Genomic DNA, 57671 nt, shown 5'->3' on the forward strand with positions numbered 1-57671 from the left:
TCGCGGGCATCGTCGCCCGGTTCGGGGTCCTGCGCCCCGTCGGAGCCCTCCGCAGCCGCGTAGGCGGCCTCCTTCTTGAAGGCGGGGGTCTCGTCCAGTTTCAGGCGCATGTAGAGCCCGATCAGGCCCAGCGGGCCCGCCACGAAGAACGGGATGCGCCAGCCCCAGTCCTCCAGGCCCTCGGTGCCGAGCGTGAGCGTCAGGACGGTCACCAGGCCCGAGCCCAGGGCATAGCCGACGAAGGTGCCGAAGTCGAGCCAGCTGCCGAGGAATCCGCGTCGGCGGTCCGGCGCGTACTCGGCGATGTACGTCGTCGCGCCCGCGTACTCGCCGCCCGTCGAGAAGCCCTGGACGAGCCGGCACACGAGCAGCAGCAGCGGGGCGAGGAAGCCGATGGAGGCGTACGAGGGCAGGAAGCCGACGGCGAAGGTGCTGGCCGCCATCATGATCATGGTGGCGGCCAGCACCTTCTGCCGTCCGATGCGGTCACCGAGGGGGCCGAAGACCAGCCCGCCCAGCGGCCGCACGAGGAACGCGGCGGCAAATGTGGCGAAGGTGGCGACGACCTGTGCGCCGGGGGAACTGGACGGGAAGAAGACCTTGCCCATCGTGCCGGCGAGGTAGGCGTACACACCGAAGTCGAACCACTCCATGGTGTTGCCCAAGGCCGCGGCGGTCACGGCGCGGCGGACCTGCGGCCGGTCGGCCACGGTCACGTCCTCACTGCTGAGCGCCTTCTTCCTGCGCCGCAGGAGGGTGCGGAGCATGCGGTCGGTCTGTGGGTGGCCGCTACGCCCCGGCCTGCCGCCCCGGTCCGGTCCGCCGCCCGATCCGCCTGCCCGTCCTGCCATGTCGCGGGCCTCCTGGCCGGTTGGTGCCTTCCCGTTCCGCCACGGATCTCCGAGTCTGGAGCGGCCCGCCCGAAGGCGCTCGCCGGGAGGGCCCGAGGGGGTGACGACCGGTCCGCACCGCCCCCCGCCCGAAAACCCGGCCGCCCGCGGGCAGGTCAGGTCGGCCGCCCCGCCGGACATGAGCGCGCGCAGGCGGGGAAGGCGACGGGGCAGAGGAGCCGAGCTGCAGGAAGAGGGGAGCGGGGATGACCCTCCAGCTGCGACAGCACTGCGAGCTGCACGGGACCATGGCCGCCGCCGCTGCGCGTGACCTCACCCGGCTCTTCTTCACGGACGTGCGCCGCAGCGGCCGTCCGGTGGCCCCGGATGCCATGGACGTCACGCTGCTGCTCGTCAGTGAACTCGTCACGAACGCCGTCCGCCACACCGCGGACGGCTGCGCACTGGACCTCGCCATGGAGGCCGACGGCATCGGGATCGACGTCACGGACTACAGCAGCGCCGAACCCGAGGGACGGGCCCCCGACCTCCACGGCAGCGGCGGCGGCTGGGGCTGGGCTCTGGTCAACCGGCTCGGGCAGGACGTCCGGATCCGGCACCGGCCGACCGGCAAGACCATCCACACCCGCGTCCCGCTGCCCCCGGCCGACTGACGGCCGGACCGCCGCTGCCCGCACCCGGCGGGGCGAGCCGCATCCGCGGCGCCCGGCACCACCGAAGAACCGGCGGAAGCCACGGTGGAAGGAGTCACATGAACGCGTCCCCTGGCCTGCGGGCCCCCGTGATCGTCGTGGGCGCCGGACTGGCCGGTCTCGCCTGCGCCGCGGACCTCGCGGCGGCCGGAGCGGCCGTCTCGCTCCTGGAGGCCGGCGAGGAGGTCGGCGGCCGCATGCGGACAGACGTCCGCGACGGGTTCCGGCTGGACCGCGGGTTCCAGGTGTTCAACACCTCCTACCCCCAGGTCAAACGTCGTCTCCAACTGCGCACCCTCGGCCTTCGGCCGTTCACCCCCGGCGCCCTGGTGCACACCGCATCGGGCCGCGTCCGCTACGGAGACCCCACCCGCCGGCCCGGCGACGCCCTGAGGCTGCTCACCGACGGCCGCGTCTCCCCGGCCGGGGGCGCCGCCCTCGGCGCCCTCACCGCATGCGACCTGCTGCTGCCCGCCCGGCTGCTGCGGCGGATGCCCGACACCAGCACCCGTGCGGCCCTGCGCAGCTGGGGGATGCCGGACCGGCTGGTGGAGGAGTTCCTGCGGCCCTTCCTGTCCGGCGTCTTCCTCGAAGACGGCCTGGAGACCTCCAGCCGGGTCTTCCACCTGTTCTGGCGCAGCTTCCTGCGCGGAACCCTCACTCTGCCCGCCGCCGGCATCGGCGCCGTGCCCCGGGCGCTCGCCGAGGCGCTCCCGGCCGGCTGCCTGGAACTGGGCACCCCCGTCGCCTCACTCGTCGACGGGGGAGTGCAGCTGGCGGACGGCTCTCAGCGGGAGGCGGCCGCAGTCGTGGTGGCCACCGATCCCGGTACGGCGACGCGTCTGCTGCCGAGCTGCCCGCACACGCCCACTCGGACGGTGACCACCTACTACCACGCCAGCCCGTACTCCCCGCTGCCCGAGCCGACGCTCCTGCTCGACGCCGGAGGGAGGTTCCTGAACTCCTGCGTCCTGACGGAGGTCGCACCGACGTACGCGGCCGACGGACGCTCCCTGGTCTCGACCTCGGTCCTGGGCGAGGACTCGCCGCAGCGGCGCCAGGACCTGACGGACGCACTGTCCCAGGCGTACGGGACCGACGCCGCCCACTGGGAACCGGTCGCCGCGACCACCGTGCACGGAGCCCTCCCGGCGATGCCCGCCCCCTGGCCGCTGACCCGGCCGACGCGCATGGCCGAGGGGGTCCACCTCTGCGGCGACCACCGCGCCACCGGATCCGTCCAGGGGGCCCTCGCCTCCGGGGCGCGCGCCGCGCGGGAAGTCCTGCAGGCCGCCGCCGCCGCGCGGCAGCGCAGGGCCGCGGCGCCCGCCGCCGGGTAGGACGTGCGGTCCGTCCCGCAGCACCGCACGATGGCCGTGTACCGCCCGGCGACCGCCCCGGCGGAGAGCGGTCGAGGAGATGCCCATGCCCCCGGGTCCCGTGCCCCGCACGCCGCCGCTACCGGGTTCCGGACGCGGCGGCGGGGCCCGGCTGGTCCTGGTGCGCCAAGCCAAAGCGGTACCGAAGGACAGGGCCGAGGACTTCGAGCGCTCGCTGAACCGGCGCGGACGGGCCGCCGCGCCGGAGACGGGCCGCTGGCTGGCGCAGTCCGGCTGTCTGCCCCGCCTGGTGCTGTGCTCGCCCTCGCGCCGGACCCGGGAGACCTGGGAGCTGATCGCACCGGCCCTGCCCGGTCCCCCGCCCGTCGTCTACGACGACCGGCTCTACGACGCCGGGCCGGAGCTGCTGGGCGCCGTGCTGGCGGAGCACGCAGCCGGTCTGTCCGCCCTGATGCTCGTCGGCCACAAGTCCGGCATCCAGGGGCTGGCCTCGGCCCTGTGCGGGAGCGGCCCGCGCCCTCTGCTCGACCGGCTGCGCTCGGGGCTGGCGACCTCCGGCGTCCTGATCGTCGATCTTCCGGACGGCTGGGACGGCCTCACGGCCGTCGGCCCTGCTGCGGGGGCGGGGCGCCTGACCGCGTGCTGGTCACCGCCCCGCTGACCCGGCAGCGGGCTCAGGAGGCTTCCGGCCGTGAGGCGCAGGCAATGCACTCCGCGTCGATCTGGTCGGCCAACTGGGTGAGGGCCTCGGCCATCGCGAGGACGGTCTCGGGATCGGCCTCCGGGATGTCGAAGCCGGCCGCGGACGCCCAGTCGGCGGCCACGCTCCGCAGGAGACCGGTCACCTGTTCGGCCGGGATGAGCAGGTCGCCTTCCTCCGTGGGGATCAGCGGGATCGGGAACGAGCGCATGTATCGCCCCTCCTGTTCTGGGGTGCAGGCCGGGTGGACGCCCTTGCGCGTCCGTGCCGAGGGCGTCGTCGTGGAACGGCACCCCACGCCCCTTCCCCCCTCACCACCACGGCACACCTCACCGGCGGGCGCTCCGCCCGACCGCTCCGCTCAACCGGTCTGCCGGGCCCCGCCGACCTGGGACGTCGGCTTGGCGCACACGCAGAACAGGTTGTCCTCCGGGTCGGCCAGGACGACGTAGTCGTCGGCGGGATCGTCCGTGACGTGCCGCACCCACCGGGCGCCGAGCCGGACGAGCCGCGCCACCTGCGCCTCCTGCTCGTCCGTGTAGAGGTCCAGGTGCATCTGGTCGCGTGCCGTGACGGGGGTCGCCGCCCGCTGCAGCGAGAGGGCGACGTGCTCCCCGCGCAGCAGCCTGAACTCGTCCCCCGGCTCCAGCGAGGACGGGACCAGTCCGAGAGCCTCGGACCAGAAGCGGGTCATGACCTCGATGTCGGCGCAGTTGACCACCGTGCTGCCCAGTCGGATTCCCATACTCAGCCCGTTTCCCGAAATCGCCCGGCCATGCCGCGCCAAGGGCCCGGCTATGCCGCGACGGCGCCGTGACCGGCAGCCGCCAGGCGTTCCTTCTCCGTCAGCCCGCCCCAGACTCCGTACGGCTCCGACACCCGCAGGGCATGGTCCAGGCAGCGGGCCCGCACGGGGCACGCCCCGCACACGGCCTTGGCGGCTTCCTCGCGCGCCTCCCGGTCCTTGCCGCGTTCGCCCTCGGGAGGGAAGAAGGGCTCCGACCCCACGCCGCGGCATGCGGCCTCCGCCTGCCAGATCCAGTGGTGCTCCGCCCGCCCGGGCAGATGCGACACCCTCGCCATCCCCATGTGCTCCCCTACGCCCCTACGCAACCGATGATCGAACGCATCCTTCATGGAGGCGTCTGGCCGCGGACGGACGTTCGAAACGTGGGTGATCGGGAACGCGCCGCCGCACCCGTGCCGATTCCCGTGCCGACTCACGTCCGGCGGTCCGCCATGCGCAGCAGCAGCATGGCGATGTCGTCGGTGTAATGGGCGGTGGGCCGGGCGCGTCGCAGCAGGGCGTCCATCACCTCACCGAGGTCCTGCCCGCCGTGCTCGGCCAGGACGAGGGCCAGCTCGGCGGCGACCCGGTCGGAGTCTGCGCCGGGAGTTTCGACCAGTCCGTCGGTGTAGAGCGCGAGGGTCGCCCCGGGACGCAGGTCCAGCACGGTCAGGGGATAGGCGGCTCCCGTGTCCGCCCCGAGCAGCGGGCCGGGATCGAGGACCACGACGCCGGGCGGCCGGTCCCCCAGGTGCAGCAGGGGCGGCGGGTGGCCCGCACTGGCCAGGACCACCTTGCGACAGCCCAGGTCGATGTGGGCGTAGAGGCAGGAGACGAGCAGGTCGGTCTCCAGGTCGGCCAGGACCCGGTTGGTACGGGCGAGCACCTGGTCCGGCGGGGCCCCCGCGGTCGCGTGGATGGCCGTGCGGACCTGCCCCATGAGGGCGGCCGCGGACACGTTGTGGCCCTGGACGTCGCCGATGACCGCCGCGACGGTGCCGGCGTCGATACGGATGACGTCGTAGAAGTCACCGCCGATCTCCAGGCCGTGGCTGGCAGGCAGATAGCGGGCGGCGGTCTCCAGTCCCGGCAGGTCGGGCAGGCTGCGGGGCAGCAGGGTTTGCTGGAGGCCGTGCGCGAGGTCGCGGGTGGCGTCGTAGAGGCGGGCACGGTCCAGGGCCTGCGCGATCAGGCCTGCCAACGAGGTCAGGACGGCCCGCTCGTCGGCACTGAAATCGCGGGGCCGGTCGTACGACAGGATGCAGCACCCCACGGGACGCCCGGAGACGACCAGGGGGAGGAAGGCCCACGCCGCCTTGCCGCTGATCAGGGGCGCGCGGGGATGGCGGCGGGCCATCTCCTGCGGACTGGAGAAGAACGACGGCGTGCCCTCGGCCAGCACCTGCCCGGCAGGGGTCAGGTCGGTGTCCAGGGGCAGGCCGTCCAGGCGGTCGATGGTCTGCTGGTCGTAGCCGTGGAAACCGGTGATCTTCAAGCGGCCCGCATCGGCGGCGGACAGCACCAGCCCGTCGGCGCCGAACGCGGGCAGGATCTGGTCGGCGACCAGTTCGACGACGTCCCGGACCGCGACGGTCTCGGTCAGCGCGGCCGCCAGGTGGACCAACTGGTACAGCCGCCCGGCCTGCGCCGTTCCGGCGGAGAACGCCCGGGCGGACTGCGGCGCCCGGTCCGGCACGGACCCCACGACACCGCCGGAAGGCGCCGCCCGGTCGATGCGCACGCTGATCCCGCTGGCATCCGGGTACAGCTCGAACCCCAGGCCGGTGTCGGGCGGGCGCACCGCCGTGAAAGCGACCGGATCGCGGCTGATGACGGCCGTGCGGTAGTGGTCCTCGACGTGCGCGTCGTCCAGCCAGGGCAGCGACTGCCAGGGACGCGTGCCGAGCAGACGCGCGGCGTCCGCGCCGAGCAGCGCGGCCGCCGCGGTGCTCACGAAGGTGATCCGCCCCTCCAGGTCCAGAGCGAGCGCCCCCTCCGGCAGCCGCTCCAGATAGTCCGCGGCCGCTTCGGGACCGTGCGAACCGTGCGCACGGACGGCTACGGCGGCCGGGACCAGCCGGGGCTGCTCCGGCAGTGCGGGCGGGATACCGCTTTCGTCAAGGAAGCGGGCGATGCGCCGGGCCGCGGCGCTGATGTGGCCCCGCTCGCGGGGCGTGGCCTCGGCGGGATGGCTGGCGGGCCACAGCAGCAGCAGCGCACCCCGGCAGCGGCCCCCGCCCGGCAGGGGCGCCGCGGCCACCGCGAACCGGTAGGGGAGGCTCGCCGCGGCACGTGGATAGCTGCGCGCCAGGGCGTCCTGCGACCCCACCCACACCAGGCGGTCCTCCCGGACCGCGTCGCTGACGGGGACCGACGCGCTCAACGGCACCCGCCGCCAGGGCCAGACCACCTCCACCGGCACCCCGGACAGCACGGCGAGGCCCAGCACGTGCGAGGCCTCGTCCAGCAGGTACAGACCTCCCGCGGAGGCCCCGGTACGGCGCACGGTATCGGCCAGCACCTCGTCCAGCAGCCCGGTCCCGTCGGGCGGCTCAACCCCGCGGGGCACCGGGCCTCCCCGCCCGGGCAGGCGCGGGACGCGGCCGCACACCACACCCGTCAGTCATACCTCGGACGATACGCCTGATGGACCGGGCGGGCAGCGGAGCCGCCCCCCGCCCTTCACAGCCAGCCGTTGCGGCGAAAGGCCCGGTAGAGCGCTCCCGAAGCCACCGCCATCAGACCCACGGCGAGGGGGTAGCCGAAGGTCCAGCCGAGTTCCGGCATGTGCTCGAAGTTCATCCCGTAGACGCCGGCGACCATGGTCGGGATGGCGAAGATCGCCGCCCACGCCGAGATGCGCCGCATGTCGTCGTTCTGCCAGGTGCCCACCCGCGCCTGCTGAGCGTCGAGGACCGAGTTCAGCAGCTCGTCCAAGGTGCGCACCTCGATGTCCGTGCGGTGCAGCTGATCGGCCACGTCACGGAAGTACGGCAGCGCCTTCGCCGAGGGTCCGTCCTCCTCGTCCAGCCCGTTCAGCAGCCCGTGCAGGACCGGGACCAGGGGCTGCACCGCGTCACGGAACTCCCGCACCTCGCGCTTGAGGGAGTAGATGTTCTCGGTGTGGTCGACGCGGGAGGAGGAGAAGACCTCGTCCTCCAGCCGGTTCAGCGCCGCGCGCACCTTCCCGGCGGCCTCGCTGTAGGCATCGACGACCACGTCCAGGACCGCGTGCAGCACGGCCCAGGGGCCGAAACGGAGCATGGACGGGTCGGCCGCCAGCCGGCGCGCCGCCTCGGCGCAGGGGTCGACCGTCCCGTGCCGCACGGTCAGCACGTAGTGGGGGCCGACGAAGAGCATCATCTCGCCCGTCTCGACCGCCGTGTCCTCCTCGACGTACCAGAGGGTCTTCAGCGCGACCGCCAGCACGTCGCCGAACCGCTCCCGCTTCGGACGCTGGTGCGCCTGCACCGCATCCTCCACCGCCAGCGGATGCAGGCCCAGGTCGTCGGCCAGCTGTACGAGCTCCTCCTCGGACGGATCGACCAGGCGGACCCAGCCGAACTCGCCCTCGTCCAGTCCCCGCAGCCGCTTCAGGACCAGCTGGCAGGCTTCGTCCTCAAGATCGCAGTCGACCGTGTCCGACTGTGCCCGCTCCTTCGTGTACACCACGCATTCCATCTCCCGCACATGCTTCACCTCGCGGGATTCATGCGCCCGCTGCGGCCGGTCCCTGCCGCGGACGGGCGGTTCGGGGCCGGGGAGCGGCCCTCACGCGAGCCGGCGCAGGCCGCTCGCGTCCGGTGCGGGGGCGTCGGCGCCGCGGGCGGGGGCCGGGACGCCGTCCCACCAGGAGGCCAGGGTGCCGTCCGGACGCAGGACGAGGTGCAGGCCGTTGTTCTCGGCGGCCGTGGGGCGCCCGTCGGCGTCGAGGGTGCCGAGCTCGGTGGTGCCGTGGAGGTCGGCCTGGTAGTGGGTGGCGCCCAGCCGGTAGATCCGCGCGGTGCAGCCGTCGGGCAGGACCTCGGTGCGCACCAGCACCCGCTGGTCCGCCGGCCGCGGTACCGGCCGGGGCTGGGCCCGCTCGATCCAGGAGGAGAGCCGGCCCTGGGAGGTCAGCTGGACGGTCAGGCCGTTCAGGTTCGTCGCCGTGGAGCTGTCGTCCTTCGCGGCGATGGCGGCGGTCTTCCTGCCGTGGAAGAAGACCTCGGCCTGGTAGGCGTACGGGGAGGTCCTGTACAGCCGTGCAGTGTGACCGGGCGCGGCCAGCTCGACGGTCTTCACGAAGACGCGCGGGGCGGGGGCCGTCGCCGCGGCGCCGGCGGTGGCACTGGCGGTGACGGCGGGAGCGGTCCGGCCGCCGGGGGCTGCGAAGGCGCCGGAGGCGACGCCCAGGGACAGCGCCGCCGTTGCCGTCACGACGACCAGGCTCGAACGCAGGGTGGTGTGGTGCGTGCGCATGGTGAAGGGAATCCCATCGGGTCGGCTTCAAGAGTCGGGTAGGTGCGGCCGCTCCAACGCGACACCCTCGCAAAGCTATGCATCCTCCATCAAAGGCACCCATAGGGAAGGTAACGGTGACCCCACAGGTGCCCCGCGGGCTCCTCACGACGGCGCGCCCGGAACGCACCCCGGGCCCCCGGAACGCACCCCGGGCCCCCGGAACGGGCGAAATACCGCGCCGCCTGGCCCATCACGCCACGGCCGGTGCCTCCGGGCGGGCAGGGAGGGACCATGCGGACAGAGCGTGAGCAGACAGACCACGATGCGAGGGACGGGGCGCACCAGCCGCCGGAGGGTGTCAGCGAGGAGACAGTCCGGGCGCTGGGCGCCCTGTCGAAGGCACTGGAGACGACGGAGCGGGCGCGTGGACACCTGTACGGGTTCCACCAGCTGACCGGCACCGCCGATTTCGAGCTGGACGACGCCGTACGCCTGCTGCGCGAGGCCGGCCACGACGCGTACGCGGACCGGCTCCAACGCGAGATCGTCGGCCGCAACGTCATCCCCGGGCACTGGACCTTCCAGATCATCGAGTCCTACGACTCCACCTACTACCGCCCCTTCGCCGAATTGGAGCGCGAGGTCCTGGAGAACCTGGCGGAGGGACGTGACCACCTCTACGAGGCCTTGCTGAAGGAGCGCCGGCGCACCCACAGCCACCCCGACCACACCGCGACCCCGCCGGACGGGGGGCCGGAGCGGGACTGACGCGGAGGAGCCGCGGCGGGCCGGGTCGGGCGAGCCTACGGGTCGAGATCCCGGGGCCGGGGGCCGGGGCCGGGGCCTGAGGGGTCCGGGCGGGCGGGGGGTTCCGGCATGCCACGGCTCGTGGTGCACCAGCCGGCCGAGCGGGGCGCGTGCCGAAGTCCCCGTACTGGTGACGCCGCCGAAGGAGATCACGGGGGAGAGGCGAGCCGGACGCCGAGCAGCGGCACGTGCCGCACCGAGGAGAGCCGAGTGCCGTCGTGGTCCGCTACGCCCACCCCAACAGGGCCGAAGCGCGCCTCGTCGTGTCCTGCCGGGGGGCGGGTAGCCGGTGGCCGGTGGCACTCCGAGCCCGTCCGCGACCCCTGGGGTCACGCCCGCGCCCTGCCTGCGGGCGGCGTCTGCGGGAGAGTGGACGATCAGCAGCGGGACCGGCGTCGGAAGCCGACCGAGACCGCGGCGGCGGCGGTCGTTGTGGTGCCGGGCTGGGGGCGCGACCGCAGACAGCGGGCACGGCGCGCACTGCGGCCATTGCGTGCGCCGCGGACATGCCGGGGGACTGAGGAGGGGCCGGGCGCCGCGCACGCTGCTCGCCAAGCTGCGGGCGTTCGGGCGGCCGAGGGCGCCAGGGACGCGGCGGGCACCCGGCACGGCCGGGGCATCCGGGGCATCCGGGGCTTGTGGAGGCTCCGGGGGTCCAGGGGATCAGGGGGGCGGCACCCTGGGGCGGGGACGGCACGGGTCCGGCCGAACCGGGCCACTGGAGGCCGTGGCGCCGCTAGCGTGTCGCCAGGACCCTTGGGAGGACGCCATGAGTGCTGAGCCCGACGATGCGGCCGCGCCGCCGCCCGCGCCGGCCCCGGCCGCCGCGGCCCGGCTGCTTGACCGCATCCGTGCCGACCGCCGCGCCGACACCTGGCTGCCCGCCTTCGAGAGGGACTGGGGCAAGGCGCTGGAGGACTCCCGGGCCAGTTACGTCCTGACACCGCTGTACGACGTCGTGCGGAACTGGCAGGTCCGGCTGGCGGCCGCCTCCGCCGTGGACGCCTTCGCCAACTCCGGCCAGGACGACTCGGACTTCGTCCCCCTGGACGACGTCCTGGGGGTACGCCCGTAGCCTGTGCGGGTCATCGGGCTCGTCCGCTCGCTGCCCCCTGCAGCCGAATCGCGCATGTACATACCGGGCATTTCGCCCCATCTTTCGTCACTCTGGGCTGACCGCCGCCACCGGAGAGTCCCCTCCCTGGCCCGCCCAGACAGGAAGCCGCACTGTGACCGCGACCCGATACCCCTCCTACTCCCCGCGCACGACCACCGCCGACACCACCCCCTTCGACGTTGGCCTGCCCGTACTCCGCATCGTCCTCGGTGCGATCATGGTCGTCCACGGCACCCAGAAGCTGTTCCGGTGGTTCGACGGACCCGGCCTCAAGGGCACGGGGATGTTCTTCAGTAAAGCCGGTTACCCGGCAGGCGAGACCATGGCGGCGATCGCGGGCCTGACCGAGACGCTGGGCGGCCTGGGCCTGATCGTCGGCCTGCTCACCCCCCTGGCGGCCGCCGCCGTCTTCGGCATCATGATCAACGCCATCGCCGTCAAGTGGACCGGAGCCGTGCTGGGCATGCAGGGCGTCGAGTTCGAGGCACTGATCGCCGCCGCGGCCGCCACCCTCGCCCTCACGGGGCCGGGCCGCTTCGCCCTGGACCGCTTTCTGCCGGTGCTGCGCCACCACCGCCTGTCCCACGGCGTCCTGGCCCTCCTCCTGGCCGGCGTCCTGGCAGCGGTGGTCCTGGTGCTGAAGGACTGACGGTGCCCGTCCCGGCGGGGTGAACGGCGATCGGTCAGGAATCGAGAAGCTCCACCAGCACGGGCGCGCCTAGCGTCTACGACATGACCTCCTTCGCATCCGTCACCCTCGAGGTGGCCGACCTCCCGGCCGCCCACCGCTTCTACACCGCCTTCGGTCTGGACACCCGGGTGTCCTTGAAGGCCTCGGACACCCCCACGACCGGCTTCCGCGGGTTCGCGCTGGCCCTCACGGTCTCCCAGCCGGGCACGGTAAGGCACTTCATCGACGCCGCACTGGACGCCGGCGCCACAGCCTGAAGCCGGCCGCCAAATCCTTCTGGGGCTACGGCGGCGTCGTAAGGGCCCCCGACGGGACCATCTGGAAGGTCGCCACCTCGGCGAGGAAGGACACCGGCCCGGCCACCCGCGAGATCGACGAGATGGTGCTCCTGCTCGGCGCCGCGGACGTGGCCGAGAGCAAGCAGTTCTACGTGGCACAGGGCCTGGCCGTGGCGAAGAGCTTCGGCCGCAAGTACGTCGAGTTCGCCGCCGGGTCGGGCCCCGTCAAGCTGGCGCTGTACGGGCGCAGAGCCCTGGCCAAGGACGTCGGCGTCCCCGTCGACGGCACCGGATCGCACCGGATCATGCTCACAGGCGCGGCAGAGCCCTTCGCCGACCCGGACGGGTTCGCCTGGGAGGCCGCAGCCCTCACGGCCGCGCCCTGACCGCCGCACCGCCACCGGCGGACTACCGCGCACCCGGCGGGGCGGCACTACCGACCGGCGCAGGCCGAACCAGGCGCCGCCGAGGCAGGCGCCACCGGCCTAGGCCGGGACCAGGCGCCGCCGATGCGGGCCAGGCGAGGCGCTGGCGGGGCAGGCCAGGACTAGATGCCCGGCGGCGCAGGCCGGGACCAGGTGGCCGCCAGGTTGGGCCAAGCCGGGGCCGGCGAGGCGGAGGCCGCCGGTGCAGGCCAGAACCAGGCGCCGCCGAGGCAGGCCAAGACCAGGTGGCCGCTGGGGCAGGCCGGGCGGAGGCGCCGCCGGGGCAAGCCAAGACCAGATGCCCGCCGGGCAGGCCGGGACCGGGTGGCCGCTGGGTCAGGCCAGGATGAGGCGCTGCCGGGGCAGGCCAGACGGAGGCCGCTGGCGCAGGCCAGGACGAGGCGCCACGGGGGAAGGCCGGGCGGAGGCGCCACGGGGGAAGGCCGGGCGGAGGCGCCGCCGGTGCAGGCTGGGATCAGGCGCGGCCGGGGCGGGCCAGGACCGGATGCCGGCCGGGGCAGGCCGGGACCGGATGCCGGCCGGGGCAGGCCGGGACCGGATGCCGGCCGGGGCAGGCCGGGACCAGGCGCCGTCGTCGCGGTGCCGGAATGCGGACGCAGCCGCCGGGAGGACGGCTGCGTCCGCAGCTGGTGGCGGCCTGCCGAAGCAGGGCGCACCCGCTCAGGAAGAGGCAAGCAGTTCGAGCGTGTCGATCACTCGGTGGGAGAAGCCCCACTCGTTGTCGTACCAGGCGACCACCTTGATGTGGCGGCCTTCCACCCGGGTGAGCTCCGAGTCGAAAATCGAGGACGCCGGGTTGCCGGTGATGTCGGCCGATACGAGCGGGTCCTCCGAGTACTCGAGGATGCCGGCGAGCGGCCCCTCCGCCGCGGTGCGGTACGCCGCCAGCACCTCGTCACGCGTCACATCGCGTGCCACGGTCGTGTTGAGCTCGACAATCGATCCGACCGGGACCGGTACGCGGATCGAGTCCCCCGACAGCTTGCCCGCGAGGTTCGGCAGTACGGCGCCGATGGCCTTGGCCGCACCGGTCGTCGTCGGCACAATGTTGACGGCGGCGGCGCGGGCACGCCGCGGGTCGCGGTGCGGGCCGTCCTGCAGGTTCTGCTCCTGCGTGTAGGCGTGCACCGTCGTCATGAAGCCGTGCTCGATGCCGGCCAGCTCGTCAAGGACCGCGGCCAGGGGTGCCAAAGCATTGGTCGTGCAAGACGCGTTCGAGACGACCGTGTGCACGGCCGGGTCGTAGGCGTCGGTGTTGACGCCGAACGCGAGGGTCACGTCCGCACCATCCGAGGGCGCACTGACAAGGACCTTCTTCGCACCCGCGTCGAGGTGGGCGCGGGCGGCCTTCGCCGAAGTGAAGCGGCCCGTCGACTCCAGGACGATGTCGACACCCAGTTCGCCCCACGGCAGCTGAGCCGGTTCCCGCTCGGCGAGCACCGTGATACGGCGGCCGTCGACGACGAGGACGTTCCCCTCGACGGTCACGGGTCGGCCGAGCCGGCCGGAGGTGGTGTCGTAGGCGAGCAGGCGCGCCAAGGCGACGGGATCGGTGAGGTCGTTGACGGCGACGACCTCGAGGTCGCTGTCGCGCTCCAGCAGTGCGCGCAGCACATTGCGGCCGATACGGCCGAATCCGTTGATGGCGATGCGAGTCATGTGCGGTGTCCCTTCCGTTCCCCCCAAGGTTCGCTCGCTGCGTCCACCCCTGCCACCGGCGCGATTGCCACGGTTCGCAAGGATCGCGCCACACTGCTGCTGTCGGCACTGCCAGGACCCGGCCCCACCCGATGGCCTTGCTCCAGCCGCAGCCCGCCTATGGCCCGGAGGCGAAGGTGCGCCTGTACTCGGTCGGTGTGGTTCCGAGGACGCGCTGGAAGTGCAGCCGCAGATTCGAGGCGGTACCGAGCCCCGCATCAGCAGCGATCTGCTCCACACTTCGCTCCGACCGTTCCAGCAGCTCCCGCGCCAGATCGATCCGCGCACGCATGACCCACTGCATGGGCGTGTACCCGGTGTCCTCGACGAACCGTCGCGAGAAGGTACGCGGTGACACCGCCGCCCGCCGGGCCAGCACCTCGAGGGTGAGCGGCTCACCGAGCCGGTGCAACGCCCACTCCCGGGTGGCGGCGAACCGTTCGCCGAGCGGTTCCGCACTGCGCGGCACGTACTGCGCTTGACCGCCGCTGCGGTACGGCGCTGCCACCAGGCGCCGCGCCGTGTGGTTCGAGGCGCCCACCCCCAGGTCACCCCGCAGGATGTGCAGACACAGGTCGATGCCCGAGGCGGCGCCGGCCGATGTCAACACACTGCCCTCATCGACGAACAGGACGTTCTCGTCGACCCGGACGAGAGGGAACTTCGCCGCGAGTTCCCGCGCGTAGTGCCAGTGCGTCGTGGCGCGCTTGCCGTCGAGCAGCCCCGTGGCGGCGAGGGCGAAAGCACCTGTCGAGATGGCTGCCAGACGCGCGCCCCGCGCGTGGGCGGCAACCAACGCGTCGACCACGGCCTCCGGGGGATCCTCCTGGTCCGGCAGCCGGTAGCCGGGGATGAACACGAGGTCGGCCCACGCCAGCGCATCGAGCCCGTGCGCCACCGAGTACGACAGTCCGTCGCCGCCGGTCACGAGTCCGGGCGCAGCCCCGCACACCCTCACCTCGTACGGCATGCTCCCGCGGGTGCTGAAAACCTGTGCGGGGATTCCGGTATCGAGCGGTTTTGCGCCATGGAGCACGAGGACGGCAACACGACGCAGGCGGGAGGACGGCACGCAGAAAAGACTACGCCGACCCTTGACCTTCGCGGCCCCGGCCGACTGCCCGGAGCGGTGACGGCGGTCGCGCTCACGGCGCTCACTGGTCGGACTCCGGTTCGGCGTCGTGGTCGCCCCTGGACCACGGGCGGAGCTTTTCCGGATTGCGCACCGCCCAGATGTGCGTGATCCGGTCGCCGCCGAGACCGAAGGCGGCCACCGCCGCGGTGACCCCCCGATGCTGCGCCACCAAGCCTGGCCGGCCGTTGACCGACCGCTCCAGCAGCGTCAGGCCGCCCGGCATCCTGCGGCTGATCTCCACGATGTAGTGGGCGATCTGCTTTGCGCCCACGACCGGACGCAGCGCCGCACCGGCCCGTCCGCCGCCGTCGGCGGTCATGGTGGCAGCGGGGTCGAGCAGACCGATGAGGGCGCTGATGTCCTTGGCCTCCCATGCCGCCTTGAAGTCCCTGACGATGCCGGCCTGCAGGATGTTCGGGGCCGCGGGGGCCCGCGCCGCGCGGATACGGCGGCGGGCCGACGTCGCCAGCTGCCGGCATGCAGCCGGCGTACGGCCCACCATCGCGGCTACTTCGGTGAAGGGGTACCGGAAGACGTCATGCAATATGAAGGCGACCCGCTCCGCTGGGGTCATAGCCTCCAGGACGACGAGGAAGGCCATGTCGACCGATTCGTCGAGAGTGACGCGGTCGGCTGGATCGACGGTGCTGTCGCCCGGTTGCCCGCTCATCCATTCCGTACGGTCGGGCAGCGGCTCCGGGACCCATTCGCCCACGTAACTCTCCCGCCGTGCGCGGGCCGAGCCGAGCACGTCGAGACAGATGCGACTGGCAACTCTCGTCAGCCAGCCGCCCGGTGAGTCGATGGCGTCCTGCTGTTCACGCGACATGGCGTACCAGCGGGCGTAGGTCTCCTGCACGGCGTCCTCGGCCTCCGCCAGGGAACCGAGCAGCCTGTAGGCGAGATTGATCAGCTGTCGCCGCTCGCTCATGATCACGCTGAGACTCGGGTCGACCGGGTCGACCCGGTCCGCCTTTTCGGTGCTGAGCTGGGGTGGTGCGGTCATGGTCTTCACGGCTCCCTCGATCGGATCTGCCCTCACCGTGTTCGACGAGACACCTCGACGATCTGTGAGGCCGCGGCACCGTCTCACATTTCCCGTTGCTGCGTCGTCGTCTCTGCAGAGACATCGGGCGCAAGCCCCGTAACGGAATCGAGGAGCTCGCCATGTTGCACACGGCTCAGCCGGACAGTGCCAAGTTGTCGACGTCGTGGACGCTCCCACGGTTGTCGGCGTTCGTACGGATCGCGCTCGCCCTGCAGACCGCGGCCATCTTCTTTCAGGCAGTCACGGCAGGTCTGTTGCTGTCCTCGCAGTACGGCGAGGTACTGCACAGCGCCGGAGCGCGCGGGATGTATGCCGCCGCGATGCTGTATCTGCTCGCCACGATCCTGGTGTGGAGACCAGGCGGCGGCCCCGCCCGTCCCATCCTCTATGCGACAGGCTTCCTGCTCCTCGCCTCGCTCCAAGTGGTCCTGGGCATAGCCCATGTAGCCTCCGTACATGTCCCCTTGGGTGTCCTGATGTTCGCGGGGAGTGTTCTGCAACTGGCAAAAGAGCTCTACGAGCGCCGCCCGACCCGTGCTCAAGGGGCGGCAGCCGGGGGAGTGGACGTCGAGCCGTAGGTCCCGAACGCCTGCCATGGGCAACGAAAACAGCGGCACGGGGACCGCCGACGAAACCGAGGCACCTTCGACCACCGGTGCGGATCGCTGCCGCATCCAGCTCCGACACCGGCTGCCTGCCGAGCTGCCGAGCTGCCGAGCCACCGGGCACGATCTTGCCCGACTGGTCGCGGACGACTGTTCGCTCGAGCTCCTCCGGTAGCCGGCGGCGTGCTGACTACCTCGTATCACCCGAACGCTGCGTGACGTCGGAGAGCAGTGCACGACTGATCATCCGGTGGCACCCCCATGCGGCGCCCCCGGTATCTCCCGCATGCAGATGATCTGTATGACCAAGGGGGGCTGGGCCGGTGGGTGACTCTCATGTTCCGTCCTGATGGAAGGTGTCCAGGAGGGCCAGTTCATCTGCGGAGAGACGCAGGGTGCCGGCAGCCACATTGGCCGTCAGATGATCCGGGTCCCCGGTACCGGGGATGGCGAGCACGTGTGGCCCCCGTTGCAGGGTCCAGGCGAGCCTGACCTGGGCAGCGCTCGCCCCGTGCGCCCGCGCGACGGACAGGACGACCGGGCTGTCGCCGCCCAACGCGCCTGCCTGACGTCCGGTACCGGCAATGGAGTAGAAGGGAACGAAAGCGATGCCCTGTTCGCCGCAGCTGCGTACGAAGGGGTCGTCATCAGGCCGCACGCCGATCCCGTACATGTTCTGTACGCACACCACCGGCGCGATGGCCTGGGCCTCGGCCAAGTGGTGGGGCTCGATGTTCGACAGGCCCAGGTGGCGGATGAGGCCGGCCTGGCGGAGTTCGGCCAGCGCCCCGAAACGGTCGGCGATCGGATCGGAGCCGACGATACGGAGGTTTACCACGTCGAGGTGGTCCCGGCCGAGCTGGCGCAGATTCTCCTCGACCTGACCGCGCAGTTGCTCGGGTCGGGCATGCGGCAGCCAGGCGCCCGACGGGTCCCGGCCCGGTCCGACCTTGGTCGTGAGGACGAGGTCGTCCGGGTACGGAGCCAGGGCTCGGTTGATCAGCTCGTTGGCCGAGCGCAGGGGCGAGAAGTAGAACGCGGCGGTGTCGATGTGGTTCACGCCGAGCTCCAACGCCCGGCGCAAGACGGTGATGGCCTGGTCGCGGTTGCGGGGGACGGCGGCCTCGGTGAGTGCCTCGCCGCTCTGCGGCAGGCGCATGGCACCGAATCCGATCCGGTTGACCGGCAGGTCACCGAGTTGCCAGGTGCCGGCCGCTGCTGCACTGATGGGCTGAGGGGTCACCGGAGGTCGCGCGAAGGGAGAGGAGAGGGCGGGCCGGGGCTGGTCGGTCTCTGAGGTCATGGACCGGATGATCCGTGCCGCCGGGGCTACAGACCACTGATTTGTGCATGCGTTAATGCTTGGTCCGACTGGCCCGTGTTCTCGCCGCCAGGAGCGGGCTGGCGCGGGCTGGGCCGTGGGGCTGGTTTGACAGAGGGCGGACGCGTGTCCGCGTCGGATGGTTCCGTGAGGCTCCTCACGCTGGTTCCTTCCATCCGGTGTCGACCGGATGCGGTGCGCCAGGCGTATGCCAGGTGTAGCGAGAGATCCGGGAGTGGTAGTTGACCGTCGAGGAGTTCGAAGAGTTCTACGCACAGGCAGCCGCACGGCTCACAGGTCAGTTGTATGTGATGCTCGGCGACCTGCACGAGGCGCAGGACGTCGTCCAGGAGGCCTTCGTCAAGGGCTGGAGCCGACGGCACCAGCTCGACCGCGAGGGACGGCCCGAGGCGTGGATCCGTACGGTCGCGTGGCGACTGGCGGTGAGCCGCTGGCGGTTCCGGCGTCGGTCTCTGGACGCGTGGAAGCGCACGGGTGCACCGCCGGACGTCCAGGGTCCCGGGCCGGAGCAGGTGGCGCTCGTCGAAGCACTGCGTGAACTGCCGGGTCAGCAGCGCCGCACGATGACGCTGCACTACGTCTGCGACCTCACCGTCGAGCAGATCGCCGAGGAGACCGGTGTGTCCGCCAGTACCGTCAAGACCCACCTGAGCCGCGGTCGGGCCGCGCTCGCCCCCCGCCTTCAGGACCCGCGCAGTGAGGAGGCCCCCGGTGCCTGAGCCCCAGGACCCGTTGCGGTCCCTGTTCCAGCAAGCCGCCGAATCGGGGCGCCGGCACGCGGCCACCGCACCGGTCGCCCGGATCGTCGAACGAGGTCGGCAGGCGCACCGGCGGCACGTCACCCTGGCCGTGGTCGCCGCGTGCCTCGTCCTGGTCGGAGGCGGCGCAGCCGCGTCCGCGCTGCTGCCGGGCACCGCGCCGGACACGGTCCCGGCAACCACCCCTTCGCCCGCCCGTCCATGGCCCGTCCCCACGACGCCGCCTCCGCCGCCCGCTCCCACGGCCCAACCCCCGTCGCCGGGTTCGAGCTCCGTCTCGACGGCGCCGCTACCGTCCACCACCACACCCGCTCGGACGGGTACACAACCGCCGACCGCCGGCACCTCGGCGCCCCCGTCCACGAATCTCCCCTTCCCAGGGAGCAGTAGGACGAGCACGGCCACCACCTCCGGCGGGTAGGTCGGGGGAGAGTCGCGGGGTGACCAGTCTGTCCCCCCGGGCCTCTACCTCTCCGCCCACCGTCCACTGTTCACCCTCCTCTGACCACGCCTCCTCCTCGCACATCGTGTGCCCCGCATGACCCACCCATTTCCGCGCGGCCTACCCCCCCGCCGCCCGACCCCACGCCGTGCCGCACCACCAACAGCCGGTGGGCGACGACCGCCATGGGGCGGTCCCGCACGCCCTCGTCCACCCCCAGGAGCCCTTGTGTCGCTCGTGCCGCCAAGCCTGCGCGACAAGGCCGCCCCCGCGCCGCACCGTCGTCATCCGGTGCCGGCGCGACTCTCCCCGTCCACCCCCACCGCGGGAAGGCTCGGCACGCGGCGCCCGGCCGAAGCCTTCCCACGGCGCCTCGTCCGCCGGCTACGCCCCCTCGACCGCGAGGTGTTGTGGCTGTACCTGCTGACCCGGACGGGCATCTGGACCACGGCCTACTGCGCCCGGTGGCTGTTTCCCTCCCGCGGGGGCGACCACGCCCCGGGCCCCGTCCTCGCACCGTTCCAACACTGGGACTGGGTCCACTTCCTGGGCATAGCGCGCGACGGATACTTCCCCGGTCAGGCCGGACCCTGGCACAGCGGTTGGGACAACCGCGAGGCCTTCTTCCCGGGCTTCCCGCTCCTGCTGCGTGCCATCCACACGGTCGTCCCGGACTGGACGGCGGCCGGTCTGCTGATCTCTTTCGTCGCGGGCGCCGTGGCCGTCGTGTCCCTGGCCCGGATCGCCGCACTGCACCTGCCCGGTACCGAGGGCGGCCGACGAGCCGTCCAGTTCTTCCTGTTGTCGCCGTGCGCGTTCTTCCTGGCCGTCGGCTACACGGAGGCGCTCTTCCTCGCCCTGGCCCTGCCCGCCTGGCTTGCCGCCCAGCGGGGCAACTGGCCTCTCGCTGCCGCCTTGGCGGCTGCGGCAACGACCGTACGCATCAGCGGGCTCTTCCTCGCCGCCGCGCTGGCCGTGCACTTCGTGCTGACCGGGCGGACCCGTCGGCACTGGCGGTCGCTGCCCTGGCTGGTGCTGCCCGCCGTGCCGGCCGTGCTGTACAGCTGGTACCTCCAGACGCACACAGGTGACTGGAGAGCCTGGCAGCACGCGCAGGAACGCGGCTGGTACCGCTCCTTCCACCCGCCGTGGGAGGCATGGGCCAACACCTGGGAGGGAGCCTTCGCCTCCTCCCAGGCCAGCGGGTACGCCTTCATGTTCCAGGCCGAACTGCTCGCCATGCTCGCAGGGGTGTTCCTGCTCGGCCTGCTGGTCCGTAGGCGCCGCTGGCCCGAGGCCGCCTACCTCGGCCTCAGCCTGTGGGCCCTCGGCACGTCCTACTGGTACACGTCCATCCCCCGCGCGTCCGTCCTGTGGTGGCCCCTGTGGACGGCCCTTGCCGCCTGGAGCCTGCGCAGACCCCGCGTCAAAACGGCCTACCTCTGCGTCGCCGCCCCACTGACCACCCTTTTCGCCCTCGCCTTCATGACGGGCCGCTGGGCCGGCTGAGGCGGCAAGGCGCGTGCGCCGGTCCGGGCTTCCTCCGTGCCAGCCCGCGCATCGGCTCCCCGGCCTGCGGCCTGTCCTGCGCCGGGCTGTCGGGGGGCCCGCGCCTGCTCGCCGAACCAGGGGATTGGCCCGTGGTCACGGTGGCGAAGTGGCCTGGGGCAAAGGCGGACGACGAGGTAAATTCATGATCATGAGTGAGAGCGACAGCACGACCCCGATGCCCCTGCCGCATTGCTGACCCGATATGAGGAGGCGGAGACCTGCGCCGATCCGAGCAGCGTGATGAGACTGCTGGGGGAGCCGGTGGGCGCCGCTGCCGGCGGTTTCACCAGCTACCGGTCAACCTTCGCCGAGGGTGCGGTGGGCGCGCCGGCCCACTTCCACACCAAGGCGACGGAGCTGTTCTTCGTGATCAGCGGATCCCTGCAGGTGCTGGTGGGCGAGGAGATCACCGTCCTGAACGAGGGGGACTTCCTCGCGGTTCCGCCGCACACCCCGCACGCCTTTGCCGCAGCCCCGGGCGCCACCGCCGACGTCCTGTTCGTGTTCACCCCGGGCATGGGCCGGTTCGATTACCTGCGTCTGCTGAGCCGCGTGATGCGGGGCGAGGCGGACGCCAAGGAGATCGCCGAGTCCGCGGAGCGCTTCGACAACCACTACGTGGACAGCCCCGTGTGGCGCGCGGCTCTGCAAGCCTCGACGTGATCGGGCCGACGGCGCCGTCCGCATGGCCAGGACCGCCCTGGACCTGGCCGCCGCGGAACGCTTCCAGGTCGACGGCCTCCGGCTCGGCGTCCTGCAGCAGACCGACGGACGGCTCCCCGGGCAGCACGACCTGGTGACGGTCGGACCGCCCGCCGAAGGCTGATACTTCGAACTCGCCGGCGATCCCGAGCGTCCCCTGCAGCCGTCCCCAAGGCCCCAGGGGCGTATGTGGACGCGGCGCCGGTGGCACGCCCGTCGACTCGCACCATCCCTACGGGGACGAGTACGGAGGGACGGTCGCCGCTCCGGACGGCGGCCGCCTCCGTCCTGTGCTCCCGCACCTGGCGCCGAGCCGTCCCCCGAAGGGGTGACGGCGCGACGCGCAACCCTCAGCCGGTCGGGGCGCCGAACCACCTCGGCAGGTGGGTCAGCAGATCCTGCTGGTCCTTGCCCACCCAGGCGATGTGGCCGTCCGGGCGCAACAGGACCGCGGGTGCATCCCCGTCCGCGTACGGTTGCGCTCCGGTGGTGCCGGCGGCGTCACCGGTACCGCTACCGCCACCGCTGCCGGCGCCGAAGGTGTCGCGGACGTCGACGACGTGGTCCACCCGGTCGGTCCAGCCCGCGACCGACAGAGCACCGGTCCGGTCGAGGAGCAACCCGCGGCCTTCGCGCATCAGCGCGTAGAGCCGCCCCTGCTTCAGTTCCACGTCCCGCATCCGGCGGCCGACCGGCTCGGGTCCGCCGAGGTCGTAACGGACATCGACGGCGGTGATCATCCCGGTCACGTACCGGTTCACTTCATCGAAGTCCATCAGCTTCGAGAACAGCCCACGCAGTGCCGTGGCACCCGGATCGGATCCCAGCAGAGTGATCTGGGCCCGGGTGTTGTCCAGTACGGAGGCGCCCACCGGATGCCGTTCCGCGTGGTAGGTGTCCAGCAGCCCTTCCGGCGCCCAACCGTTGACGGCGGCGGCAAGCTTCCAACCGAGGTTGAAAGCGTCCTGCACGCCCAGATTGAGCCCCTGCCCACCGGTCGGCGGATGAATGTGCGCGGCATCGCCGGCCAGCAGCACCCGGCCCACCCGGTAGCGCTCGGCCTGCCGGGTGGCGTCGCCGAACCGCGACAGCCAGCGCGGTGAGTGCACCCCGAAATCGGTGCCCGCGTACGCCCGCAGCTGCCGCTTGAAGTCCTCGAGGGTCGGCGCGGCCGCACGGTCCTCGGCCACCCCGTCAGCGGGCACGACCACCCGGCACACCCCTCCCTCGGCGGGAGCGACCCCGAACCGCAGCTCGGTCCTCCGGACGTCCTCCACGACGGAGGCGACCTCCGCGGGGTCCGCGGCCACCTCCATCTCGCCCAACAGCGTCTCGACCGTGGCGGGTTCGCCGGGGAAGCCGACGCCCAGCAGCTTGCGCACCGTACTGCGGCCGCCGTCGCACCCGACGAGGTAGCGCGCACGCAACCGCGAACCGTCCGCCAGCTCGACGTCCACCCCCTCCTCGTCCTGGCTGAACCGCACCAGCTCGCAGCCGCGCCGGAGGTCGGCGCCGAGTTCGAGGGCGCGGTCGTTCAGCAGCCGCTCGGTGACGGGCTGCGGGCTGGCGACGCCGTACGGGTGGGCCGTGTCCAGCCCCTCCGGCCACGGCTTCGTGATCCCCCCGAAATGGCCGCCGACCCGGAACGTCCCACTGACCGCGAGGAACCTCTCCAGCAGGCCGCGCTGGTCCATCACCTCGACGCTGCGTGTGTGCAGGCCCTGCCCGCGGGACTGCAGCGTCGGCTCGGTCAACTTCTCCAGCACGACCACCCGGACCGCGGCGAGCCGCAGCTCGGCAGCCAGCATCAGCCCGGTCGGCCCACCGCCGGCAACGATCACATCAATCAAGGCAACCTCAACTCGGCGACATCCGATGTCCAGAAGCCGGAACGGACCCGCGGATCCGGGCTTCGGTCGGTGATTCTGCGGGACGACCGGGGCCTTGCCGCAAGCCCCCCTGTGCGCTATAAGTTGAAAGAGGCAAGGACCGGGTATCGGCTCCTTGCCTTTCCTCGTTCTCCGTTCTCCGCTCTCCGGATGTCCGGCTCCCCCGTCCCGAGAAATCGGTGCGGACGAGCGGGAACAACCGGATGGTGCCGACCGTTGAGGTGGTGTGGGTGCGGGAAGGGGACAGTGTCCCCGGGCCCGATCACAGGCCTGCGGGGAAGATCGTTCGGCTGAAGCCCCGCAGAGCGCGCCGCCGCGAGGCGACCGCCCTTTGCGCACCCATCCTGTACGCCCCGGTCAGCCACCCCCCCCGGCTGAACGGGGCCCGCCCCGGCCAGTCACCCCCCCCGACTGGTCGGGGCCCTTTGCTCTATACCCGCCTGGCCTCCGCACCGTCCCCACCGGCCTGCTGCCGTCCCCGCCGTCCCCGCCGCCCCCGTGACCTGGGGTTCCGCGTCGAGGGGGTGGGGGTCGAGGCCCTGCCTAGCGCATCCGGGGTCGGAGTGGGAGGGCAGCGACGATGCCGGGTAGGCGTGGTGTATGGACACCGATGCTCTCGATCTCGATACCTCTGCCCCGACCCGGCACACCTCGGCCCTGAACACGGCCGCCGGCTGGTGGCTGGCCGCCCTGGACCGTCTGGAGCGGACCGAGGCCGCGGACGGCGCCATCAAGGCCCTCCAAGAGGGAATCCGCTCGTTGCCCCTGGGCGCGGCACGTGACCTGCTGCGCGGCAGGCCGCTGGGCCATCCCGTGCACCCGGTGCTGGTGCAGGTTCCGATCGGCTGCTGGCTGTCGGCCGCCGTACTGGACGCCCTACCGGGCACGCGGCGCGCGTCCGCCGCCTTGACCGCCGTCGGCCTGGTCGGTGTAGCTCCCGCCGCCGTGGCCGGCTGGGCCGACTGGGCGGATCTGCCGCCCCAGCAGGCCCGGGTCGGTCTCGCCCACGCAGTCTCCAATGTCGCTGCGGTCGCCTGCTACGCGGCATCCCTGACGGCGCGCCTGCGGGGGCGCCCCATGCGGGGCAGGCTGTGGTCGGTCGGTGGCCTCACCGCTGTGGGGCTGAGCGGCGCGCTGGGCGGCCATGTGGCCTACCGGCGGGCCGTCGGACCGGATGCCACCCCCTGACAGGATGAGGGCAAAGGGAGGCGCATTCCCGTTCGCGCCGATGTAAAACAGATCAACTCTCCGGGAATGCGTGCCGAATGCCGGGGCAATCGGCTCCTCGGAGGTTGATAATCATGGTTCCGCTGCTTCTCGTTCTTCTGCTCGCCCTGATTCTTTTCGGTGCCGGTTTCGCGGTGAAGATCCTCTGGTGGGTCGCCATCGCGGTACTGGTCCTGTGGCTGGTGGGCTTCGTCGCCCGTCCGAAGGGTGGCAGCCACCGCTGGTACCGCTGGTAGGCAGGCGGTCCGCCCGTCCGCCGGGAATTCTCTCGGCAGGACGCGTTTCCCGGTACGACCGGAAAACGCCTGGGTCAAGCACATTACGCACATCACGCATATGTGGAGGGGTAGTTCGCATGACTGAAAACGTGTGGGGTTATCGCGAGACGTCCGGATGGCTGGCCGGCGCCGATCTGACCGACTACAAGGTCGAGGCCACGGACGGCTCCATCGGCAAGGTCGACAAGCACTCCGACGAGGTCGGTTCCGCGTACATCGTGGTCGACACCGGTCCCTGGATCTTCGGCAAGGAGGTCCTCCTGCCCGCGGGCACGATCAGCCGGATCGATGCGGACGAGCAGAAGATCTACGTGGACCGGACGAAGGAGCAGATCAAGGATGCTCCGGAGTTCCACCGGGACAAGCACCTCGACGACGCGGACTACCACCGCGAGGTCGGCGGCTACTACGACGGGCCGCACCGCCTCTGACGGAAGCGGACGCGGTCGACGGGGCGGGGCGGCACCCACAGGGTGCCGCCCCGCCCCGTCTGCCTGCCCGCGCCCCTGGCGATCGGCGTGGCCGCCGCCATGCCGGCCGGCCGGCCCCCGTACGGTTCGGTGAACGAGGTCACGGGGTCACGGGGTCACGGGGGCAGTACGGCCGGGGAGACGGCGGAGCGGACCAGCAGGTGCGGGCTGCCCGCGCCCGTCGCGGGCACCGACCACAGGTCGGCGCCGAAATCACCCGGAAGCCCGTAGAGCAGCGTCCCGTCGTCGAACCACAGCGCCTGGTCGTCGACGCTGCGCTCCTCGGCCAGGGCGGTCTCGGTGGCCGTGCCCAGGTCCAGGACGTACAGCCGCCACGGGGCGTCGGCCGGCAGGCCCGCCACCCGCTTCTTGAACGCGATCCGCGTCCCGTCGGGCGACAGGGACGGGCACTCCGCGTTCTCCCGGAGCACCTGTAGGCGGCGGCCCCGCAGATCGCCCTCGACCAGGTGCGTGCGCCCCGCGGAAGCCAGGGTCGCGTAGAAGCGGTTGTCGTCGGCGGCGAAGGTCACCCCCCAGATGTTGTGGTCGGCCGCCTGACGGCGCCGGCCCCCCTCCGACACCGCGAAGTCCTCCAGGTTCGGGACGAGCAGCCCCGAGCGGGTGTCGTAGACGGCGGTACGGGTGGAGAAGGTGCCGCCCGCGTACGAGTCCCCGCTGACGAACACCGTCCAGGCCAGCAGCCGCCCGCTGGGGGAGACCCGCGCGCGGGTCGGCGTACCCGGCACGTCGAAGGAACGGACCGGCCGCAGCGCCGCGTCGAGGACCAGCGCCTCGTAACGGGGGACCACCCCGCCCGCGCGGCGCAGGCACACACCCGTCCCCGCGGCCGCGTGGAAGCGCAGGCAGTCCTGAGGTGCGGTGGTCCGCTCGCCCTCGGGCGCCGCCAGCGGCACCGAGGCGATCGTGTCGCGGCCCGGCCCCCAGGCGAGATTGCGGAACAGCAGCCGGCCCCGTTGCTCCAGGCCCACCGCGCCCGACTGTGCGGCGGGGCCGCCCGGACGGGCCTTTGCGCGCTCGCCCGCGCGGTCCGCGGCGCGGACCACCGAGACCACGGCCACCGCCGCCAACAGGGCGGACAGCACGGCCAGGACGAGGACCTTGCGCAGCGTGCCCGTCATCGCAGGGCCTCCTTTTCCAGGATGCCGGACGCCCGGAGCACCGCGATCGCCAGGACGAGGCCGCCGGCCGCACAGGCCAGTGCGGCGCCAGGACCCGCGTACGTCCATCCGGCGCCGAACAGCAGCGCACCCGCCAGGCGGGCCAGTGCCTGCGCCGTCTGGACCACGGCCATGCCGCTCGCCCGCAGCGGTGCGGGCAGCAGCGGGCCGGCGGCCGCCATCAGCACGCCGTCGGTGGCCGCATAGAACGCGCCGAGGAGGACGAGGACGAGGACGGCTGCAGCCGCGCCGCCCAGCGGGGAGAGGAGCAGGAGGTACGCCGCCGCCAGCGCCGCATGGCCCGCCAGGAACACCGGACCCCGCCCGGCCCGGTCCGCGAGCCTGCCCAGCGGGACGGCGAGCAGCAGGAAGCCGGCCGCCGTCGCCACGGGCAGCAGCGGGAACACGGCCGCCGGCAGCTCCAGCCGCCGCTGCAGCAGCAGGTACACGAAGGAGTCCCCGACCGTGAACACCCCGAGCAGGGCCGCGGCCGGCGCGAGCCGCCGCACCCCCGGATCGCGGAGCACGGCCGCCGGCCCCGGTCCGCGGCGGGACGGCGGGACGGGCCGGGCCGGTTTGCCGCGGACGTCCCGGACGAACAGGGCGAGCAGCAGCACCGCGAAGGCCGCGGTGCAGAAACTGACCGTGAACACGGTCTCGTAGGCGTCATGCGCCGCCCACAGCACGCCGAAGGCCACGAGCGGGCCCAGCAGCGCCCCGGCCGTGTCCATGGCCCGGTGCACTCCGAAGGCCCGGCCCTGCCCCTCCGGCGGGGCCGACAGGGAGATGAGCGCATCGCGCGGCGCGGTCCGCAGGCCCTTGCCGGCCCGGTCGGCGGCCAGGACGGCCCCGATCGCCCACGGGGCGGAGACCGCGAGCAGCCCCAGTTTGCAGACGGCGGACAGGGCGTAGCCCGTGCCCGCCACCAGCTTGTGGCGGGCGGTCCGGTCGGCGACGTGCCCGCCGGCCAGCCGCAGCAGGGCGGTCGCGCCCTGGTAGAGCCCGTCGAGCGCGCCGAAGGCCAGCGGCGACATGCCGAGGCCGACGACGAGGTACAGCGGCAGTACGGCGGTGACCATCTCCGCGGAGACATCCGTGACCAGGCTGACCAGGCCGAGCACGAGCACGTTCCCCGCGACGGCGGGGCCGGCCGCCGCGCGGGGCAGGCCCCGGGCGGCGTCGGACGCGCGACTGGCCGACACGTACACGGATTCCTCCTTCCGTTCCGTCAGGAACCAGCAGATCAGAACCAGTTGAGGGTGAGCGGGAAGGTGGTGCCCGCCGACCTGCCGGCCGCATCACTGACCGAAGCGGTGACCTGGACGGTCCCGGATCCCCAGGGCTTCCCGCTGATCCGGCCGGTCCCCGCGTCGATGGACAGGCCCCACGGCAGACCGGAGGCGGTCCACCGCAGCGGGGCCTGCCCGCCGGAGGCCGTCAGCTGGATCGTGCAGGACTGGTTGAACTTGCAGGTCTGCGCCCCCGGGTCGACCACCGACAGACCACCCGGCGGCGGCTCCTCACCGCCCGTGCCGAAGACCTCCGTGATCGGCTGGGCACCGGCAGCATTGCCCGCGTGAGCGGTCCCGAACAGGTCCTCGAAGGTCCGCAGCAGGTTGAAGTGGTTGTACGCGCTGCCGTACCGGCCCTGTTTGACGTGCGCGCCGTAGAAGACGGTCGCGATCTGGTTCGACCCCAGGTAGTTGTCCTCGTCCCAGGTCAGGACGAGGAGGCTGTTGTTGGCCTTCGCCCACTGGGCGTACGCATCCAAGTTGTTCCTGACCCAGGTGTCGCCCGTGGCGACGGAGCAGGAGTGCATGTCGTTGCACTGGTTCGGGACGACGAACGACAGGTGCGGCAGCGCCTCGAAGCCGGTGCGCGGGAACTGCGCCCAGGTCTTGCCGGTGTCCAGGGGTACGTTGGTGAAGGCGAACCACGGGTTGTGCTTCTGCGCGTACTGGCCGTTGGTGCACGCCGTGGAGCCCTGGCTCGGCAAGTCCTCGTTGTACGAGGCGAAGGTCTTGCCGACCGCGAGGAGTTCCTGGCCGAGGTTGGGAGCGGACATCGACTGCGGCGTGTAGCAGCCGTCGCCCGTGATGCCCTGGGTGGCGCCCGAGAACAGGTTGAAGTAGTTGGGCTGGCTGGGGTGGGTCAGCGCCTTCATCCCCGTGAGGCTCGCACCCGCTCCCGCGAGCTGGTTGACGTACGGGGCGTTGGCGCTGCCGATGATGTCGCCGTACTGCTTGTTCTCGAAGACGACCACCACGACGTGGTCATAGGCCGGAAGGGCGGCAGCGGCAGCGGCAGCGGCGGGCGTCGGCGCCGAGGGGGCGACGGCGGCCTGCGAGCTGCCGGTGGCCAGGGCGGTGACCAGCCCCAGCGCGCAGGCGATGCCGGCCGCGGCCGCCCGCCGCCTGCCGCCCCGCGCCACCCGGCCGCCGTCCGGCTGCACCGGTCGGTCCGCGTCATCCCGTGGTACGTGTCCGGTTCTCATGTCCTGCCTCCTGTGTCTCGCCGCGGCCGGAACGGCCCGGCTCAGTCCTCCCGCCGGGCCGCACCGGCCACGGCGATGTTCACGAAGCGCGGCGCGGGCAGGCCCCGTGCGCGCAACTCCTGCACGACCGCCGCGCGCACCGCCGTCAACCGCTCACGGGGCAGCAGCACCAGAACGCTGCGACCCGCCCCGCGGCCCGGCGGCCAGACGCTGAGCGCACCCGCCCGGCGGGCACGGTCCGCGCCCCGGTCCAGAGCGGCACGCCGCTCCTGCGCGGAGCCCCGGACGGCCATGAGCACCAGGTGCGCCCCCGACGCCGGCGGATCGAAGGGCACACGGTGCGGCTGCCCGTCCGCGCCGGTGCCCAGCGCCGTGCCCGGCCGCGCACACAGCACGGCGGCGTGCAGGGCCGCATCGTCGCGCGGGGCCAGCCCCCGGATCAGCCCCGCCAGCAGCTCCCGCCCGGGCCGCGGCTCACCCGGCGCGGTGTGCACATCCGTCACCGCGAGCGCCACGGCGCAGTCGCGGGGCTCCGCCAGCCGCAGCCCCGCCGCCTCGGTGAGGGTGCCCTGGACGTGCAGATCCGTGCCGACACCCCCGTACCCGGCTCCGGCGAGGGCCCTCAACAGGGCGTACGGGCGCGCCGCCCAAGGCGGCGTCTCGGGGGACGGCCCGGCCAACGCCAGCGTGCAGGACTGCGCGGGATGGCTGAGGGAACTCAACCGCACCACCCCGTCGGTACGCGGCGCCGCGGCGGCCGCCACCGGCCAGCCGGCCGCCGCCACCAGGCCCGGCGCGTCCAGGTGGAAGGCGTGCGGGGCGCTCCACACCGCGGCCGGAGGCCGGCCGTGCGCGACCTCCAGCGCATGCGCGACCAGGCGCAGCAGCGGGTCGGCGGTCGCCCGCAGCGCCAACGGCCCCGACCCGGCGGGCCCTTCCGCTGACCGGGCGCTCACCCCGCCTCCTTGCGGGCCAGCATCCGGTACGCGTTCCCGCCGTCCGTGCGGCGGGCCGCGGCGCTGCGCACCGCGTCCAGCAGGCCTGCCGCCGCGAGCGCCGGCAGGGCAGCCGCCCGGACCGCCTGCCGGGCTGCGCGCCGGGTTGGGCGCAGCGCCGCCGGGTCGGCCCACGGGCTGTGCGGATCGGGGGCGAGCCGGTTCGCGGTGAGGGCGACGGCGCCCACGAAGTCGTTGTGCTGGTGGGCGGGCCCGTGCTGCTCCGCAAGGACCGTGAACCCGCGCTCGGACAGTGCCGCCCGCAGATTGCCCGCCGGGATGAGGTGCTGGTGCTGCGGCTGGAACCACGGCAGCCAGTGCGGGCCCAGCAGGCGCGCCATCCGTGATTGCGGGTCGGGCAGTTCGATCAGCAGGTACCCGCCCGGCACCAGGACCTGCGCCGCCGCGTCGAGTTCGGCGAAGGGGTCGCGGGTGTGCTCCAGATAGTGGTACATGCTGACCGCCTCGTACTGCCCGGCGAGCTTGGCCGCGAGGTCGGGGAACTGGCCCTGGTAGCCGGTCGCCACCCAGCCGCGCCGCTCGGCCTCCCGGACCCCCTCGCCCATGTCGAGCCCGTCGAAGCGGGTCTGCGGCCACACTTCCCGGGCCACGTCGCAGAAGTGGCCGTGGCCGGTGCCCACGTCGAGCCACGTGGCGGGGCGGCCGTACGGGGCCGGCATCGCGGCCCGCGCCCGGTAGTGGGGGCCGAGCCGGCCGAAGACGGTTCCGGCGCCCTCGCCGCCCCGCCCGTCGTAGAAATCCCGGTAGTAGAAGTCCAGCCCCTCCACCGTCAGCCGCGGATTCTGGAAGACGTGCCCGCAGGACCCGCACTCCTCCAGGGTGAAACGGCCCGGCTTGCCCTGCAGCAGGTCCGGCATGCGCACCCGCACCGACAGCCGGGACGAGCCGCACCACGGGCAGTGGGAGCGCCGCGGTTCGAAGAACCGGTCGGTTCCGTCCGCGAGTTCGGCGGCGTACCCGGCCCGGCGGTCCTGCTCCGCGGCCTCCTGGAAGGACCGGGCCTCCACGGCCGTGCGCAGCCCCGCGCCCAGCGACCGCAGCGGCCGGACAAGACTCGCGCGGGCCAGGTCCGCAGGGTGCAGCGGCCCGCCGGTGCCCAGTACCAGGGCGGGCTGCACGCAGTACAGCCCGGCCGCGGCGGCGCCCCACCGGCCGTCCCGCACGGCTGCCGCCGCGAGCAGGGCGAGGCCGCCCAGCCGGGCCGCGGACAGCAGGCCCGCCGGCAGGCCCTGGGCGCGGAGCCCGGCGGCCCCGCCGCCGGGTCCCGCAGTGCCGACGGAGAGGCCCGGGGCGACCGCCAGGTCCGTCGAGGCGGTGGCGTACTCCTTCAGCCGGCGGGTCAGGGCCAGCAGGTCCGCGCGGTCCCGCGGCACGTCCGGGTCGGTACCGGACCGCGCCAGGACGTCTTCGGAGACGAGTACGGCACAGCCCGCGCCGCGCCCGGCGGCCAGTCGGTCCTGCCGGTAGGCCGCCGGATCGACCAGCCGCAGCAGCCCGAGGGCGTCCTCCGCGGGAAGGTCGGCGGGCAACAGCTCCAGTACGTCCAGCCCCTCCCGGTCGGCGTGGGCGCAGGCGGCGGCGTACACGCCCGCGCCGACGGCGACCCCCCGCGCGGTGAGCAGCCGCCGGCGCGGCCCCGGCACGGGGGCCTTTGCAGCGGACCCGCCCGCCGGGGGCGGTGCGTCCCCGGCGGCCAGGACCGGCAGCGCGTGCAGCCGCAGGCGGGCGCGTACCGTCCCCGCACCGAGTGCGGCGGCCATCACGGCGGAAACCCATGGGCTCATACGAGCCCCTCCAATCGGTCGGCTGCGGTGGCGGCGCCCCCCGCAGCGGCGAAGGACGCCTGGATCCGGCGGGCCGCACGGCGGTGCGGGCCGAAGTCGTCCAGTACGGCAGCGAGCGCGTCGTGCAGGTCGTCGGGCCGGGCCCGGGCGAAACGCACCCGGACCCCGGCCCCGGCGTCGGCGACCTGCTGCGCGACGATCGGCTGGTCGTCCCGGATCGGGGCCACGACCAGCGGGAGGCCGTGGGCGAGCGATTCGCACACCGTGTTGTGGCCGCCGTGGCTGACCACCGCGTCGAGGTGCGGCAGCAGCCGCAGCTGCGGTACGGCCTCCTGGAGCAGGACGCCCGCCGGGACCGGGCCGGTCAGGTGCCGGGGAGCGGCCAGGATCAGCTGGGCCCGGTCAGCGAGCCGCTCACCGGCCGCCAGGACCGCGGCGTAGAACCGCGATCCCGCCTCCTGGTTGAGCGTGCCCAGCGAGACCAGCACCCGGCGGCGCTCCGGGTCGAGGCGCGTCCACGGGAAGTCCCGGCCGGGCGGCCGGGCGCCGAAGGCCGGCCCCACGCAGGCGTAGTGCGCCGGGAACGGCTCCGCGCCCCCGATCAGCTCCGGGGTGGAGAACACCAGGACCAGCCGGTCCGAGAACCGCGGATCCCAGCCGGGAGGCGCCCCGCATTCGGCGAGCAGTCCGGCCAGCTGCTCCGCCACCCACGCGCCGACCTTGGGGAATCCGGCGAACGGGCGGGTGAACTCGGCCGAGGTGCTGGCCGAGGTGACCCACGGGATGCCGAGCCGGCGGGCGACCATGGCCCCGGCCGGCGCCTGCTGGTCGGCGACCACCACGTCCGGGCAGAACGCGGCGACGGCACGTTCGACGCCCGGCACCATCGCCCGCGCCAGCGGCACCAGGGCCTCCGCCCAGAGGAACCGCAGGGCGGCCACGCCCCGCAGGTCCCGCCACCGCCCGTGCAGGGCGGCGTACCCCCCGGAGTCCGGGCCCGGTACGTCCCCGGAGGGGAACAGCCGGGCGTGCGCGGGCAGCAGCCCGGACAGGACCTCGGCGGGCCCGGTCCACGCGCTCTCGTGCCCCCGGGCGGCCAGTTCGGCGGCGACGGCGACGGTCGGATTGACGTGCCCGGCCAGCGGGGGCACGACGAACAGGACCCTCATGCGCTCAGCGCTCCCGCCCCGGCGGCCCGGCGGACGGCCGCCGCATGCGCCAGTACGGACTCCCGCAGCACCCCGCCGGGCTCCTTGAGGACGTCGTGGCCGAGCCCCGGCAGGATCCGCAGCGTGCCGCGGGAGGCGGTGCGGACGAACTCCCGGGCGCCGGGGACCAGCTCGGAGTGCTCCCCGCAGACCACCAGGACCGGGCAGCCGACCGCCGCGTAGTCGGCCGGTGTGAAGGTGCGGCCCGACGCGATGTCGTCGATGAGGGTGGTGCGGTTCAGGAGCGCATCGGCGATCGCCGTCAGCTTCGCCGCCTTGCGCAGCCGCAGCGAGGACAGCTCGGCCGGGACCGGACTGTCCTCCAGACTGAGCGCGGCCACGGACAGGGTGTCGACCATGTTCTCCACCCACGGCCCGCTCAGGGGCGGTTCGAGCAGGGTCAGGCCCGCCACCAGGCCGGGCCGGGCCAGCGCGGTGTGCAGGGCGAGGGTGCCCCCGTAGCTGTTGCCGACCAGGTGGACCGGCTGCCCGTCGAGCCCGAGGGAGGACAGCAGGGCCACCAGGTCCCGGACGGCGCTGCCGCTGTCGTAGCCGGACGGGGGGCGCTCGCTGAGGCCGTGGCCGCGCAGGTCGTAGAGGACCACCTCGTGCCCCGCCCGCGCCAGCGGCAGGGCCAGCGGGCAGTAGAAGCTGGAGAGGTTGTCGACGACCAGCCCGTGCAGGAAGACCACCGGCACGCCCGCGCCCCCCGCGCCGCCGGACCCGGGGGTTTCGGCAGCGGGCAGCCGCTGGACGTGGAAGCGCAGCGCGTTGGCGAGGATCTCGGCCATGGCCGGCTCAGGCCGCGGGAGTCGGGCGTACCGGCAGGGCGGCCAGCGCGCCGTGCGCGACCCGGGCGATGTGGTCGACGAGCTCGCCGACCGACATGGCCAGGATCGCCTCCATGTCCTTCTCCGCGAGGAAGCCCATGAGGTCGACCCGGGACCCGTAGCGCTCGTGCAGCAGCTCGGCGAGCGCGACGAACTCGATGCTCTCCAGCGCCAGGTCCTCGTTGAACGTCGTCTTCATGGTGACCTCGTCGGCGAGGAGGAACTCGTCGCCGACCACGCGGACGAGCATGCCGGTGATCTCGGCGAGGATGTCAGATGCCATGACTGTTCTCCGTCGGGGTCGGAAGGGCTGAGGGGGCGGACGTGCGGGGGAGTGGGACGGCGTTCGGGCCGGGCGGGACGGTCCAGGCGACCTGGTGGCCCGCGTAGGCCGCCGTACGAATCCGGTGGGTCAGGCCGGCAGGGGAGCGGACCAGCAGCCCGCCCGCCGGGTCCTCGGTCACCTGCCAGTGCACGAGGCGCCCGCCGAGGCCCGTCCCCTCCGCTTTCGAGGCCGCCTCCTTGGCGCACCACAGAGCGGTGGCGGACGCGGCCAGACCGCAGCCGTCCCGGGCCGCACGCCGCTCGGCCACGCGGTGCTCCTCCGGCGTAAGCGCGATCCGGATCAAGGCGCCGGGATCCTCCGCCACCCGCTCCACGTCGATGCCCACGGGGGATGCGGCATGCGCGAAGGCCACGGCGACCCGGTCCTTGTGGGCCAGCGACACGTGCAGTCCGGCGGCCAGCCCGCCGGGCACCGGGCGGCCCGCCCCGTCGTAACCGACGGTGACCTCGGCCGGGAACACGGGCCCGGCGCCCCGGTCCCACAGGAGCTGCCGCAGGGCGTCCTTCGCGGCGATCCGGCCCAGCAGCCAGGGCGCGCGGGCCCGTGGCGCCAGCTCCTCGTACGCCGCGCGCTCGGCGGCGCCGAGATAGCGGCGCATGACCAGTTCCTGTGAGGCCGGATCGCTCCAGCGCCGGGCGGCCGCGCACCAGCCGTCGGGCTGCGGTTCGCCGATGCCGGACACCTCCGGGGTGAACTTCATCGGCCAGACCCGCTCGTCGGCCGCGAACCGGCGGTACGTCCACTCGTCGAGCCGCGCCCACACCACGCCGTCGGGGGTGCGCAGCTCCACGTCGCCCCGTACGGAGGTGGGCCGCACCTCGCGGATGCGGGCCGTCGCCGCCAGCAGCGTGCCCTGCGGGGGCGGGGGCCCGTACAGGCGGATCCGTCCGAGCACGGCCGGGAACACCAGCCGGTCGGATTCCAGGCGCAGTTGCATCCAGTGGCCGAGGAGCTGCCCGGCGGCGTCGAGCAGCGCCCCCGGAGCGGGCAGCGCCCGCAGCACGCCGCGGATCCCGTCCTCGGCCACCGCGGTGACCTCGTGGACCCCGGCGAACCGGGGTCCGTGGAACATCCAGCGGTCCCGGTACAGCGCCTCGGCGGAGACCGGCGCCGGACGCTCGCCGGTGAGGGGGGCCGGATCCGGCGGCGGGGGAGCGCCGTGGTCGGAGCCCAGGCGCACGACGACCGACGCACAGTCGCCGATGTCCACCCGGACCAGGTCCTCGCCGGCCGGCCGGACGCGGAACGCGACGTCGACGGCCGGGGCGACGGGGAGCCAGAGCAGGGCGCGCATGTCGTCGAAACCGGTGACGCACCGGCCGGGCCGGCCGGCCAGCGCGGCCTCGGCGGCCAGCTCCAGCATGGTGGTCATCGGGACGACGGGAAAGCGGTCGGAGTCCTCCGGCCAGCCCTCGGGCTGCAGGTAGACGCAGTGGTCGCGGACGGAGGGGAGGGTGTCCAGGGACAGCCGGCGGGTCTGTACCCGCGGTCCTGACGGCTCGGGAGCCGCGGGACGGTGCACGGCCCGGCCGGCCGGTACGCCGCCCGCCGCGGCGGCCCCCGCGTCCGGCGCTGCGGCCAGGGCTTCGGCGACGGCGCGGGCAGCCGCCTGCGACTCCTCGAGGACGGCGTCCAGGGCCGACAGGAGCACGGGCCGGCCGGCGGCGCCGCCGCGGCCGGGCAGCGGGCCGCGCTCCCACAGGGGGGTGGCGGCTCCGTTCAGCCGTACCAGCGGCGAACCGAGGTCGAGCCGGACCGGGCGCCCCGAGCGGTCCGCCGGGGGCCGGGCCGCGAGCCGGTCCCAGCGCGGCTGGAGTCCCTCGGTCCACAGGGCGGCCGCAAGGTGGCGCAGGGCGTCCAGCCCCGGCAGGCGCGAGGACGAGGCTGCGACCGCCAGGTGGTCCTTCCCGCGCAACGTGTCCTCCACGAAGCCGGTCAGACTGCCCGGCCCGGCGGAGACGAAGGCCCGTACGCCCTGCTCGTGCAGCCGCAGCGTCAGGGCCCGGAAGCGCACCGGCTCCAGGAGATGGCGGACCACGAGCTCCCGGACCCCTTCCTCGTCGCCCGGGTACGGCGCCACCGTGGTGGCGGACCACACGGGGACCTCGGCCGGCCGCAGCGGCAGGCGTCCGAAAGCGGTCCGCACCTGCCCGAGGTACGGCTCCCACATGGGCGTGTGGAATCCGGACCGGAAGGGCAGCTCCCGGCCCGTCACCCCTTCCTCGGCCAGCCGTTCCAGCACCGAGGCGATCCGCGCCGGCGGACCGCAGACCACCGACTGGTGGGGGCAGTTGTCGTGGCTGAGTGCCACGTCCTCCAGGCCGTGCAGCGCGGCCGCCGCCTGGGGCGCGCCGCAGCCCAGGGCCGCGTACACCAGGTCCGGTACCGCGAGCGATCCGGGACGCAGCGATCCGAGGAAGGTGTCCACCGCCTCCTGCGGGTACATTCCGGCGACCACCATGGCGGCCCACTCGCCGACGCTGTGCCCCGCCAGCAGGTCGGGCCTGATGCCGAGCCCGGTCAGCACCCGGGCGAGGAAGCGGCCGGTGGCGAGGACGTCCAGGGCCCGCTCGACGAGCCCGTCGCCGCCGGTGAGCGCCGGAGCCGGGACGTCGAGCTGCGCGGCCACCTCGCCCAGGGCCGGCGCGAACTCGGGCTCCAGACCCGGGAACAGGAGGGCCAGTCTGCCGCCGGGCTCCGCAGCGTACGGGCCGAGGAGCGGCCGGGGCGTGAACCACACCCCACCCCGGCCGCGCCAGGGCCGGCCGCGCGCGACGACCTTCGCGGCGAGTGCCAGGCGCTCGTCGTTCGGCTCGTGCACCGCCAGCCGGCAGGGACCGCCGTCCTGGCCCGCCGCGCTGCCGGCCCCGCCGACCCGCCCGGCCAGCCGCCGCGCCAGCTCCTCGGGCGTACCGGCGGTCAGGAGGAGTACGGATGCGGGCGCGGCGCCCCCGACGGCGGACCCCCGCGGGCGGACCGCAGCCCGCACGGGACCCAGCGGCAGGAAGCGGCGTACCGGGGGCTGCGAGGGACGGGGTCCTGGGGGCGCCTCCTCCAGGACGGCGTGGGCGTTGATCCCGCCGAACCCGAAGGCGTTCACCGCCGCCCGGCGCGGCTGCGGTCCCCGCTCCCACGGCTCGGCCGCGTGCACCGGGCGCATCCGGGTCCGGGCCAGGCCCTCGTGCGGCTCGTCCAGGTGCAGGGTCGGCGGCAGCACCCCTTCGTGGAGGGCGAGCGCCGCCTTGATCAGACCGGCCATGCCGGACGCCTGCATGGTGTGGCCGAGCATGGACTTCACCGAGCCGAACGCAATCGGGGCGGACGCCGCCGGTGGGCCGAACACTCGCGCCAGCGTCGCGAGTTCCGCCTCGTCGCCGATGGGGGTGCCCGTACCGTGGGCCTCCAGGAGGCCGATCGAACCGGCCGCGGCCGGATCGAGGCCCGCCATCGTCCAGGCCCGCTCCAGCGCCTGTACCTGGCCCTCCACCAGGGGGCTCATCAGACTCGCGGCCCGCCCGTCGCCCGCGACGCCGATCCCGCGGATCACCGCGTACACCCGGTCGCCGTCCCGCCGGGCGTCCGCGAGCCGCTTGAGCAGGACCACGCCCGTCCCCTCGGACAGCAGCGTGCCGTCGGCCCGCCGGTCGAAGGGGCGGATCCGCTCGCTGGGGCTGAGGGCGCCCAGCTGTGTGAACACGCTCCAGAGCGTGGCGATGTGGCAGTGGTGCACCGCGCCCGCGACGACCAGGTCGCAGCGGTCGGACGCCAGTAGGGCGACCGCCTGGTCCACGGCCAGCAGCGAGGAGGCGCACGCCGCGTCCAGGGTGTAGGCGGGGCCCCGGAAGTCGAGCCGGTTGGCCGTCCGTGCGGCGGTGAAGCTCGGCACCAGGCCGATGGAGGCCTCCGGCTGCTCCGGGCCCAGGGCCTCCTGGAAGGCCTCCCGGATCGCGGCGATCCGGCCGGCGCTCAACTCGGGGGCCAACTCGTGCAGGGTGGCGCTCAACTGGTGTGCGGTGCGCACCCGTTGGTCGAGGCGGGCGGTGGCCACCCCCATGAACCCGCCCCGGCCCAGCACCACGCCGATGCGTCCCCGGTCGGCGGGCAGCCGGTCCTCGCCGCCCGCGTCGGCGACGGCCTGCGCCGTCGCGTGCAGGGCCAGCAGCTGGTCGGGCTCGGCCCCGGCGACGGCCGCGGGCATGATGCCGTAGCGGGTGGGGTCGAAGGCGGCGAAGTCGTCGACGAACCCACCGCGGCGGCAGTAGAAGCGGTCGCTGCCGGGTGGCCCGTCGGGGGCGTAGTACACCTGAGGGTCCCAGCGTCCGGGCGGCACCTCGCTGATCGCGTCGACGCCGGCGAACAGGTTGTCGCGGTAGGCGGCGAGACCGCCGGCGCCGGGGAACACGGCGCCCATGCCCACGATCGCGGCGTCGGCCGGGCGCGGCTCAGCGGTCATCGCGGGCTCCCGGGTCCGAGGCGTGCGAAGGGTCCTGGACGTGCGAAGGGTCCTGGACGTGCGAGGGGTCGGGGTCGTCCGCGAGGTCCGAGGGCTGCGGTCCGCGCTGCCGGTCCTGCGCGCCGCCGCCGCCGTCGCCGTTGCCGTTGCCGTGTCCGAGCCCGCCTCCGCCTCCGCCTCCGTCGCCCTCGCCCTCGCCGTCGGCCATGAGGACGACCTGGGGGTCGGTGCCGTAGGCCAGCTCCGCGAGGAAGGCCTCCGTCCCCGCGTCGGGCTCGATGAGCGCGATGCCCCGCTGCGCGTACGCCCGCTCCAGCTCGGGCGTGACCATCCCGCCGGCCTCGGAGGCCCACGGACCCCAGTCGACGGCGAGAACCCGGCCGGGCGACGCCGCGGACCAGACGTGGGCCAGGGTGTCGAGGGCGTCGTTGGCGGCCGCGTAGTCGCTCTGGCCGCGGTTGCCGTACACGCCGGCCACACTGCCGAAGAGGACAACGAAGGCAGGGGCGGGCGCGGGCGCGCCCCCCTCGTCCGCGACCGCCGCGGCCAGATGGCGGGCCCCGTCCACCTTGGTGGCGAAGACCTCGGCGAAGGCCGCGGGGTCCTTGTCGCGCAGCAGGGAGTCCCGGAGCAGGCCCGCCCCGTGCACGATCCCGTCGAGCCTGCCGTGCCGGGCCCGGATGCCGGCCACCACCGCGCGGACCGCGGCCTCGTCGGTGACGTCGGCGCAGTGGTAGCGCACCGACGCCGCCGCGCCGCCGAGGGCGTGCAGGGTGGCCCGCACCTCCCGGGCGGCCAGCACCCGCGAAGCCGCGGCCTCGATCTCCGCCGGGGTCCGCAGCCCCCCGGCGATCAGTGCGGCGCGCAGGGCGACCCGGTCGTGGGCCGAAGCCAGCGCGGGGTCCTCGGCGGCCCCGGGCGGGGGAGTGCGGCCGATCAGCTCGATGTGGCAGCCCGTGGCCCGGGCCAGCGCCAGTGCGGCGCGGGCGGTGATGCCCCGGGCTCCGCCGGTGACCAGGACGACGCCGTCGCCGTCCAGGGGCACCCGCGCGGGCCCGGAGGACGCGAGCGGGGCGGACACGGTGGTGAGGACCCTGCGGGCGCCGTGGGTGTACCCCACGGCCACCGGACCGTCGGTGGAGCACAGTTCGGCGAGCAGGTGGGCGGCGACGCGCTCCGGACGGTCCTTGGGATCGATGTCCACGGCCCGTACCAGGGTGCCCGGGCATTCGAGCGCGGCGCTGCGGGCGAACCCGCGCAGCCCGATGCCCGGCGCCGGATCGGGCGCGGCCGGGCCGTGCCCGAAAGCCCCGCCCGCCGCGGTGGCGAGCAGCAGCCACCGCACCCCGGAGAGCAGCGCCCCGCGCAGCCGGGCGAAGGCCTCGGGCAGTACGGGATCCGGCCCGGCGCGCAGGGCGCTCAGGTCGACGAGGCCGTCCACCCCCTCGGCGGCGAAGGGATCGTCGGCCGTGACGGCGCGGACCCGGGCCCCGTGCGACTCCAGCAGCGCGGTCAGCGCGGCCCCCACCCCGAGGTCGTCCCCCGCCAGGGCGAACGTCCGCCCGGCCAGGACCGTGGCGGGATCCGCCGTGACGGGCGGCCCGGCCGGGGAGGCCTCGACGCGGAACCGGACCGGGCGGCGGACCAGGGCCCTGCCCGGGCCGGCCGCGACCGGACCCGGGACGGCGACCGGGGCCGCGGCGGCGACGGGGACTGCGGGTACGGGGACGGTCGGGACGGCGACAGCCGGGACTGCGGCCGGGGGCGGCGCCGACCCCGCCGGTTCCCGGGCGGTGATCCACTCGACGATCCCACGCAGCGTCTTGATCCGGGACAGCTCCTCCACGGCCGAGGCCGCGGAACCGTCGAGCCGGCCGGCCAGCCCGATGCGGTCGGCCAGGGCCCCGACGATCTCCACGCGCTTGATGGAGTCGACGGAGAGGTCCGCCTCCAGGTCGAGGCCCGGATCCAGCATCTCCAACGGGTATCCGGTCCGCAGGTGGACGATCTCCAGGACGGCGTCCATGACCTCGGCCGCGGTGCGCGGCGGGCGGACGGCCGCAGCCGCTGCGGGGTGCGCCGCCCCGCCGCCGTCCTCGGTGACCGTCACGCCGGCCGCTTCCGCCACGGCGTCCGCACCGGGGAACGCCGCCGCCCCGGCCGGTTCCACCGCGCGCGGTCGCACGGGCCCCGCCTCGCCCAGGTAGCCCAGCAGTACGTCGCGTTGGGCGGCGACCAGATCCCGCGCCCCGCGCAGGTACTCCAGGACGGCCTCCTCGCGCCGGTCCGCGGCGGCGGCAGCGGCCGGCGGCGGCAGTAAGACCCGCCGGGCCGGCTGCAGCCCGCCCACCACCGGCGCCCCGTCCGCGGTCCGCACCAGATGGCCGTCCACCAGCCACCCGGGCCGACGGGGCGCCCGCGCGGGCAGCAGCGAGGCCCGGCCCTTGAACAGCGCCTCCGGATCCACCGGCACCCCGGCCGCCGCGAGTTCCGCGAGCGCCGCGAGCAACTGCGGCAGGCCCGGCTCCCCGGGCACGTCGCAGGCGACGGCCGTGTGCGGCCGATCACCCAGGATCCTGCCGACCAGCCCCGTCAGGACCCGGCCGGGCCCCGCCTCGACGAAGGTCCGCACCCCCGAGGCGTACATGGCCTCGACCTGCTCCACGAAGCGCACCGGCTCGGCCACCTGCCGGGCCAGCAGCTCCCGCACCTCCTCGGGCCCGGCCGGATACGGCCGGGCCGTGGCCGTGGACCAGACCGGCACCTGCGGCTCCGCCACCGGCGTACGGGCCAGCTCGGCAGCGAGGCCGGCCACGGCCCCCGCGACGACCCCGCTGTGGAAGGCACAGGCCACCGGCAGGCGTTCGGCGCGCAGCCCGGCCGCCTGCAGAGCGGCCACGGCCGCCTCGACGGCCGGGGTCGGGCCGGAGACCACGCACTGGGCCGGGGCGTTGTGGTTGGCGACCACGCACCCGGCCCGCTCCGCGGTCTCCCGGACCTGCTCGGGGGCGGCCGCCACGGCAGCCATCGCCCCGGGGTCGTGCCCGGCGGCCTCCAGGATGGCCGAAGCCCGGTGCGCGCTCAGCCGCAGCAGCGCAGCGGAGTCGAGGCTGCCGGCCGCGTACAGCGCGGTCAGCTCCCCGTACGAATGCCCGGCCGTGCAGTCCGGCCGTACGCCGAGCGCGCCGAGCAGCGCGTACGAGGCCGCGCCCGCCAGCCCCAGCGCGGGCTGCGCCACGCGCGTGTCGGTGACCGCGGCCCGCTGCCGGGAGCGGCCCTGCGCCGTGAAGGCCGCCGGCGGGAACATGGCGGCCACCACCTGCTGCGGGGCCTCGTCCAGCAGGGCGCGCAACCGCGGGAAGGCCACGTACAGGTCGCCGAGCATGCCCGGACGCTGGCTGCCCTGACCCGGGAAGAGGAAGGCCACCTTCCCGGGATCCGCGCCCGGCGCCCGCACCCGGACCCCGTCGCCCTCCGTGAAGGTACGGGCCCGCTCCAGCTTCGCCGCGAGGTCGTCCAGGCTCGCAGCGGTCACCGAGACCTGTACGGGCCCCGCAGCCGACGCGGCCGTCTCCGCGGCCAGGTCACGCAGCGGCCAGGGCCGCCCCGCGCCCTCGTTCTCCGCGAGCCTGGCCGCCAGCCGGTCCATCGCCCGCGCCGCCGCACCGTGGTCGGCGCCCCGGAAGCAGAACAGTTCGGCGGGCCATGCGTCCAGACCGTGCGCGGGCTCCTCCTCGTGGCCGGCCAGCACGGCGTGGTAGTTGGTGCCGCCGAAGCCGAAAGCGCTCACCCCGGCGATCCGCTGCCGTACGGGCGCCGCCCACAGCCGGGCCTCGGTGTCGAAGAAGAACGGTCCGGCCTCCGCCCGCCAGTCGGGGTGCGGTGCGTCGAGGTGCAGCGTCGGCGGCCGCACCCCGGCGTGCACCGCCCGCGCGGCCTTGATCAGCCCGGCCAGTCCGGCCGCGCACTTGGTGTGGCCGATCTGCGATTTGACCGAACCGAGCGCGCACCCTGCGCCGGGGGCGCCGTCGGCGCGGGATGACCCGTCGGAGGCGGCGAACAGCTCCGTGAGCACCGCGAGTTCCGTGCCGTCGCCGACGACCGTGCCGGTGCCGTGCGCCTCGACCAGCCCCACGTCGGACGGCGCGACGCCGGCCCGCGCGTACGCCCTTTCCAGAGCCCGCCGCTGGCCGTCGGGCCGGGGCGCCGTCAGTCCGAGGGAGCGCCCGTCGCTGGAGGCGCCGACGGCCTTGACGACCGCGTACACGCGGTCGCCGTCCCGCTCCGCGTCCTCCAGGCGCTTGAGCACCACGGCGGCGACACCCTCGCCCAGCGCGATCCCGTCGGCGTCCGCGGCGAAGGGGCGGCAGCGCCCGGTGGGGGACAGCGCCCGTACCGAGGCGAACATCAGGTAGTCGTTGATGCCGTTGTGCACGTCCGCGCCGCCGCACAGCACCATGTCGCTGTCCCCGGACCGTAGTTGGCGGCACGCCAGGTCCAGGGCGGCCAGCGAGGAGGCGCAGGCCGCGTCGACCGTGCAGTTCGCGCCGCCGAGGTCGAGCCGGTTCGCGATCCGGCCCGCGATGACATTGGCCAGCACACCGGGGAACGAATCCTCGGTCAGCTTCGGCAGCCGGGCGTCCAGCTCCGCCGGAAGCTCTCCGAAGTAGCCGGGGTACAGGGCGCGGAAGCCGTAGGCGCCCGCCAGGTCCGTGCCCGCTTCCGCGCCGAAGACCACCGAGGTCCGCGAGCGGTCGTAGCCGCGCCCGCTGCCGTAGCCGGCGTCCGCGAGCGCGCGGGAGGCGATCTCCAGGGCGAGCAGCTGCACCGGTTCGATCCCCGGCAGCGAGGCCGGCGGGATGCCGTGGGCGAGCGCGTCGAACGGCACCGGGGGCAGGAAGCCGCCCCACCGCGACGGGGTGCGCTCCCCGGCCCGGGCCGGGTCGGGGTCGAAGTACAGCGCCGAGTCCCAGCGTTCGGCCGGCACCTCGGTGACGGAGTCCCGGCCCGCGACGACATCGGCCCAGAAGGAGGCCAGGTCCCCCGCTCCCGGGTAGGCGCACGCCATGCCGACGATCGCGACGTCCAGCGGTTCGGCGTCCGGCGCCGCGGGCTGCGCCACGGGGGCGAGTTCCCGGGTGCGCCGCTCCAGGAAGGCGCTCGCCCCGTCCGTCACCTGTGCGTGCAGTGCGGCGACGGTGGTCGTGGCGGACCGGGCGGTCGCCGCCTGGCCCAGCATGAAGAGACCGTCGCGCCGCTGCTCCTCCTCGGTGGCGGGCACGGGTCCGAGGCGGCCGTGCCGCAAGCCCTTGCTGGCGATGCGCAGCCGTCCGAGGTTGAGCCGTTCCAGCTCCTCCCAGACCTCGCGCGGGTCCGTCCCGTCCTGCGTCATGCGCAGCCGCGCCGCCTCGAAGGTGCCGGCGTACGCGGTGGCCGCGCACCGCGTGGCGTGTCCCGGCGCGGTCCGCAGCAGCACGGTCTCCTCGCAGTCGAGCGCGGCGGACTGGAATCCGGGCAGGACCGCCCCGGCGGTGACCGCCTCCGCCGTGAAGAGGTAGGCGGTGCCCATCAGCACCCCGATCCGGGCGCCCCGTTCGGCGAGCGGTGCGGCGGCGACGGCGACCATGGCGGCGGACCGCTCGTCGTGGATGCCGCCCGCGAAGAGCAGGTCCAGCGCCGGGACGTCCTCACAGGCCAGCAACCGGTCGATCTGCTCCTCCCAGAGGGTGAAGGAGGACCGGGGCCCGATGTGGCCGCCGCACTCCAGCCCCTCGAAGACGAACCGCCGGGCGCCCTGGGCCAGGTACTGCCCCAGCAGGCCGGGGGAGGGGACGTGCAGGTGGGTCCGGGTGCCGACGGCCTCCAGCGGGGCGGCCTGGGCCGGCTGTCCGCCCGCGATGACCGCGTACGGGGGGCGGGTCGCCTCCACCGCGGCGAGCTGCTCGGCCCGCAGCTCCGCAGGTGCGAAACCGAGCAGCCCCACGCCCCAGGGCCGGCTGCCCAGCAGGCGCGCGGTCTCGGCGAGCAGGGCGCGGACCTCGTCGCCCGGCATCACGGCGAGCGCCAGGTACGGGACCCCGCCCGCGGCCGCGACGGCCTCGGCGAAGGCCGCCTGGTCGCTGACCCGCGTCATCGGGCCCTGCGCGACGGGGAGGTGGGCCGCCCCGGGGCGGGGCCGCAGCGGAGCGCTCCGCACGGCGGCGTCCAGATGCGTCGCGACCGCTTCGCGCACGGCCTGCACCACGCCGCCCGTGGTGCGGTAACGGTCCGCCAGCCGGACGGCGAAGGCCCCGTCCTGCCCGAGGGGCAGGGGGTGGGTGTGCAGGCCCCGGGCGCCGAGCCGGTGGGCGAGGCCTTCGGGTTCCGGCGGCGTCAGGTCGGGGCGCGCGTACACCCGGTGGCCCGCGACGACCAGGGTCTCGCTGCCGTCCAGGGCGCGGAGGGCGGCGGCGACCTCCGAGGGGAGGGCGCTCACGCCCTCGGTGGTGAGGGCGAGCTGGGAGTCGAGCACCACTCCGGCGGCGCCGCCCGCGACCGCGGCGGCCGCGGTGTGCAGCCCGATTCCGCCCTGGACGAGGACCGGGACGGTCACGTCCGGGTCGGCGAGCAGCCGCTGCAGCAGCACGAACGCCGTGAGCTCGCCGATGCGGCCGCCCGCTTCGTGCCCCTTGGCGACGACGGCGTCCGCCCCGGCGGCCACGGCGGCCGCCGCCTCCTGCGGACTGGTCACTTCCGCCCATACCCGCCGGGCGCCGCCCGCCGCCCAGGCCGCCGGATGCGGGTGCTGGGCGGGATCAGCCAGGAGCACGGTGTCCACCTCGCCCGGGAGTTCGTCCGGCCACAGCGGGCAGCCGGCCGGAACGCGCACGCCGTAGGGCCGCCGCAGGATCCGCGACGCGTCGGCCAGGGCCCGGCGGGCCGGGCCGGCGTCTCTGCCGAGGTCGAGCAGCCCGAGCGCGCCGGCGCGTTCGGCGGCGACGACAATCCGGGGGTTGGGCTCCTCGAAGGGGCTGACCGCCACGACGAGGTCGCGGACGGGGGAGGGGGCCGGCTGAGGGGTCACAGGCGCTCCTGACAGGCCGAGCGGGCGGGGGGACGGCAGCGCGGGGCAGGCGGACGGGAGGTGGCGCGAGGCGCGGCGCCGAGCGGTGGCCCGGCGGGTGGCGCCCGGCGGGATCGCCCGGCGGGTGGCGCCGGGCAGGGGCACGGGGACGGCGCTGAGCGGTGGCACACGGGGATGGCGCGGAGCAGTGGCGCTGAGCGGTGGCACGGGGCGGCGGACAGCGGCGGCGGTGCAGTGCGGCGAGGATCCGGGCGGTTCGGGTGGGGGTGGCGAGGACCGGTTCAGGCCGCGGCGGAGGCCCACCCGTCGAGGGTGACCCGCCGGTAACACCGTCGTGACGCGTTGCATGGTGCGGTGGCCGCCGGTGAGTGTCAACGCCCGCATTGGTAGGGTCCATTGGTTTCCAGCCGCCCCGCTGAACCCACGGAATCCGCACGCTGGAACCGCTCCCACAGCCCGGGCCTGCGCTGATCCACGCACCGGAATTGTCCATTCCGTGCACAGCCGCGGTACGGGACCGCACCCGGGCATGCCGGGCCGGCATGGCTCGCCGTCAAGCCGGTATGAGGGCGTCCGCAATCGGCCGGTTGTTCACCCGGCCGCCCCTTACACCTGGAGGGTCCTGGGGTTACCGTCCGCTCATGACCCCCACACTCGCGCAGCTTCGGTACCTCGTCGCCGTCGCGGACTGCCGCTCCATCACCGGCGCGGCCGCCTCGGTGTTCGTCGCCCAGTCGGCCCTCTCCCGGGCCGTGCAGGCCATGGAGCGGGACCTGGGCGTGGAGCTGCTCGCCCGGCGCGGGCGCGGTGTGGACCTGACGCCCGCCGGCACCCGCGTGGTCCGGCTGGCCCGTACGGTGCTCGACGCGGTGGAGGCGATCGAGGACATCGGCCCCCCGCACGGTCAGGGCAGCAGGGCCACCCTGCACGTCGTGGCCACCCCGACCCTGGCGCTCGACCTGGTCGTCGACCTCGTCCCGGCCTTCGCCGAGCGCAGTCCGGGCGTCGACGTCCGCCTGCACCAGGTCGACAGCCGCGAGGTGCTCGTCCAGGAGCTCGTCGACGGGACGGCGGAACTGGGCCTGGTCGACCTGCCCGTGGACAAGGAGCTGTCGACGCACCACATCCAGGAGCGGGAGGTCGTCCTGATCTCGCCGCTCGGTTCCCGCCTGCCCGACCCGCTGCCCTTCCGGATGCTCGACGGCCTGGACATGGTGCTGCCGACGCCGGGGACCGGCCGCCGCACCGAACTGGAGGCGATGTTCAGCTGTCTCGGAGTGCGGCCCGTGCCGGCCCTGGAAGTCAACGAGCGGCTGGCCTGGGTGACCGGCGTCGTCGACGGCCGCGGCTCGCTCATCTGGTACCGCGACGTCGTCTTACGGGCCTTCGGCCACCGCGCCGAGGTCCGCTCCTTCACCCCGCCCCTGCTGCGCCCCGTCGGCATCGTGCACGCCAGACGCCCCTTGAGCCGCGCGGCCCGCGCCTTCCTCGCCCACGCCCGGCACAACTCGCCCGTCCGCGAGCCCAGTCGCTGACGACCGCCCCGCCACCGGCGGGCGCCGCGCCATGCCCGTCCGGCATCGGTCCATGCCCGACGCGGCAGCAGCGGTCCTGGGCAACTGCGGCCGACGACCCCACCTTGTCCCCATGCCCCGACTCCTCGCATCCCTCGCGGCCGCGGCCGCCGCCACCGTGAGCCTGGCCCTGCCGGGCCCACTGTCGCACGCCGCGGCATCCCCCGCCCCTGCCCCGCCCCCGTACCGGCGCAGGCCGGGGCGCCTCCGGGGGCGCTCGCCCCGGAACGCGCCTGCACCCTGCCCGCGGGCCTGACGGAGATCAGCGGACTCGCCACGAGCACCCGCCATCCCGGCGTCGTCTACGCCGTCAACGACAGCGGCAACACCAACCAGGTGTTCGCGATCGACTGCACCGGCCCCACCGGGCAGCTCAGGGCCACCCTCACCCTCGCGGGCACCTCCAACACGGACTGGGAGGCACTGGCCGTGGCGAGGGACCCGGCCGGCCGGCCGGTGGTCCTCGTCGGCGACATCGGCGACAACCTCGGCGCCCGCGCCGAGGTCACCGTCCACGGCTTCCCCGAACCCGAGCTCCTCACCAGCACCACCGTCACCCCGGTCACCTACCGTCTCGCATACTCCGACGGACGCCACGACGCCGAGTCCCTCCTCGCCGACCCCGTGACCGGACAGTGGTACGTCGCGAGCAAGCTCATCGGCGCCGCCGGCCGGCTCTACAAGGCACCGCTGCCTCCGCAGCCCGGCGGCCCCCACACCCTCACCCCGGTCCGCCCCGGCCCCGTCTTCGCCACCGACGGCGCGTTCTCGCCCACCGGCCGGTCCTACACCCTGCGCAGCGGCGGGCCCCTCGGCGCGAACACCGCCTCGGTGTACGACGCCACGACCGGTGCCGTACTGGCCCAGGTGGCCCTGCCCGCCCAGCCCCAGGGCGAGACCGTGGCGTACGCCGACTGCGCCACGCTCCTGGTGGGCTCCGAGAACGACAACCAGCTCTGGCGCGTACCCCTGCCCGCGGAGGCCGCCCCCGGCTGCGACGGCACCCCACCGCCCACCGGGGACCTGAAACTCGCCGACCCGGGCCCGCAGGCGTGCCGGTTCACCAGAGCTGCACCATCCAGCTCACCGCGACCGGCGGGAAGCCACCGCTGCGCCACACCGCCGACAGGCTCCCCTGGGGCCTGTCCCTGGACGCGGCGACGGGCCGGATCACCGGCAAGCCCTGGGGCTCGGGCACCGTCCGCATCTCCGCCACCGTCACCGACGCCACGGGAGCCTCGGCCGGCGCCTCCTTCCCCCTCGCCCTCAGCTGGTTCTGACGGCCCCGGCGGAGCTCCCGCGGGGGCAGGTCATCCCGGCGACTGCGGTGGCGGGGGCGGGATCGTGTCGATGTCCGGCGCGGCTTCCGGCCAGACCAGCAGGACCGGGCAGGGGGCGTGGTCGACGATGAAGCGGCTCGCCGGGCCCAGGCTGTGCGGGCCGAGGTGGGTCCGGTCGCCGTCCCGGGCGACCACGAGCACTTCGGCGCCCGCCGCGGCGGCGACCACCTCGTGCCCGGCGCGTCCGGTGCACGCGCGCCGGATGCACGGCAGCCCGAGGCGGGCGGCCGCGGCGGCCAGGAGCCGGTCGGCCGACGCGGCGGCCAGGTGCTCCACCCGTGTACCGGGATCGCGCGCACCGTCCCCCCGGCCGAGGAGACCAGCGAACGCGCCGTGCGCCGCGCCGGGCACGTCCGCCGGTGTCACGTGGACCAGCACGACCTCGGCGCCCCGGAGGGCGTGGGCGCGTGCGGCGTCCACACAGGCGGGCCAGGTGCCCTCGACGATCCAGACGACCACGGCCACCGTCAGCCTCCTCCGATCGTGGTCAACGACACCCACAGTGCCACCACCGCGGCGCACAGGCCGGCAGGTACGGCGTACAGGCCGAGCCGGGTGAACTCCTTCAGCTCCACCTCACCGTCGTGGGCGTGCACGATCCGCCGCCACAACAGGGTGGCCAGGGAGCCGGCGTAGGTGAGGTTGGGGCCGATGTTCACCCCGAGCAGCACCGCCAGCACGGCGCCGGGCCCGGCCGGGGCGACCAGCGGCAGCAGCACCAGGACGGCCGGCAGGTTGTTGATGACGTTGGCCAGCACGGCGGCCACCGCGGCGGTGCCCAGCAGGGCGAGCAGCCCGGTGCCGTCCGGCAGCAGCCGGCCCAGGGCCGCGCCCAGCCCGTGGTCGACGACGGCGCGCACCACGATGCCCAGGGCGAGAACGAAGGCGAGGAAGGGCACCGCGGCGGCCCGAAGGACGGCGACGGGCGTGGTGCGGCGCCGGAGCAGCGCACGCACCGCAAGTACCGTCGCGCCCGCGGCGGCGGCCCAGGCGGGATCGAGGCCCACGGCGGAGGCGGCCACGAAACCGGCCAGGGTGCAGGCCACCGTGGCCAGGGCGAAGACCGGAACCTCGGCAGGCCCAGCCGTCGCCGGGGCGGCTGCCCCGGCGTCCAGGTCGGTGGCGAAGAACCGGCGGAACACGAGGTATTCCACGCCGATGGCCACCAGCCACGGCAGGGTCATGAGGGCGGCGAACCGGGTGAAGCTCAGCCCGCTGGCCGCGAACGCCAGGAGGTTCGTCAGGTTGGAGACCGGCAGCAGCAGCGAGGCCGTGTTGGACAGGTGGGTGCAGGCGTACACGTGCGGCCGGGACCGGGCTCCCAGCCGGGCGGCGGTGGCGAAGACCACCGGGGTCAGCAGCACGATCGTCGCGTCCAGGCTGAGCACCGCGGTGATTGCCGAGGCAAGGACGAAGACCTGCGCCAGCAGACGGCGCGGCCTGCCCGCCGAGGTGCGGGCCATCCACGCGCCGCACGCCTGGAACAGCCCCTCCTCCTCGCACAGCTGGGCCAGGACGAGCACGGCCGCCAGGAAGCCGATCACCGGTCCCAGCCGGACGGCCTCCTCCACGGCGTGGTCCAGGGAGATCACCCCGGTGGCCACGGCCACGCCGGCGGCCGGCACGGCGAACACCGCCTCGGACCGTCCCCAGGGGCGGATGACCGCGCACGCCAGCACGACCACGAGAAGAAGGAGGGCGAGGATCTCCGCCGGTGCAGTGCTCACCGCTCCATGATCTCCGGCCCGGCGGCCGGAACGGTCCCTGGCCGTGCACGGGCCGCCCGGTCCCCGCGGATAGGGTGGCCGCATGACTGTGCTCGTGTACGAAGACTTCGGCACCGGACGCCACCGCGAGGCCTCCCTGATCAGGCACGCGCTCGGCAGCGTCCACGACGAGGAGCTGATCGCCGGCCTCGCCGGGGGGATCGGCTTCATGTACTTCGTGTTCGAGTACGAGGGCCGGCAGCCCATCCCCACGATCGTCGCCCAGGCCCACCCGGAGCCCTGGGTGCAGGTCGCGCTCGGCCGCCTCGGGGTCCCGTACGACGCCACGCGTGCCATGAAGCCGCGTTGGGGCCGGGTCCGCGCCGCGCTCGACGAGGGGCAGCCCGCGTTCTGCGTCGTCGACCGGTCCGCGCTGCACTGGCACGAGGCCGACCCGGACGCCGAGATGACCGGAGCGGACCCCCACACCGTGGTCATCGCCGGGTACGACGGCGACGACCTGCTGATCGAGGACGGCGAGCCGACCCCGTACCGCATCGACCGCGAGGAGTTCGGCGCCGCCTGGACCGCGCACCGCAAGGGCCGTCACCAGCTGATCGTGCCCACCGGGCCCGCCGAGGGGGAGCCGGACGTGGCGGGGGCGGTCGCCTCCACCGTCACGCACTTCACCGGAGCGGTCCTCGGGAACCAGTTCGACGTGAACTTCGGCTTCACCGCCATGGAGAAGTTCGCGGCCCAATTGCGCGACGGCGCCACCAGGACGGGCTGGGAACAGCGCTTCGGCAGCTCGCCCGAGGCCCTGCGCGCCGCCACCCGGCGGCTGTACTCCTGCCTGGAGGTGGAGTGGACCGCCCCCGGCGCGACCCGGCCGCTGTACGCCGACTTCCTCGACTCCGTCGGCCGCCCGGAGGCCGCCGCACTGTTCCGGGAGTCCGCCGGCCACTGGTCGCAGCTCGCCTCGCTCGCCCGGGACGCCGACCCGCAGGCGGGCGCCGACGAGCGGCGCACCCTCTTCGACGCCTGCGCGGAACAGGTCGACCGCTGCCTGGACGTGGAGCAGCAGGCGGTCCGGGCCCTGCAGAAGTAGCCGGAGGTTCCCGCGGGAAGGCCCCGCCCGCCCGCCCGCCCGGCGCCGTGCGGCGCCCCCGGCCGGGGGTGCGCCGCGTCAGGCAGGGGGCAGCGGCGGACGCCGCTGCCCCCACGGGCGCACGTCCTCCAGTTGGGCTGCCACCCGCAGCACGCTGACCTCGTCGTCGCGCCGGCCGACCAGCTGCACGGCGAGCGGCAGCCCGTCCGCACCGTGTCCCGCCGGGATGCTGGCGGCCGGGTGCCCGGTGACGTTCCACAGGGCGGTGTAGGCGATCATCGGGCGCGAGCGCACCAGCGCTGCGAGCAGTCCGGCGCCCTCCAACGCACCGACCGGGCGCGGCCGTTCGGCGATGACCGGGGTCAGCAGCAGGTCCATGGTCGTGAACATCCGGTCCGCGCGCTCCGCCAGCCGTTCCCCGGCCCGGATCCCGCGCTCCACGGCGGAGGCGGGAAGCCGCCGCGTGAGGGCGAGGAGGCGCCGGGTGCGCGGCTCCAGCAGGTCGGGGCGTTCGACGGCCTCGGCCTCGGCCCGCACCCCGCCGCAGAACTGCGCCACGAACGAGGCCGTCGCGTCCGGGTAGCGCGGGACCACCTCGCGCACCTCGTGGCCGAGTTCGCGCAGGGCCCCCACGGTCTCCCACAGGGCTGCGACATGCGCCGGATGCGGCCGCACCCCCGGTACGGCCGGGGTGGCGCTGTAGCCGATCCGCAGCGGCCCGGGCGGGGTCTGCAGAGCCCGCACCCAGCTGGTGGCGGCAGGGCGGGCGCTCCAGCGGTCGGTGGGGACGGACCCGGCCAGGACGTCGTAGAGCAGGGCGCTGTCCCGCACGGTCCGGGTCAGTGGGCCCACGGTCCCGAGGGCGTACCAGAGGTGGGGGTGTGGTGCGGTGGAGACCCGGCCGCGCTGCGGTTTGAGCCCGAACAGCCCACAGCAGGCGGCCGGGATGCGCAGGGACCCGCCGCCGTCTCCGCCGAGCGCCGCCCCGACCAGTCCGGCGGCGACGGCGGCGGCGCTGCCGCCGCTGGAACCGCCCGGGGTGCGACTGGTGTCCCACGGGTTGCGGGTGGGTCCGTGGGCGGCGGACTCGGTGAAGGGCCACTGGCCGAATTCCGGCATCGCCGTCTTCCCGACGATGACGCCTCCCGCCGCACGCAGGCGGCGTACGGCCTCGCAATCGGTCCCGACGGGCGTGCGGTTGGCGGCCCCGCCGAAGGTGGTCACCTGCCCGGCCACGTCCAGCTCGTCCTTGACCGCGACGGGCACGCCGTGGAGGGGGCCGCGGGGCTGCTGCGCGTCCCGGGCGTCCGCCTCGGCGAGGGCCTGCCCGGCGAGCACGGTGCGGAAGGCGCCGAGTCCGGGGTCGATGCGGGCGATGCGCTGCAGGGAAGCCTCGACGAGGTCGCGGGAGCTGGCCTTGCCGGTGCGCACCAGCTCGGCCTGCCGCTCGACGCTCTGGAACATCAACCCGGCTGCGCGGTCCTGCCCTTGCCCCCCGCCGGGAACGCCCTCGCGGTCTGTGTCCACCGTTGCCGACCCCTCGCCTCTTACCAATGGGTAACTTCGGGTCAGGCTCGCGCCCCGCCGCTTCCGCGTCAAGTCCCGCGCGGTGGCCCCGGGTGCGCGGCGCCGAAGAGGCGCACGGGAAGGGGCGCAGGGCTGCTGCAACCCGCCACCACCCCGGCGTACCCGGCCGGTGCGGCACCCACCACCGCACCGGCAGTCGGTGACGCACCGGTCGTGGACCCGAGTCTAATCGCGGCCGACCTGCCTCCGAGCCGCGCCGGCGCCCTGAACCTGCTACGGCTGCGGCAGGTAGGCCTGCCGGGTGGCACAGGTCCAGACCACCGGCTTCAGCCTGCCCGCCGCGTTGACCGCGGCGCCGCCGACCCGGCCGTCGTCGGAGACCGACGCGGCCGTCCCCGCCCGGCCCGCGGCGAGCCGCGGCAGGGCGAGGACCGGGCCGCTCCCCGGCCAGAGCTGCGCCTGGTCCTGCACGGCCTGCTCGTCCGGGTGGAACTTCGCGGTCCCGACGGCGACCTCCGTGGTCGGGCTGACCGCCTCGAACGTCCCGTACGGATGCGTGGTGAGCACGCCGGGCGAGGTGCCGGGCCCGGTGTACGGGAGAGTCCAGGTCCACGGCGTGAACGCGTACCCCGGCCCGTACCAGTCGTAGCCGACGACGCGGCCGCCCTCGTCGAGGTCCTGGACGTGGCTCTCCTGCGTGCTGGGGGCGAGGGACCTGGCCGGGCCGCCGTCCCCGGGCCAGACCACGGGATAGGTCGCCTCCAGGTGTGCGCCCGTCTCGGGGACCTCGTGGTCCTGCCGGGCCATGCCGAGGACGTCCCCCTTGTTGTTGACGGCGGTGACCAGGTCGAGGCTGGTGCCGGGACCGGCGTCGGCGGGCAGCGGCAGTTCGCGCACCGTCACGCCGTCCTTCCAGACGAGGCCGGTGCCCGCCCGGTTGCGCGAGACGACGTACCCGGCATCGTTGACGTCGGCCTCGCCGTACGCGTAGTCGCTGCCCGGCAGCGGGCTGATCGCCGGGGCACCGGCCCGGTAGGTGAACACGTAGCCGTCGGGTCCGAGGATGCGGCCGACCATCAGGCCGTCCTTGTTCACGGCGACCAGCTCGCCCCGCAGGCCCGCTGCGGGCAGCGGAACCCGGTGGAGCACGGTGCCGGTCCAGTACACGGGCAGTGCGCCGGAGACGCCGACGGAGAGTCTGCCGGCGCCGAGCGCGAGAACTCCCTCCGTCTGCGGGTTGCCCGGGTTGTAGCCGGAGGTGCCCAGGGAGCCCAGCACCTGGATTTGGGGCGTACAGGCGGTCGCGGCCGAGGCCGGTCCCACGGCGCCGACGATCCCGGCCAGGACCACGGCGGCGGCAGCCGCGCTCGCGGCTTTTCTCACGGGTGTGCTGTTCACGGTACGGATCCCCCTGTGTGCGGTGTGGTGGTGCCGTCGCCCCCGGAGAGCCTCTGGAGAGCCCCCCGCTCCGGGCGCGTGCCGTCCCCTGATGCGGCATGTGCCCTGTGTCGGCGGCCCGTTGATCGTAACCACCGCATGCCCGCGCCGCCCCTGGTTCGCGCGTGTCCCCGGACGGCTCGGGAGCCGAGGGCGTCCGCGACGTCCTGCCGGCCCGTGGTGCGGCCGTCAGGGAACCGTCGCGGGAGGCGCCCCCCCGGGCCGCGGTCCTCCTTGACCGCCGGCGACCAGGCGGGTACCCGCAGCGCACCGCCCGCGGCGCGGCGGAGCGCTCCCGGACGATCGAACATACGATGGGCGGGAACCGGCGCGGGCGGCACGCCGGATGCCGCCCGCCCAGACCACTCGGGGTGGAGACGCATGGCACAGGCCGCCGACGCAGCGCGGACCGTCATCCTGACCGTGGACGACGACCCGGGGGTCTCCCGCGCCATCGCCCGCGACCTGCGGCGCCGGTACGGCGCCACGTACCGGATCGTCCGCGCGGAGTCCGGCGCATCGGCACTGGACGCGCTGAACGAGCTGAAGCTCCGCGGGGACCTCGTGGCGGTCATCCTGGCCGACTACCGCATGCCGCAGATGAACGGCATCGAGTTCCTGGAACAGGCCCTCCACGTGTACCCGGGCGCGCGGCGGGTGCTGCTCACGGCGTACGCCGACACCAACGCGGCCATCGACGCGATCAACGTCGTCGACCTCGACCACTACCTGCTCAAGCCCTGGGACCCGCCGGAGGAGAAGCTCTACCCGGTCGTGGACGACCTGCTCACCGCCTGGCGCTCCAGCGACTACCGCCCGGTTCCCGCGACCAAGGTGGTCGGACACCGCTGGTCGGCGCGTTCCTCGCAGGTCAGGGAGTTCCTGGCCCGCAACCAGGTCCCCTACCGCTGGTACTCGTCCGATGAGCCCGAAGGGCGCCGCCTGCTGGAAGCGGCCGGCGCCGACGGGCACCGGCTGCCCCTGGTGGTCACCCCGGAAGGCGCCGTCCTCGTTGAACCGGAGGCCGCCGACCTGGCCGCGCACGTGGGACTCGCGACGACGCCGACCGCCGACTTCTACGACCTCGTCGTCATCGGCGGCGGCCCCGCCGGACTCGGCGCCGCGGTCTACGGGGCCTCGGAGGGCCTGCGGACCGTCCTGGTCGAACGGTCGGCGACCGGAGGACAGGCCGGGCAGAGCTCCCGCATCGAGAACTACCTCGGCTTCCCGGACGGCGTGTCCGGCGCGCAGCTCACGGACCGCGCCCGCCGCCAGGCCGGCCGGTTCGGCGCCGAGATCCTCACCGCACGCGAAGTGACGGGCCTGGAGGCCAACGGCGCCGCCCGCATCGTCCACTTCTCGGACGGCACCGCGATCGCCGCGCACAGCGTCATCCTCGCGACGGGGGTGTCCTACCGGCAGCTGCAGGCACCGGGCTGCGCGGACCTGACCGGCTGCGGCGTGTACTACGGCTCCTCGCTCACCGAGGCGTCCGCCTGCCTTGACCAGGACGTGTACATCGTCGGCGGCGCCAACTCCGCCGGGCAGGCCGCGATGTACCTGGCCCGCGGCGCGAAGTCGGTGACGCTGCTGGTGCGCGGCGACTCCCTCACGGCCTCGATGTCCCACTACCTGATCCAGCAGATCGAGGAGTCCCCGAACATCACCGTGCGGACCCGGACCGCCGTCGAGGAGGCGCACGGCGACGGACACCTGGAGCAGCTGACCCTGCGGGACGTGCAGAGCGGTGCGACCGAACGCGTCGACGCCCAGTGGATGTTCGTCTTCATCGGAGCGGCCCCGCTGACCGACTGGCTGGACGGCACGGTGCTGCGCGACCCCCGCGGATTCATCCTCGCCGGACCGGACCTCACACCGGACGGGCGACCGCCGGCCGCATGGGAACTGGACCGGCCGCCCTACCACCTGGAGACCAACCTGCCCGGCGTGTTCGTGGCGGGCGACGCGCGCGCCCAGTCCGCGAAACGCGTCGCGTCCGCCGTCGGAGAGGGAGCCATGGCCGTGATGCTCGTCCACCGGTACCTGGAGCAGTCATGAGCGGCCAGGTCCTGCCGTGCAGCCCGCACGAGATCGCCTCGCTGTTCCTGTTCGAGAAGCTGTCCCCGGAGCAGCTCGGACGGCTGTGCAGGGAAGGACGGGTGGAGCGGTTCGAAACCGGCCCGGTGTACACCGAAGGCGACCCGGCCACCTGCTTCTATGTGATGGTCGAGGGCACCGTCGTGCTGTCCCGGCGGGTCGGCGGCGACGACGTGGAGGTCAGCCGCACCTCCCAGCGCGGGGTGTACTCGGGGGCGATGCAGGCCTACCTCGGCGACCGGGTTCCGCAGGTGTACACCAACTCGATGCGGGTGACCGAGCCCACGCGGTTCTTCGTCCTGCCCGCCCAGTCGTTCGCCGACGTCATGCAGGAATGGTTCCCGATGGCGGCGCACCTGCTGGAGGGGCTGTTCTTCGGCTCGAAGAACACCCAGCGCGCCATCGGCCAGCGCGAACGGCTGCTCGCCCTCGGATCGCTGTCCGCCGGGCTCACCCACGAACTCAACAACCCGGCCGCGGCGGCCGTCCGGGCCACCGCGACGCTGCGCGAGCGCGTGGGCAAGATGCGGCACAAGCTGGCCGTCATCTCACAGGGCCGGTACTCCCGCGAGGCCATCGCCGACCTCATCGACCTCCAGGAACGGACCGTCGAACGGGTCGCGAAGGCCACGCCCCTGAGCCCGCTGGAGGCCTCCGACCGCGAGGACGAACTCGCCGACTGGCTCGACGACCACGGCATCCAGGAGGGCTGGCGGATCGCGCCGGTCTTCGTCCAGGCGGGCCTGGACACCGACTGGCTGGACCAGGTCGCGGCGAGCGTGGACGAGGACATCCTGCCGGGGGCGATCGGCTGGCTGTACTACTCGGTCGAGACCGAGCTGCTGATGGACGAGATCGACGACTCCACCACCCGCATCTCCCACCTCGTGGACGCGGCCAAGCAGTACTCGCAGCTCGACCGCGCCCCGCACCGCGTCGTCGACGTCCACGAACTGCTCGACAGCACCCTGCTCATGCTGTCCGGAAAGATCGGCCCCCGGATCCGGTTGGTGAAGGACTACGACCGCTCCCTGCCCGGAGTGCCCGCGTACCCGGCCGAACTCAACCAGGTGTGGACCAACCTCGTCGACAACGCGGTGTTCGCCATCGGGAGCGTCGGCGGCGACGGCACGCTGACGGTCCGCACGGCCCGGGAGGGCGAGCGGCTGCTGGTGGAGTTCCGGGACACCGGACCCGGAATCCCGGCCGACAT

45 protein-coding genes and 1 pseudogene (2 of these 46 running past the window's edge) are annotated in these 57671 nt (G+C 74.2%); 20 read left to right on the plus strand and 26 right to left on the minus strand.

What is annotated here, in order from left to right:
- On the minus strand, positions 1-767 hold the 5' portion of the coding sequence (gene proP, locus ACLJTM_RS10525; RefSeq protein WP_411103186.1) for a glycine betaine/L-proline transporter ProP. 760 nt of this gene lie to the left of the window's left edge; 767 of the gene's 1527 nt are visible here — the first part of the coding sequence; the start codon lies at positions 765-767; the stop codon falls past the left edge of the window.
- A 329-nt stretch (positions 768-1096) separates the two neighbouring features.
- Here proP and ACLJTM_RS10530 point away from each other — a divergent pair, with 329 nt between their 5' ends.
- The 3 genes from ACLJTM_RS10530 (at position 1097) to ACLJTM_RS10540 (ending at position 3544) form a co-directional block, all read left to right on the plus strand.
- The gene (locus ACLJTM_RS10530; protein ID WP_411103187.1) at positions 1097-1504 is read left to right on the plus strand and encodes an ATP-binding protein; all 408 of its coding nucleotides are present in this window, start codon (positions 1097-1099) and stop codon (positions 1502-1504) included.
- 98 nt (positions 1505-1602) lie between these two features.
- Positions 1603-2883: an NAD(P)/FAD-dependent oxidoreductase gene (locus tag ACLJTM_RS10535; RefSeq protein WP_411103188.1), complete on the plus strand. Its 1281-nt coding sequence runs from the start codon at positions 1603-1605 to the stop codon at positions 2881-2883.
- An 85-nt stretch (positions 2884-2968) separates the two neighbouring features.
- Positions 2969-3544, plus strand: a complete 576-nt coding sequence (locus tag ACLJTM_RS10540) for a SixA phosphatase family protein (protein ID WP_411103189.1) — start codon at positions 2969-2971, stop codon at positions 3542-3544.
- A gap of 13 nt (positions 3545-3557) precedes the next feature.
- On the opposite strand, the gene ACLJTM_RS10545 is transcribed toward ACLJTM_RS10540, so the two are convergent.
- The 6 genes from ACLJTM_RS10545 to ACLJTM_RS10570 form a co-directional block, all read right to left on the minus strand.
- Positions 3558-3794, minus strand: a complete 237-nt coding sequence (locus ACLJTM_RS10545) for a DUF6213 family protein (RefSeq protein ID WP_411103190.1) — start codon at positions 3792-3794, stop codon at positions 3558-3560.
- A gap of 150 nt (positions 3795-3944) precedes the next feature.
- Positions 3945-4328 carry a VOC family protein gene (locus ACLJTM_RS10550; RefSeq protein WP_411103191.1) on the minus strand — a complete coding sequence of 128 codons (384 nt, stop codon included), beginning with the start codon at positions 4326-4328 and terminating at the stop codon, positions 3945-3947.
- 50 nt (positions 4329-4378) lie between these two features.
- Positions 4379-4666 carry a WhiB family transcriptional regulator gene (locus ACLJTM_RS10555; protein WP_411103300.1) on the minus strand — a complete coding sequence of 96 codons (288 nt, stop codon included), beginning with the start codon at positions 4664-4666 and terminating at the stop codon, positions 4379-4381.
- A 137-nt stretch (positions 4667-4803) separates the two neighbouring features.
- Positions 4804-6939: a PP2C family protein-serine/threonine phosphatase gene (locus ACLJTM_RS10560; RefSeq protein ID WP_411103192.1), complete on the minus strand. Its 2136-nt coding sequence runs from the start codon at positions 6937-6939 to the stop codon at positions 4804-4806.
- A 113-nt stretch (positions 6940-7052) separates the two neighbouring features.
- Complete coding sequence (locus tag ACLJTM_RS10565) at positions 7053-8051, minus strand: magnesium and cobalt transport protein CorA (protein ID WP_411103301.1); 999 nt, start codon at positions 8049-8051, stop codon at positions 7053-7055.
- 90 nt (positions 8052-8141) lie between these two features.
- Positions 8142-8831 (minus strand): hypothetical protein, encoded by a 690-nt coding sequence (locus ACLJTM_RS10570; protein ID WP_411103193.1) that lies wholly within the window; start codon positions 8829-8831, stop codon positions 8142-8144.
- Between the two features lie 273 nt (positions 8832-9104).
- Here ACLJTM_RS10570 and ACLJTM_RS10575 point away from each other — a divergent pair, with 273 nt between their 5' ends.
- The 4 genes and pseudogenes from ACLJTM_RS10575 to ACLJTM_RS10590 all read left to right on the plus strand — a co-directional run bounded on the left by ACLJTM_RS10575 (position 9105) and on the right by ACLJTM_RS10590 (position 12092).
- The gene (locus ACLJTM_RS10575; RefSeq protein WP_411103194.1) at positions 9105-9581 is read left to right on the plus strand and encodes a hypothetical protein; all 477 of its coding nucleotides are present in this window, start codon (positions 9105-9107) and stop codon (positions 9579-9581) included.
- Between the two features lie 808 nt (positions 9582-10389).
- A complete protein-coding gene (locus tag ACLJTM_RS10580; protein WP_411103195.1) occupies positions 10390-10695 on the plus strand; it encodes a DUF6247 family protein in 306 nt (101 codons plus the stop codon).
- A 154-nt stretch (positions 10696-10849) separates the two neighbouring features.
- Positions 10850-11386, plus strand: coding sequence for a DoxX family protein (locus ACLJTM_RS10585; RefSeq protein WP_411103196.1), 537 nt, complete (start codon positions 10850-10852; stop codon positions 11384-11386).
- A gap of 83 nt (positions 11387-11469) precedes the next feature.
- A pseudogene (locus tag ACLJTM_RS10590) lies at positions 11470-12092 on the plus strand (glyoxalase).
- 720 nt (positions 12093-12812) lie between these two features.
- On the opposite strand, the gene gap reads toward ACLJTM_RS10590, so the two are convergent.
- The 3 genes from gap to sigJ all read right to left on the minus strand — a co-directional run bounded on the left by gap (position 12813) and on the right by sigJ (position 15991).
- Positions 12813-13811, minus strand: coding sequence for a type I glyceraldehyde-3-phosphate dehydrogenase (gene gap, locus ACLJTM_RS10595; protein WP_411103197.1), 999 nt, complete (start codon positions 13809-13811; stop codon positions 12813-12815).
- Positions 13812-13968: 157 nt separating this feature from the next.
- Positions 13969-14922 carry a GlxA family transcriptional regulator gene (locus ACLJTM_RS10600; protein ID WP_411103198.1) on the minus strand — a complete coding sequence of 318 codons (954 nt, stop codon included), beginning with the start codon at positions 14920-14922 and terminating at the stop codon, positions 13969-13971.
- 82 nt (positions 14923-15004) lie between these two features.
- Positions 15005-15991, minus strand: a complete 987-nt coding sequence (gene sigJ / locus ACLJTM_RS10605) for an RNA polymerase sigma factor SigJ (protein WP_411103199.1) — start codon at positions 15989-15991, stop codon at positions 15005-15007.
- A 161-nt stretch (positions 15992-16152) separates the two neighbouring features.
- Here sigJ and ACLJTM_RS10610 point away from each other — a divergent pair, with 161 nt between their 5' ends.
- Positions 16153-16611, plus strand: coding sequence for a hypothetical protein (locus ACLJTM_RS10610; RefSeq protein WP_411103200.1), 459 nt, complete (start codon positions 16153-16155; stop codon positions 16609-16611).
- A gap of 361 nt (positions 16612-16972) precedes the next feature.
- On the opposite strand, the gene ACLJTM_RS10615 is transcribed toward ACLJTM_RS10610, so the two are convergent.
- A complete protein-coding gene (locus tag ACLJTM_RS10615; protein WP_411103302.1) occupies positions 16973-17881 on the minus strand; it encodes an oxidoreductase in 909 nt (302 codons plus the stop codon).
- Positions 17882-18201: 320 nt separating this feature from the next.
- Here ACLJTM_RS10615 and ACLJTM_RS10620 point away from each other — a divergent pair, with 320 nt between their 5' ends.
- From ACLJTM_RS10620 to ACLJTM_RS10635, 4 genes are all read left to right on the plus strand, one after another.
- A complete protein-coding gene (locus ACLJTM_RS10620; protein ID WP_411103201.1) occupies positions 18202-18699 on the plus strand; it encodes a SigE family RNA polymerase sigma factor in 498 nt (165 codons plus the stop codon).
- A gap of 709 nt (positions 18700-19408) precedes the next feature.
- Entirely contained in the window at positions 19409-20689 is a 1281-nt protein-coding gene (locus ACLJTM_RS10625; protein ID WP_411103202.1) for a mannosyltransferase family protein, read from the plus strand.
- Between the two features lie 282 nt (positions 20690-20971).
- Complete coding sequence (locus tag ACLJTM_RS10630) at positions 20972-21394, plus strand: cupin domain-containing protein (protein ID WP_411103303.1); 423 nt, start codon at positions 20972-20974, stop codon at positions 21392-21394.
- 22 nt (positions 21395-21416) lie between these two features.
- Positions 21417-21557 carry a hypothetical protein gene (locus ACLJTM_RS10635; RefSeq protein ID WP_411103203.1) on the plus strand — a complete coding sequence of 47 codons (141 nt, stop codon included), beginning with the start codon at positions 21417-21419 and terminating at the stop codon, positions 21555-21557.
- Between the two features lie 226 nt (positions 21558-21783).
- On the opposite strand, the gene ACLJTM_RS10640 is transcribed toward ACLJTM_RS10635, so the two are convergent.
- Positions 21784-23283, minus strand: a complete 1500-nt coding sequence (locus ACLJTM_RS10640; RefSeq protein WP_411103204.1) for an FAD-dependent monooxygenase — start codon at positions 23281-23283, stop codon at positions 21784-21786.
- Positions 23284-23922: 639 nt separating this feature from the next.
- Here ACLJTM_RS10640 and ACLJTM_RS10645 point away from each other — a divergent pair.
- The 3 genes from ACLJTM_RS10645 to ACLJTM_RS10655 all read left to right on the plus strand — a co-directional run bounded on the left by ACLJTM_RS10645 (position 23923) and on the right by ACLJTM_RS10655 (position 25258).
- Positions 23923-24510 (plus strand): DUF2231 domain-containing protein, encoded by a 588-nt coding sequence (locus ACLJTM_RS10645; RefSeq protein WP_411103205.1) that lies wholly within the window; start codon positions 23923-23925, stop codon positions 24508-24510.
- Between the two features lie 113 nt (positions 24511-24623).
- Positions 24624-24785: a hydrophobic protein gene (locus ACLJTM_RS10650; RefSeq protein WP_411103206.1), complete on the plus strand. Its 162-nt coding sequence runs from the start codon at positions 24624-24626 to the stop codon at positions 24783-24785.
- 119 nt (positions 24786-24904) lie between these two features.
- Entirely contained in the window at positions 24905-25258 is a 354-nt protein-coding gene (locus ACLJTM_RS10655; protein ID WP_411103207.1) for a PRC-barrel domain-containing protein, read from the plus strand.
- 155 nt (positions 25259-25413) lie between these two features.
- Here ACLJTM_RS10655 and ACLJTM_RS10660 read toward each other — a convergent pair whose 3' ends face one another.
- Genes ACLJTM_RS10660 through ACLJTM_RS10705 form a run of 10 tightly spaced genes read right to left on the minus strand, consistent with a single transcriptional unit; the run spans position 25414 to position 45669 of the window.
- Positions 25414-26436 carry a TolB family protein gene (locus ACLJTM_RS10660; protein ID WP_411103208.1) on the minus strand — a complete coding sequence of 341 codons (1023 nt, stop codon included), beginning with the start codon at positions 26434-26436 and terminating at the stop codon, positions 25414-25416.
- The gene (locus ACLJTM_RS10665; protein WP_411103209.1) at positions 26433-27683 is read right to left on the minus strand and encodes an MFS transporter; all 1251 of its coding nucleotides are present in this window, start codon (positions 27681-27683) and stop codon (positions 26433-26435) included. Before ACLJTM_RS10665 ends, ACLJTM_RS10660 begins: the two co-directional genes overlap by 4 nt.
- 35 nt (positions 27684-27718) lie before the next feature.
- Positions 27719-28969: an alkaline phosphatase family protein gene (locus tag ACLJTM_RS10670; protein ID WP_411103210.1), complete on the minus strand. Its 1251-nt coding sequence runs from the start codon at positions 28967-28969 to the stop codon at positions 27719-27721.
- A gap of 41 nt (positions 28970-29010) precedes the next feature.
- Positions 29011-29925, minus strand: coding sequence for a galactokinase (locus tag ACLJTM_RS10675; protein WP_411103211.1), 915 nt, complete (start codon positions 29923-29925; stop codon positions 29011-29013).
- Positions 29922-31769, minus strand: coding sequence for a class I SAM-dependent methyltransferase (locus ACLJTM_RS10680; RefSeq protein WP_411103212.1), 1848 nt, complete (start codon positions 31767-31769; stop codon positions 29922-29924). Before ACLJTM_RS10680 ends, ACLJTM_RS10675 begins: the two co-directional genes overlap by 4 nt.
- Positions 31766-32938 (minus strand): glycosyltransferase, encoded by a 1173-nt coding sequence (locus ACLJTM_RS10685; protein ID WP_411103213.1) that lies wholly within the window; start codon positions 32936-32938, stop codon positions 31766-31768. The genes ACLJTM_RS10680 and ACLJTM_RS10685 overlap by 4 nt, the downstream gene beginning before the upstream one ends.
- Positions 32935-33768 carry an alpha/beta fold hydrolase gene (locus ACLJTM_RS10690; protein WP_411103214.1) on the minus strand — a complete coding sequence of 278 codons (834 nt, stop codon included), beginning with the start codon at positions 33766-33768 and terminating at the stop codon, positions 32935-32937. The genes ACLJTM_RS10685 and ACLJTM_RS10690 overlap by 4 nt, the downstream gene beginning before the upstream one ends.
- 7 nt (positions 33769-33775) lie before the next feature.
- On the minus strand, positions 33776-34090 hold the full coding sequence (locus ACLJTM_RS10695) for an acyl carrier protein (RefSeq protein ID WP_411103215.1): 315 nt from the start codon (positions 34088-34090) through the stop codon (positions 33776-33778).
- Complete coding sequence (locus ACLJTM_RS10700; RefSeq protein WP_411103216.1) at positions 34080-38606, minus strand: beta-ketoacyl synthase N-terminal-like domain-containing protein; 4527 nt, start codon at positions 38604-38606, stop codon at positions 34080-34082. The genes ACLJTM_RS10695 and ACLJTM_RS10700 overlap by 11 nt, the downstream gene beginning before the upstream one ends.
- Positions 38596-45669, minus strand: a complete 7074-nt coding sequence (locus ACLJTM_RS10705) for an SDR family NAD(P)-dependent oxidoreductase (RefSeq protein WP_411103217.1) — start codon at positions 45667-45669, stop codon at positions 38596-38598. The genes ACLJTM_RS10700 and ACLJTM_RS10705 overlap by 11 nt, the downstream gene beginning before the upstream one ends.
- A 641-nt stretch (positions 45670-46310) precedes the next feature.
- On the opposite strand from ACLJTM_RS10705, the gene ACLJTM_RS10710 reads away from it, so the two are divergent.
- Together ACLJTM_RS10710 and ACLJTM_RS10715 are read left to right on the plus strand one after the other, a co-directional pair.
- The gene (locus tag ACLJTM_RS10710) at positions 46311-47204 is read left to right on the plus strand and encodes a LysR family transcriptional regulator (RefSeq protein WP_411103218.1); all 894 of its coding nucleotides are present in this window, start codon (positions 46311-46313) and stop codon (positions 47202-47204) included.
- Between the two features lie 1091 nt (positions 47205-48295).
- Positions 48296-48523, plus strand: coding sequence for an Ig domain-containing protein (locus tag ACLJTM_RS10715; protein WP_411103219.1), 228 nt, complete (start codon positions 48296-48298; stop codon positions 48521-48523).
- A gap of 30 nt (positions 48524-48553) precedes the next feature.
- On the opposite strand, the gene ACLJTM_RS10720 is transcribed toward ACLJTM_RS10715, so the two are convergent.
- On the minus strand, positions 48554-49048 hold the full coding sequence (locus ACLJTM_RS10720; protein WP_411103220.1) for a universal stress protein: 495 nt from the start codon (positions 49046-49048) through the stop codon (positions 48554-48556).
- A gap of 2 nt (positions 49049-49050) precedes the next feature.
- Positions 49051-50310 carry an SLC13 family permease gene (locus ACLJTM_RS10725; RefSeq protein WP_411103221.1) on the minus strand — a complete coding sequence of 420 codons (1260 nt, stop codon included), beginning with the start codon at positions 50308-50310 and terminating at the stop codon, positions 49051-49053.
- 82 nt (positions 50311-50392) lie between these two features.
- Here ACLJTM_RS10725 and ACLJTM_RS10730 point away from each other — a divergent pair, with 82 nt between their 5' ends.
- Positions 50393-51397: a BtrH N-terminal domain-containing protein gene (locus ACLJTM_RS10730; protein ID WP_411103222.1), complete on the plus strand. Its 1005-nt coding sequence runs from the start codon at positions 50393-50395 to the stop codon at positions 51395-51397.
- Positions 51398-51475: 78 nt separating this feature from the next.
- Here the strand turns inward: ACLJTM_RS10730 and ACLJTM_RS10735 are convergent, their stop codons facing one another.
- A complete protein-coding gene (locus ACLJTM_RS10735) occupies positions 51476-52924 on the minus strand; it encodes an amidase (RefSeq protein WP_411103223.1) in 1449 nt (482 codons plus the stop codon).
- Between the two features lie 273 nt (positions 52925-53197).
- Positions 53198-54322 (minus strand): hypothetical protein, encoded by a 1125-nt coding sequence (locus tag ACLJTM_RS10740; RefSeq protein WP_411103224.1) that lies wholly within the window; start codon positions 54320-54322, stop codon positions 53198-53200.
- A gap of 420 nt (positions 54323-54742) precedes the next feature.
- On the opposite strand from ACLJTM_RS10740, the gene ACLJTM_RS10745 reads away from it, so the two are divergent.
- Positions 54743-56419: an FAD-dependent oxidoreductase gene (locus ACLJTM_RS10745; protein ID WP_411103225.1), complete on the plus strand. Its 1677-nt coding sequence runs from the start codon at positions 54743-54745 to the stop codon at positions 56417-56419.
- Positions 56416-57671: the 5' portion of an ATP-binding protein gene (locus ACLJTM_RS10750; RefSeq protein WP_411103226.1), read on the plus strand. It continues 220 nt past the right edge of the window; the window shows 1256 of its 1476 coding nt (coding positions 1-1256); it begins with the start codon at positions 56416-56418; the stop codon falls past the right edge of the window. Before ACLJTM_RS10745 ends, ACLJTM_RS10750 begins: the two co-directional genes overlap by 4 nt.

The sequence above is a fragment of the Streptomyces sp. cmx-4-9 genome, assembly GCF_046548835.1.
Taxonomy (GTDB): domain Bacteria; phylum Actinomycetota; class Actinomycetes; order Streptomycetales; family Streptomycetaceae; genus Streptomyces.

Coding starts and splice junctions, on each gene's coding strand:
- ACLJTM_RS10685 (WP_411103213.1), bottom strand. CDS start 32,938: ATGAGGGTCCTGTTCGTCGTGCCCCCGCTGGCCGGGCACGTCAATCCG.
- ACLJTM_RS10680 (WP_411103212.1), bottom strand. CDS start 31,769: ATGAGCCCATGGGTTTCCGCCGTGATGGCCGCCGCACTCGGTGCGGGG.
- ACLJTM_RS10550 (WP_411103191.1), bottom strand. CDS start 4,328: ATGGGAATCCGACTGGGCAGCACGGTGGTCAACTGCGCCGACATCGAG.
- ACLJTM_RS10545 (WP_411103190.1), bottom strand. CDS start 3,794: ATGCGCTCGTTCCCGATCCCGCTGATCCCCACGGAGGAAGGCGACCTG.
- ACLJTM_RS10710 (WP_411103218.1), top strand. CDS start 46,311: ATGACCCCCACACTCGCGCAGCTTCGGTACCTCGTCGCCGTCGCGGAC.
- ACLJTM_RS10660 (WP_411103208.1), bottom strand. CDS start 26,436: ATGACGGGCACGCTGCGCAAGGTCCTCGTCCTGGCCGTGCTGTCCGCC.
- gap (WP_411103197.1), bottom strand. CDS start 13,811: ATGACTCGCATCGCCATCAACGGATTCGGCCGTATCGGCCGCAATGTG.
- ACLJTM_RS10540 (WP_411103189.1), top strand. CDS start 2,969: ATGCCCCCGGGTCCCGTGCCCCGCACGCCGCCGCTACCGGGTTCCGGA.
- ACLJTM_RS10535 (WP_411103188.1), top strand. CDS start 1,603: ATGAACGCGTCCCCTGGCCTGCGGGCCCCCGTGATCGTCGTGGGCGCC.
- ACLJTM_RS10580 (WP_411103195.1), top strand. CDS start 10,390: ATGAGTGCTGAGCCCGACGATGCGGCCGCGCCGCCGCCCGCGCCGGCC.
- ACLJTM_RS10655 (WP_411103207.1), top strand. CDS start 24,905: ATGACTGAAAACGTGTGGGGTTATCGCGAGACGTCCGGATGGCTGGCC.
- ACLJTM_RS10530 (WP_411103187.1), top strand. CDS start 1,097: ATGACCCTCCAGCTGCGACAGCACTGCGAGCTGCACGGGACCATGGCC.
- ACLJTM_RS10610 (WP_411103200.1), top strand. CDS start 16,153: ATGTTGCACACGGCTCAGCCGGACAGTGCCAAGTTGTCGACGTCGTGG.
- ACLJTM_RS10575 (WP_411103194.1), top strand. CDS start 9,105: ATGCGGACAGAGCGTGAGCAGACAGACCACGATGCGAGGGACGGGGCG.
- ACLJTM_RS10745 (WP_411103225.1), top strand. CDS start 54,743: ATGGCACAGGCCGCCGACGCAGCGCGGACCGTCATCCTGACCGTGGAC.
- ACLJTM_RS10650 (WP_411103206.1), top strand. CDS start 24,624: ATGGTTCCGCTGCTTCTCGTTCTTCTGCTCGCCCTGATTCTTTTCGGT.
- ACLJTM_RS10730 (WP_411103222.1), top strand. CDS start 50,393: ATGACTGTGCTCGTGTACGAAGACTTCGGCACCGGACGCCACCGCGAG.
- ACLJTM_RS10670 (WP_411103210.1), bottom strand. CDS start 28,969: ATGAGAACCGGACACGTACCACGGGATGACGCGGACCGACCGGTGCAG.
- ACLJTM_RS10565 (WP_411103301.1), bottom strand. CDS start 8,051: ATGGAATGCGTGGTGTACACGAAGGAGCGGGCACAGTCGGACACGGTC.
- sigJ (WP_411103199.1), bottom strand. CDS start 15,991: ATGACCGCACCACCCCAGCTCAGCACCGAAAAGGCGGACCGGGTCGAC.
- ACLJTM_RS10700 (WP_411103216.1), bottom strand. CDS start 38,606: ATGACCGCTGAGCCGCGCCCGGCCGACGCCGCGATCGTGGGCATGGGC.
- ACLJTM_RS10635 (WP_411103203.1), top strand. CDS start 21,417: ATGGCCAGGACCGCCCTGGACCTGGCCGCCGCGGAACGCTTCCAGGTC.
- ACLJTM_RS10695 (WP_411103215.1), bottom strand. CDS start 34,090: ATGGCATCTGACATCCTCGCCGAGATCACCGGCATGCTCGTCCGCGTG.
- ACLJTM_RS10645 (WP_411103205.1), top strand. CDS start 23,923: ATGGACACCGATGCTCTCGATCTCGATACCTCTGCCCCGACCCGGCAC.
- ACLJTM_RS10630 (WP_411103303.1), top strand. CDS start 20,972: ATGAGACTGCTGGGGGAGCCGGTGGGCGCCGCTGCCGGCGGTTTCACC.
- ACLJTM_RS10555 (WP_411103300.1), bottom strand. CDS start 4,666: ATGGCGAGGGTGTCGCATCTGCCCGGGCGGGCGGAGCACCACTGGATC.
- ACLJTM_RS10690 (WP_411103214.1), bottom strand. CDS start 33,768: ATGGCCGAGATCCTCGCCAACGCGCTGCGCTTCCACGTCCAGCGGCTG.
- ACLJTM_RS10570 (WP_411103193.1), bottom strand. CDS start 8,831: ATGCGCACGCACCACACCACCCTGCGTTCGAGCCTGGTCGTCGTGACG.